General features: G+C 53.8%; 56 protein-coding genes, 1 pseudogene, 1 riboswitch and 1 other annotated feature (2 of these 59 running past the window's edge). Of the genes and pseudogenes, 28 read left to right on the forward strand and 29 right to left on the reverse strand.

The genetic code is table 11. From position 1 onward, the window contains the following. The 7 genes from MFP24_RS22640 to MFP24_RS22670 all read left to right on the forward strand — a co-directional run. Positions 1–1,415, forward strand: partial view of a LytS/YhcK type 5TM receptor domain-containing protein gene (locus MFP24_RS22640; RefSeq protein WP_249232411.1) — the 3' portion only. Its footprint begins 331 nt before the window's first position; the window shows 1,415 of its 1,746 coding nt (coding positions 332–1,746); its start codon lies off the left edge, out of view; it ends in the stop codon at positions 1,413–1,415. Further along, the gene (locus MFP24_RS22645; RefSeq protein WP_249232410.1) at positions 1,412–2,155 is read left to right on the forward strand and encodes a LytR/AlgR family response regulator transcription factor; all 744 of its coding nucleotides are present in this window, start codon (positions 1,412–1,414) and stop codon (positions 2,153–2,155) included. Before MFP24_RS22640 ends, MFP24_RS22645 begins: the two co-directional genes overlap by 4 nt. Before the next feature lie 183 nt (positions 2,156–2,338). After that, the gene (locus tag MFP24_RS22650) at positions 2,339–3,562 is read left to right on the forward strand and encodes an L-lactate MFS transporter (protein WP_249232409.1); all 1,224 of its coding nucleotides are present in this window, start codon (positions 2,339–2,341) and stop codon (positions 3,560–3,562) included. 205 nt (positions 3,563–3,767) lie between these two features. Continuing rightward, positions 3,768–4,646 (forward strand): protease HtpX, encoded by an 879-nt coding sequence (gene htpX, locus MFP24_RS22655; RefSeq protein ID WP_249232408.1) that lies wholly within the window; start codon positions 3,768–3,770, stop codon positions 4,644–4,646. Between the two features lie 333 nt (positions 4,647–4,979). Next, positions 4,980–6,146: an oligogalacturonate lyase gene (ogl, locus tag MFP24_RS22660; protein ID WP_249232407.1), complete on the forward strand. Its 1,167-nt coding sequence runs from the start codon at positions 4,980–4,982 to the stop codon at positions 6,144–6,146. A 213-nt stretch (positions 6,147–6,359) separates the two neighbouring features. Then, positions 6,360–7,151, forward strand: a complete 792-nt coding sequence (gene kdgR / locus MFP24_RS22665) for a DNA-binding transcriptional regulator KdgR (RefSeq protein ID WP_249232406.1) — start codon at positions 6,360–6,362, stop codon at positions 7,149–7,151. Between the two features lie 143 nt (positions 7,152–7,294). Beyond that, positions 7,295–7,561, forward strand: a complete 267-nt coding sequence (locus MFP24_RS22670; RefSeq protein WP_249232405.1) for a YebO family protein — start codon at positions 7,295–7,297, stop codon at positions 7,559–7,561. A gap of 54 nt (positions 7,562–7,615) precedes the next feature. On the opposite strand, the gene MFP24_RS22675 is transcribed toward MFP24_RS22670, so the two are convergent. Further along, the gene (locus tag MFP24_RS22675) at positions 7,616–8,050 is read right to left on the reverse strand and encodes an FMN-binding protein (RefSeq protein WP_249232404.1); all 435 of its coding nucleotides are present in this window, start codon (positions 8,048–8,050) and stop codon (positions 7,616–7,618) included. A 391-nt stretch (positions 8,051–8,441) separates the two neighbouring features. Here MFP24_RS22675 and thrS point away from each other — a divergent pair, with 391 nt between their 5' ends. The 8 genes from thrS (at position 8,442) to ihfA (ending at position 15,638) form a co-directional block, all read left to right on the forward strand. After that, complete coding sequence (gene thrS, locus MFP24_RS22680; protein WP_249232403.1) at positions 8,442–10,370, forward strand: threonine--tRNA ligase; 1,929 nt, start codon at positions 8,442–8,444, stop codon at positions 10,368–10,370. 3 nt (positions 10,371–10,373) lie between these two features. After that, a complete protein-coding gene (gene infC / locus MFP24_RS22685) occupies positions 10,374–10,916 on the forward strand; it encodes a translation initiation factor IF-3 (protein WP_072065893.1) in 543 nt (180 codons plus the stop codon). Positions 10,917–11,015: 99 nt separating this feature from the next. Then, positions 11,016–11,213, forward strand: a complete 198-nt coding sequence (gene rpmI / locus MFP24_RS22690) for a 50S ribosomal protein L35 (RefSeq protein ID WP_009112988.1) — start codon at positions 11,016–11,018, stop codon at positions 11,211–11,213. 42 nt (positions 11,214–11,255) lie between these two features. Then, positions 11,256–11,612 carry a 50S ribosomal protein L20 gene (rplT, locus tag MFP24_RS22695; protein ID WP_009112987.1) on the forward strand — a complete coding sequence of 119 codons (357 nt, stop codon included), beginning with the start codon at positions 11,256–11,258 and terminating at the stop codon, positions 11,610–11,612. Positions 11,613–11,763: 151 nt separating this feature from the next. Then, positions 11,764–11,889 (forward strand) — a sequence feature (Phe leader region). After that, positions 11,770–11,814 (forward strand): pheST operon leader peptide PheM, encoded by a 45-nt coding sequence (gene pheM, locus MFP24_RS22700; RefSeq protein ID WP_121514181.1) that lies wholly within the window; start codon positions 11,770–11,772, stop codon positions 11,812–11,814. (Overlaps the previous feature by 45 nt.) A gap of 61 nt (positions 11,890–11,950) precedes the next feature. Beyond that, complete coding sequence (gene pheS, locus MFP24_RS22705) at positions 11,951–12,934, forward strand: phenylalanine--tRNA ligase subunit alpha (RefSeq protein WP_249232402.1); 984 nt, start codon at positions 11,951–11,953, stop codon at positions 12,932–12,934. A 15-nt stretch (positions 12,935–12,949) separates the two neighbouring features. Further along, on the forward strand, positions 12,950–15,337 hold the full coding sequence (gene pheT / locus MFP24_RS22710) for a phenylalanine--tRNA ligase subunit beta (RefSeq protein WP_249232401.1): 2,388 nt from the start codon (positions 12,950–12,952) through the stop codon (positions 15,335–15,337). Between the two features lie 4 nt (positions 15,338–15,341). Further along, positions 15,342–15,638, forward strand: a complete 297-nt coding sequence (ihfA, locus tag MFP24_RS22715; RefSeq protein WP_009112984.1) for an integration host factor subunit alpha — start codon at positions 15,342–15,344, stop codon at positions 15,636–15,638. Between the two features lie 386 nt (positions 15,639–16,024). On the opposite strand, the gene MFP24_RS22720 is transcribed toward ihfA, so the two are convergent. The 4 genes from MFP24_RS22720 to nadE all read right to left on the reverse strand — a co-directional run bounded on the left by MFP24_RS22720 (position 16,025) and on the right by nadE (position 19,736). Continuing rightward, positions 16,025–16,462: a GNAT family N-acetyltransferase gene (locus tag MFP24_RS22720; protein WP_249232400.1), complete on the reverse strand. Its 438-nt coding sequence runs from the start codon at positions 16,460–16,462 to the stop codon at positions 16,025–16,027. 75 nt (positions 16,463–16,537) lie between these two features. After that, positions 16,538–16,894 (reverse strand): nitrous oxide-stimulated promoter family protein, encoded by a 357-nt coding sequence (locus MFP24_RS22725; RefSeq protein ID WP_249232399.1) that lies wholly within the window; start codon positions 16,892–16,894, stop codon positions 16,538–16,540. Between the two features lie 130 nt (positions 16,895–17,024). Next, positions 17,025–18,743, reverse strand: coding sequence for an ABC transporter ATP-binding protein (locus MFP24_RS22730; protein WP_249232398.1), 1,719 nt, complete (start codon positions 18,741–18,743; stop codon positions 17,025–17,027). 168 nt (positions 18,744–18,911) lie between these two features. Further along, a complete protein-coding gene (gene nadE / locus MFP24_RS22735) occupies positions 18,912–19,736 on the reverse strand; it encodes an NAD(+) synthase (RefSeq protein ID WP_249232397.1) in 825 nt (274 codons plus the stop codon). 225 nt (positions 19,737–19,961) lie between these two features. On the opposite strand from nadE, the gene osmE reads away from it, so the two are divergent. Further along, the gene (gene osmE / locus MFP24_RS22740) at positions 19,962–20,294 is read left to right on the forward strand and encodes an osmotically-inducible lipoprotein OsmE (protein WP_249232396.1); all 333 of its coding nucleotides are present in this window, start codon (positions 19,962–19,964) and stop codon (positions 20,292–20,294) included. 324 nt (positions 20,295–20,618) lie between these two features. Next, positions 20,619–21,116 carry an RcnB family protein gene (locus MFP24_RS22745; protein ID WP_249232395.1) on the forward strand — a complete coding sequence of 166 codons (498 nt, stop codon included), beginning with the start codon at positions 20,619–20,621 and terminating at the stop codon, positions 21,114–21,116. A gap of 68 nt (positions 21,117–21,184) precedes the next feature. Here MFP24_RS22745 and MFP24_RS22750 read toward each other — a convergent pair whose 3' ends face one another. The 9 genes from MFP24_RS22750 to kduI form a co-directional block, all read right to left on the reverse strand. Then, positions 21,185–22,579: an L-cystine transporter gene (locus MFP24_RS22750; protein WP_249232394.1), complete on the reverse strand. Its 1,395-nt coding sequence runs from the start codon at positions 22,577–22,579 to the stop codon at positions 21,185–21,187. 494 nt (positions 22,580–23,073) lie between these two features. Next, complete coding sequence (locus tag MFP24_RS22755; protein ID WP_249232393.1) at positions 23,074–23,781, reverse strand: oligogalacturonate-specific porin KdgM family protein; 708 nt, start codon at positions 23,779–23,781, stop codon at positions 23,074–23,076. A gap of 247 nt (positions 23,782–24,028) precedes the next feature. Continuing rightward, the gene (locus tag MFP24_RS22760; protein WP_249232392.1) at positions 24,029–25,318 is read right to left on the reverse strand and encodes an ABC transporter substrate-binding protein; all 1,290 of its coding nucleotides are present in this window, start codon (positions 25,316–25,318) and stop codon (positions 24,029–24,031) included. 15 nt (positions 25,319–25,333) lie between these two features. Continuing rightward, a complete protein-coding gene (locus MFP24_RS22765) occupies positions 25,334–26,461 on the reverse strand; it encodes an ABC transporter ATP-binding protein (RefSeq protein WP_249232391.1) in 1,128 nt (375 codons plus the stop codon). Positions 26,462–26,474: 13 nt separating this feature from the next. Further along, positions 26,475–27,380: a carbohydrate ABC transporter permease gene (locus MFP24_RS22770; RefSeq protein WP_249232390.1), complete on the reverse strand. Its 906-nt coding sequence runs from the start codon at positions 27,378–27,380 to the stop codon at positions 26,475–26,477. Next, a complete protein-coding gene (locus tag MFP24_RS22775; protein WP_136167857.1) occupies positions 27,373–28,263 on the reverse strand; it encodes a carbohydrate ABC transporter permease in 891 nt (296 codons plus the stop codon). The genes MFP24_RS22770 and MFP24_RS22775 overlap by 8 nt, the downstream gene beginning before the upstream one ends. Before the next feature lie 47 nt (positions 28,264–28,310). After that, complete coding sequence (gene pelW, locus MFP24_RS22780; RefSeq protein WP_249232389.1) at positions 28,311–29,942, reverse strand: pectate disaccharide-lyase PelW; 1,632 nt, start codon at positions 29,940–29,942, stop codon at positions 28,311–28,313. 273 nt (positions 29,943–30,215) lie between these two features. Continuing rightward, positions 30,216–30,977 carry a 2-dehydro-3-deoxy-D-gluconate 5-dehydrogenase KduD gene (gene kduD / locus MFP24_RS22785; protein WP_249232886.1) on the reverse strand — a complete coding sequence of 254 codons (762 nt, stop codon included), beginning with the start codon at positions 30,975–30,977 and terminating at the stop codon, positions 30,216–30,218. Positions 30,978–31,058: 81 nt separating this feature from the next. Next, positions 31,059–31,895: a 5-dehydro-4-deoxy-D-glucuronate isomerase gene (gene kduI / locus MFP24_RS22790; RefSeq protein WP_249232388.1), complete on the reverse strand. Its 837-nt coding sequence runs from the start codon at positions 31,893–31,895 to the stop codon at positions 31,059–31,061. A 325-nt stretch (positions 31,896–32,220) separates the two neighbouring features. On the opposite strand from kduI, the gene MFP24_RS22795 reads away from it, so the two are divergent. Continuing rightward, positions 32,221–32,553: a cupin domain-containing protein gene (locus MFP24_RS22795; protein WP_249232387.1), complete on the forward strand. Its 333-nt coding sequence runs from the start codon at positions 32,221–32,223 to the stop codon at positions 32,551–32,553. A 64-nt stretch (positions 32,554–32,617) separates the two neighbouring features. Here MFP24_RS22795 and hxpB read toward each other — a convergent pair whose 3' ends face one another. Beyond that, on the reverse strand, positions 32,618–33,283 hold the full coding sequence (gene hxpB, locus MFP24_RS22800) for a hexitol phosphatase HxpB (RefSeq protein WP_249232386.1): 666 nt from the start codon (positions 33,281–33,283) through the stop codon (positions 32,618–32,620). A 186-nt stretch (positions 33,284–33,469) separates the two neighbouring features. On the opposite strand from hxpB, the gene MFP24_RS22805 reads away from it, so the two are divergent. Next, positions 33,470–34,012: a YniB family protein gene (locus MFP24_RS22805; RefSeq protein ID WP_249232385.1), complete on the forward strand. Its 543-nt coding sequence runs from the start codon at positions 33,470–33,472 to the stop codon at positions 34,010–34,012. A 76-nt stretch (positions 34,013–34,088) separates the two neighbouring features. Here the strand turns inward: MFP24_RS22805 and MFP24_RS22810 are convergent, their stop codons facing one another. The 5 genes from MFP24_RS22810 to MFP24_RS22830 form a co-directional block, all read right to left on the reverse strand. Further along, positions 34,089–34,949, reverse strand: a complete 861-nt coding sequence (locus tag MFP24_RS22810) for a fructosamine kinase family protein (protein WP_249232384.1) — start codon at positions 34,947–34,949, stop codon at positions 34,089–34,091. 206 nt (positions 34,950–35,155) lie between these two features. Further along, positions 35,156–36,016: a metal ABC transporter permease gene (locus tag MFP24_RS22815; RefSeq protein ID WP_249232383.1), complete on the reverse strand. Its 861-nt coding sequence runs from the start codon at positions 36,014–36,016 to the stop codon at positions 35,156–35,158. Further along, positions 36,013–36,879, reverse strand: a complete 867-nt coding sequence (locus MFP24_RS22820) for a metal ABC transporter permease (protein WP_249232382.1) — start codon at positions 36,877–36,879, stop codon at positions 36,013–36,015. The genes MFP24_RS22815 and MFP24_RS22820 overlap by 4 nt, the downstream gene beginning before the upstream one ends. Further along, the gene (locus MFP24_RS22825; protein WP_249232381.1) at positions 36,876–37,769 is read right to left on the reverse strand and encodes a manganese/iron ABC transporter ATP-binding protein; all 894 of its coding nucleotides are present in this window, start codon (positions 37,767–37,769) and stop codon (positions 36,876–36,878) included. The genes MFP24_RS22820 and MFP24_RS22825 overlap by 4 nt, the downstream gene beginning before the upstream one ends. Then, entirely contained in the window at positions 37,766–38,680 is a 915-nt protein-coding gene (locus tag MFP24_RS22830; protein WP_283164128.1) for a metal ABC transporter substrate-binding protein, read from the reverse strand. The genes MFP24_RS22825 and MFP24_RS22830 overlap by 4 nt, the downstream gene beginning before the upstream one ends. 848 nt (positions 38,681–39,528) lie before the next feature. Here MFP24_RS22830 and MFP24_RS22835 point away from each other — a divergent pair. The 3 genes and pseudogenes from MFP24_RS22835 (at position 39,529) to rlmA (ending at position 40,826) form a co-directional block, all read left to right on the forward strand. Further along, positions 39,529–39,644, forward strand: a pseudogene (locus MFP24_RS22835) (DUF2627 domain-containing protein). 39 nt (positions 39,645–39,683) lie between these two features. Continuing rightward, complete coding sequence (gene cspE, locus MFP24_RS22840) at positions 39,684–39,893, forward strand: transcription antiterminator/RNA stability regulator CspE (RefSeq protein ID WP_002221949.1); 210 nt, start codon at positions 39,684–39,686, stop codon at positions 39,891–39,893. A gap of 96 nt (positions 39,894–39,989) precedes the next feature. Next, a complete protein-coding gene (gene rlmA / locus MFP24_RS22845; protein ID WP_249232380.1) occupies positions 39,990–40,826 on the forward strand; it encodes a 23S rRNA (guanine(745)-N(1))-methyltransferase in 837 nt (278 codons plus the stop codon). A 43-nt stretch (positions 40,827–40,869) separates the two neighbouring features. On the opposite strand, the gene mntP is transcribed toward rlmA, so the two are convergent. The 5 genes from mntP to manX all read right to left on the reverse strand — a co-directional run bounded on the left by mntP (position 40,870) and on the right by manX (position 45,079). Next, on the reverse strand, positions 40,870–41,445 hold the full coding sequence (mntP, locus tag MFP24_RS22850) for a manganese efflux pump MntP (protein WP_249232379.1): 576 nt from the start codon (positions 41,443–41,445) through the stop codon (positions 40,870–40,872). Between the two features lie 7 nt (positions 41,446–41,452). Further along, positions 41,453–41,637, reverse strand: a riboswitch (yybP-ykoY riboswitch). A 197-nt stretch (positions 41,638–41,834) separates the two neighbouring features. Further along, positions 41,835–42,293, reverse strand: coding sequence for a DUF986 family protein (locus MFP24_RS22855; protein WP_249232378.1), 459 nt, complete (start codon positions 42,291–42,293; stop codon positions 41,835–41,837). Between the two features lie 90 nt (positions 42,294–42,383). Further along, a complete protein-coding gene (locus MFP24_RS22860) occupies positions 42,384–43,229 on the reverse strand; it encodes a PTS mannose transporter subunit IID (protein WP_249232377.1) in 846 nt (281 codons plus the stop codon). 14 nt (positions 43,230–43,243) lie between these two features. Next, on the reverse strand, positions 43,244–44,041 hold the full coding sequence (locus MFP24_RS22865) for a PTS mannose/fructose/sorbose transporter subunit IIC (protein WP_249232376.1): 798 nt from the start codon (positions 44,039–44,041) through the stop codon (positions 43,244–43,246). 69 nt (positions 44,042–44,110) lie between these two features. Further along, complete coding sequence (gene manX, locus MFP24_RS22870) at positions 44,111–45,079, reverse strand: PTS mannose transporter subunit IIAB (RefSeq protein WP_249232375.1); 969 nt, start codon at positions 45,077–45,079, stop codon at positions 44,111–44,113. A gap of 608 nt (positions 45,080–45,687) precedes the next feature. Between manX and MFP24_RS22875 the strand changes: the two genes are divergently transcribed. Next, positions 45,688–47,238 (forward strand): TerC family protein, encoded by a 1,551-nt coding sequence (locus tag MFP24_RS22875; protein WP_249232374.1) that lies wholly within the window; start codon positions 45,688–45,690, stop codon positions 47,236–47,238. Positions 47,239–47,383: 145 nt separating this feature from the next. Here MFP24_RS22875 and MFP24_RS22880 read toward each other — a convergent pair whose 3' ends face one another. From MFP24_RS22880 to pabB, 3 genes are all read right to left on the reverse strand, one after another. Continuing rightward, positions 47,384–48,748, reverse strand: a complete 1,365-nt coding sequence (locus tag MFP24_RS22880) for an L-serine ammonia-lyase (protein WP_249232373.1) — start codon at positions 48,746–48,748, stop codon at positions 47,384–47,386. A 167-nt stretch (positions 48,749–48,915) separates the two neighbouring features. Beyond that, positions 48,916–49,506 carry a CoA pyrophosphatase gene (locus tag MFP24_RS22885; RefSeq protein WP_249232372.1) on the reverse strand — a complete coding sequence of 197 codons (591 nt, stop codon included), beginning with the start codon at positions 49,504–49,506 and terminating at the stop codon, positions 48,916–48,918. A 44-nt stretch (positions 49,507–49,550) separates the two neighbouring features. Next, on the reverse strand, positions 49,551–50,933 hold the full coding sequence (gene pabB, locus MFP24_RS22890; RefSeq protein WP_249232371.1) for an aminodeoxychorismate synthase component 1: 1,383 nt from the start codon (positions 50,931–50,933) through the stop codon (positions 49,551–49,553). A 162-nt stretch (positions 50,934–51,095) separates the two neighbouring features. On the opposite strand from pabB, the gene MFP24_RS22895 reads away from it, so the two are divergent. Continuing rightward, complete coding sequence (locus MFP24_RS22895; protein WP_249232370.1) at positions 51,096–51,335, forward strand: YoaH family protein; 240 nt, start codon at positions 51,096–51,098, stop codon at positions 51,333–51,335. 24 nt (positions 51,336–51,359) lie between these two features. Here MFP24_RS22895 and MFP24_RS22900 read toward each other — a convergent pair whose 3' ends face one another. Continuing rightward, complete coding sequence (locus tag MFP24_RS22900; RefSeq protein ID WP_249232369.1) at positions 51,360–51,704, reverse strand: RidA family protein; 345 nt, start codon at positions 51,702–51,704, stop codon at positions 51,360–51,362. Positions 51,705–51,891: 187 nt separating this feature from the next. Between MFP24_RS22900 and yoaA the strand changes: the two genes are divergently transcribed. The 4 genes from yoaA to fadD all read left to right on the forward strand — a co-directional run. Continuing rightward, the gene (gene yoaA, locus MFP24_RS22905) at positions 51,892–53,802 is read left to right on the forward strand and encodes a DNA repair helicase YoaA (protein ID WP_249232884.1); all 1,911 of its coding nucleotides are present in this window, start codon (positions 51,892–51,894) and stop codon (positions 53,800–53,802) included. A 68-nt stretch (positions 53,803–53,870) separates the two neighbouring features. Further along, entirely contained in the window at positions 53,871–54,572 is a 702-nt protein-coding gene (tsaB, locus tag MFP24_RS22910) for a tRNA (adenosine(37)-N6)-threonylcarbamoyltransferase complex dimerization subunit type 1 TsaB (RefSeq protein WP_249232368.1), read from the forward strand. Positions 54,573–54,648: 76 nt separating this feature from the next. Further along, a complete protein-coding gene (locus tag MFP24_RS22915; RefSeq protein ID WP_249232883.1) occupies positions 54,649–55,254 on the forward strand; it encodes a Slp family lipoprotein in 606 nt (201 codons plus the stop codon). Positions 55,255–55,434: 180 nt separating this feature from the next. Beyond that, on the forward strand, positions 55,435–57,003 hold the 5' portion of the coding sequence (gene fadD, locus MFP24_RS22920) for a long-chain-fatty-acid--CoA ligase FadD (protein ID WP_249232367.1). 117 nt of this gene lie beyond the right edge of the window; 1,569 of the gene's 1,686 nt are visible here — the first part of the coding sequence; its start codon is at positions 55,435–55,437; its stop codon lies off the right edge, out of view.

Consider the following 57,003-nt stretch of genomic DNA (forward strand, 5'->3'; position numbering starts at 1 on the left):
CGGTTCCCTGTTTGATCACCAGCGTTATTGCCGGGGTGACGGCCGGCTGCATTAATAAGCAGGTGAAAAAGGAGCGGCAGTGGAGCATCGGCATTCTGGGCGGAATGCTGTGCGAGTCGTTGACCATGCTGCTGGTGGTGGCCTGGGCGACGCCTACGGCGCTGGGGCTGGAGATCGTCTCGAAAATAGCGGCGCCGATGATTCTGGGGTCGGTATGCATCGGCTTGATCGTGCTACTGGTGCAGAGCGTCGCCAACGAAAAAGAAGCGATCGCCGCCAGGCAGGCAAAGCTCGCGCTGGATATCGCCCATAAAACCCTGCCGTATTTCCGCAATATCAACAGCGATTCGTTAACCACCATCTGCAATATCATTCGCAGCGAAATTAATGCCGACGCGGTGGCGATCACCAATACGCAGCATATTCTGGCTTATGTCGGCGTCGGAGAAGAAAAATATAATAGTGGGCAGGATATCATCAGCCCTATGACGCAACTGGCGATTAACGACGGGAAAATCATTATCAAGAATAATGATGAACAACATCTGACGCCGCAAATTCACTCGATGATCGTCATCCCGCTGTGGGAACATGGGCAAGTCACCGGCACATTGAAAATTTATTACTGCCACGCGCACAAAATCACCTATTCGCTGCGCGTGATGGCGGTGGGGTTATCCCAGATAATGTCCACGCAGATTGAGGTGTCCCGCATGGAGCAACTGCGGGACATGGCGAACAAGGCGGAGCTGCGGGCGTTACAGAGTAAAATTAATCCGCATTTTCTGTTTAATGCGCTGAATGCCATCTCCTCTTCGATACGCATCAATCCGGACACCGCTCGCCAATTGGTGATCAATCTGTCGCGCTATTTGCGTTACAACCTGGAACTTAACGACGACGAACCGATTGATATAAAAAAAGAGCTATATCAAATACGCGATTATATCGCCATTGAGCAGGCGCGTTTCGGCGCGAAATTAACCGTTATCTACGATATTGACGACGATCTGTCGTATAAAATCCCCAGCCTGTTAATTCAGCCATTGGTGGAAAACGCCATTGTGCACGGCATTCAGCCGTGCCGGGGAAAAGGCACCGTCGTGGTGTCGGTGAAAGATCGGGGCGACCGCCTGCTGGTGGCCGTCAAAGATACCGGGCACGGCATCAGCCAGGAAACCATGGACAGGGTGGCGCGCAACGAACTGCCCGGCAATAAAATCGGCCTGCTGAACGTTCATCATCGGGTGCGTTTACTTTACGGCGAAGGATTGCATATTCGGCGGTTAGAGCCGGGAACGGAAATCTCTTTCTATATTCCCCGGTCCGATAAACAGCAGCCGATTATTCCGCAAACGCCAGGCGTGCGCGACGCGATGAACGCTTCCGTTATCCAGTCAGGAGAGAGTCAGTGAAAGGCATTATTGTTGAGGATGAGTTCCTGGCGCAGCAGGAGCTGAGCTATCTTATCAAACAGCACGGCGCCATTAGTATTGAGGCGATGTTCGACGACGGAATCGACGTATTAAAGTATCTGCAGCATAACGAAGTCGATGTCATTTTCCTGGATATCAATATTCCTTCCCTTGATGGCGTTTGCCTGGCGCAAAATATCAGTAAGTTTGCGCATAAGCCTTATATCATTTTTATTACCGCGTATAAGGAACACGCGGTCGAAGCGTTTGAAGTCGACGCCTTCGACTATATTCTCAAGCCGTATCATGAATCGCGCATCGTCACCATGCTGCGCAAACTGGAAGCGGACTGGCGACAGCGGCAGACGGCAACGGCGGTAGAGCAGGGAAATAACCAGGGCGCGACGCGAAATCAGACCGTTAACCTGATGAAGGATGAACGCATTATCGTCACGGACATCGGTGATATTTACTATGCCGCCGCCCAGGAAAAGGTCACGCTGGTGTATACCCGGCGGGAAGAGTTCATCATGCCGATGAATATCACCGAGTTTTGCAGCCGCCTGCCGGAGGATTATTTCTTCCGCTGCCACCGTTCTTACGGCGTAAATCTGACCAAAATTCGCGAAATCGTTCCCTGGTTTAACAATACCTATATTTTGCGGCTGAACGATCTGGATTTTGAAGTTCCGGTGAGCCGCAGCAAAATAAAAGAGTTCAGGTCGTTGATGCGTCTTTAACGGCATTTCATTCCGCATTTCAGGCATCTCATTCCCCATTCGAACAATCGCCGTCAGCCCGCTTGTATACTGGCCTCATGCCATGGCTGACGGCGTTTGCGGCGATATTTCCTTCCGCGCGTCAGCCTGTTTTTTTTAGCGTGCCGAGTGATTCGGCGCAAACTTTGATGCAGGGGAAAACCCATGAATGCCAAACCAGTAAACCGGGGGTTGATCGTTTTAGGCACCGTTATTACGCAAATGGGGCTGGGAACGATTTATACCTGGAGTCTGTTTAATCAACCGCTGGTCGATAAATTTGGCTGGTCGCTGAGTTCGGTGGCCACCACCTTTTCCATCACCAGCTTCTGTCTGGCGGTGGCGACGCTGTTCGCCGGGCAACTTCAGGAACGAATCGGTATCCGCCGCCTGACCCTGTTCGCGGGCGTAGCGTTGGGATTGGGGCTGATGGCCAGCGCCGGCGCTTCCTCGCTGGCGCTGATTTATATTCTGATGGGGATGGTGGTCGGCTTTGCTGATGGCGCCGCCTATATCACCACGCTTTCCAATCTGATTAAGTGGTTCCCGGAGCGAAAAGGATTAATCGCCGGTATCTCCGTCGGCGCTTTCGGCACCGGAAGCCTGCTGTTCAAATACGTGAACAGTTTTCTGATTGCCGAAGTCGGCGTATCGCAAGCCTTTTTTTACTGGGGGATCATGGTGATGGCGATGATTGCCCTCGGCAGCTCGTTGCTGAAAGAGCCAAACGCTGATTCGGTGGCGAGCTCGCCGGCGTCCCTGCATCGCGCCGCTGATTTTTCCCTGGGTGAGATGCTGGCGGTAAAAGAGTCTTACCTGCTGTTCATCATCTTTTTCACCGCCTGCATGAGCGGCCTGTATCTGATCGGCATTGTGAAAGATATCGGGGTACAGATGGCCGGCATGGATATGGCGACGGCGGGCAACGCGGTGTCGGTCATTGCCATCTTCAACACCGTAGGGCGTATCGTGCTGGGGGCGATTTCAGATAATATGAGCCGCCTGCGGGTGATCTCCTTTACCCTGCTGGTGACCGCCATCGCGGTTTCGGTGATGACGTTTTTGCCGCTCAATCCGCTGCTGTTTTTTATCTGCGTCAGCGCCGTCGCTTTCTGCTTCGGCGGCAATATCACCGTATTCCCGGCGATTGTGGGCGACTTCTTCGGGTTGAAAAATCACAGTAAAAACTATGGCGTGATCTATCAGGGGTTCGGCATCGGCGCGCTGTCCGGATCGTTTATTGCGACGCAGTTGGGCGGTTTTCACGCGACATTCGTGGCGATAATCGTTATGTCTCTGATTTCGTTAACCATAACTCTGTGGATTAAACCGCCGCAACGACAACGTTCATCCTCCGTCAAGGCCGCGATGGCGCATGCGCAAAGCTGATAAATAAAGGTAAAATTTTAGCAACGACCTTCCCCGACAGGAGCCATCGCGCTCCTGTCGGTCGTATAAGCCTTTCGCCCTATAAAATGTAAAGTTATGTGGATTTAGTAACTTAAAAGTTAAGAATGCTTGAAAATGCCGCCGCAGCCCATACGATATGGGTGTTACAAAATTTTATCTTTCTGCGAGAGGAAATCAGACTGCTATGATGCGTATTGCGCTTTTCCTGATCACCAACCTGGCGGTGATGTTGGTTTTCGGGCTGGTACTTAGCCTGACGGGAATTCAATCCAGCAGCGTTCAGGGCCTAATGATTATGGCCGGGCTGTTCGGTTTTGGCGGCGCGTTCGTTTCGCTGCTGCTATCTAAATGGATGGCATTACGATCCGTTGGCGGCGAAGTCATTGAACGGCCGCGTAACGAAACGGAACGCTGGCTGCTGGAAACCGTCCGTACGCAGTCTCAACAGGCCGGCATCGTGATGCCTCAGGTGGCGATTTACCACGCGCCGGATATTAACGCTTTCGCCACCGGCGCCCGGCGAGATGCATCTCTGGTAGCGGTAAGCACCGGGTTGCTGCAAAACATGAGCCGCGATGAGGCGGAAGCGGTTATCGCTCATGAAATCAGCCACGTGGCCAACGGTGATATGGTTACCATGACGCTGATTCAGGGCGTGGTGAATACCTTTGTCATCTTTATTTCCCGCTTGATTGCCCAGGTCGCTTCCGGCTTTCTGTCCGGCAATCGGGAAGAGGGCGGCGGCAGCGGCAATCCGATGGTCTATTTTGCCGTGGCGACGGTGCTGGAGCTGGTGTTCGGTATTCTCGCCAGCATTATCACCATGTGGTTCTCCCGCCATCGTGAATTCCATGCGGATGCCGGCTCTGCGAAGCTGGTAGGGCGCGAAAAAATGATTGCCGCGTTGCAACGGCTGAAAACCAGTTATGAACCACAGGAAGAGAGCAGCATGCTGGCTTTCTGCATCAACGGTAAATCCAAGTCGTTCAGCGAATTGTTTATGTCGCATCCTCCGCTGGACAAGCGTATTGAAGCCCTGCGTTCGGGCGCTTACCTGAAGTAACCCGTCATCCTCGCATCAGTACGCGGGGATGATGATGGCGGTAACCTCAAAGGCCCATGCGGGCCTTTGTCATTTCTGTTTTCCGGCGAGCGTATTCGCCGCCTTTCCTCCATAGTGGCAATGTCCTTGAATCTGCAGCTCCAGATAAAAATATAGCCTATGTTTTATAAAACAAAATCGCGATCACGGAAAAATGAAACATTGTTTCTATAATATCAAGGTAACGGCGTTATCGCGCGAGACGGGTCGCCTGGCTGTAGACGACCACAGATAAACATATGGCTTGTGCGCGCGGCGCCAGATTCTTCATGATCAGTGCTAAGGATTTTACGGATGGCCAAAGGCAACAAGTTCCCCCTGGCGTTTCATACTTATCAGGATTCAGTAACCGGCACCGAAGTTGTGCGTTTAACCCCGCCCGATGTCATCTGCCACCGCAATTACTTTTATCAGAAATGCTTCACCCGCGACGGAAGCAAGCTGCTGTTTGGCGGCGCGTTTGACGGCCCGTGGAACTATTACCTGCTGGATCTGAAAACGCGGCAGGCCACGCAGTTGACCGAGGGAGAGGGCGACAATACCTTTGGCGGTTTTCTGTCTCCCGATGACGACGCGCTCTATTACGTGAAAAACGGACGCGACCTGATGCGCGTCGATCTGCAAACGCTGGAAGAGAAGACGATTTATCAGGTTCCCGAGGATTGGGTGGGTTACGGCACCTGGGTGGCCAATTCCGACTGTAGCAAAATGGTGGGGATTGAAATCAGGAAAGAGGATTGGCAACCATTGACGGATTGGAAAAAATTCCAGGCGTTTTACTTTACGAATCCGTGCTGCCGCCTGATAAATGTTGATCTCTCCAGCGGTAAAGCGGCAACCATCCTGCAGGAAAACCGCTGGCTGGGCCACCCGATCTACCGTCCCGGTGACGATAACACCGTTGCTTTCTGTCATGAAGGTCCGCACGATCTGGTCGATGCCCGGATGTGGTTTATTAATGAAGACGGCAGCAATATGCGTAAAGTGAAGGAGCACGCGCCAGGCGAGAGTTGCACCCATGAGTTCTGGGTGCCGAATGGTTCGGCGCTGATCTATGTGTCTTATCACAAAGGCAATCCGCATCGTTATATCTGCAGCGTCGATCCGGTCACGCTGGAAAACCGCCAACTGACCGTGATGCCCCCATGTTCTCACCTGATGAGCAACGTTGACGGTTCGCTGCTGGTGGGAGATGGTTCCGACGCCCCGGTTGACGTGCAGGATGACGGCGGTTACAAGATTGAAAATGATCCTTTCCTGTACGTCTTTAATATGCGGACCGCCCGGCAGCATCGCGTTGCTCAGCACAATACCTCGTGGAAAGTGCTGCAAGGCGATCGCCAGGTAACGCATCCGCATCCTTCCTTTACGCCGGATGATAAACAGATTCTGTTTACCTCCGACGTCGATGGCAAACCGGCGCTTTATCTGGCTCGGGTTCCAGACGCCGTGCGGCATTAATCTTGAGCAATAAACCGCGGCGTCATCGACGCCGCGGTTTATTGCCATAAATTTACTTACATATTCATTAGTAAAGTTTTCTGGCTTCCATCGTTGGCAAACTTGCCTGATTATCGTCGTTGTTCCATTGCCATAATCAAAGCGTTCCCTTTATACTAAAACCATTGTTCTATTTTTTTTAAAACAAGAAAACTGAGTAGGGTAATCACAAAAATGGCTATTGCAGATTTAGATAAACAACCCGATTCCGTGTCGTCCGTTTTAAAGGTTTTTGGTATTTTGCAGGCATTGGGTGAAGAGCGTGAAATCGGTATCACCGAACTCTCTCAACGTGTGATGATGTCTAAAAGTACCGTATACCGTTTCTTGCAGACGATGAAATCCCTGGGTTATGTGGCTCAGGAAGGTGAATCAGAGAAATACTCGCTGACGCTAAAGCTGTTTGAGCTCGGCGCGAAAGCGTTGCAGAACGTCGACTTGATCCGCAGCGCCGATATACAAATGCGCGAGCTCTCCGCACTTACGCGGGAAACGATTCATCTTGGCGCGCTGGACGAAGACAGCATCGTGTATATCCACAAGATCGATTCGAAGTACAACCTGCGCATGTACTCCCGTATCGGGCGCCGTAACCCGCTGTACAGCACGGCCATTGGTAAAGTGCTGCTGGCGTGGCGCGATAGCGAGGAAGTGAAAGAGATCCTCTCCACCATGGAGTTTACGCGCAGCACCCCGAATACCCTTGGTTCGTCTGAGGAACTGCTGACTCAGCTGGATTTGGTGCGCAAACAGGGATACGGCGAAGATAATGAAGAGCAGGAGGAAGGACTGCGTTGCATCGCGGTTCCTGTTTTTGATCGTTTTGGCGTGGTTATCGCCGGTCTGAGCATTTCATTCCCAACCATTCGTTTTTCTGAAGAGAACAAACTCGGCTATGCCGACATGTTGCATACCGCGGCCAGAAATATCTCGCAACAGATGGGCTATCACGACTACCCGTTCTGATTTAAGCGTACTGTGAATCAACCTGTCCCTGCGGCAGGTTTTTTATGACGGGCGCCGGGTAGCGGTTAGGAATCCTCGTATCGAACTTACCTCGGGCTTGGTGCTAAGATGGGAGCCCGTGAGTCGTTGTCTGGCAGATTGTTATGAGTGGAATAGGTGTGGACACATTAGAAATGATTTTTATCGTGCTCGTTGCGCTTCTGGCCGCGCTGGTGTGGTTTTTTATCAACCGGGCGAGCGTCAGAGCGAATGAGCAAATCAAGTTGCTGCGCGAGATAGCCGAGCAGCAACGCCAACAGTTGGATCTGCTGAAAATGTTGGTGCCGCAGCAGGCAAGGGAAGATAGCGATGATTTACAGGCGCAGGATGACGTTGCCCTTGATTTTAAAAACGTCATTCCCGAGCGTTAAATGCGGACTATCCCGTATCGCGACGCTATTCGGGATAGCCTGTGGTGAAAAAATTTATTCGATTTTCGCTGTCTCTGTATTCCCTGCTTTGGCATTTTCTATTGCCGCGCCGGCCAGTATTTTAAAGTCTTCCGTGGAGTGCGTTGCCCCCGTTACGCCATCGACATCCTCGATATTTTGTTTTTCCAGCAGGCTCTGAGCCAGTTTTACCGTATATACCTCAGGGGACGTTTTCGCCACTGAGGCCATTTTTTTACCGTATTCCTTATCCGACGTTTTTAGATGACCGTCTTGCTCGCTGGTATAATCGAATTTTACGCCGGCAATTTTTCCATCTTTGTACGTTAGCTCCACAAAAGGTTTCCATCCATGGTCATCAAAATTGATGGTTTCCGCCTTATAGGTGCCGTCTTTGATTATACCGTCTGCGGCAAAAGCGGTTACAGCAAAGAGACCGGCCAGAATGCCGGCTAAAAGTTTCGTCTGCATGACTTATTTCCTTTGTACGGGGTAGAGAGGCTCGTTATTGGCAATAAAAAGGATGACGATTGCCAATGGCGATCAAGCGGTAGAGTAACCTGCGGTTTGATAAAAAAAAGTGGACTATTTAACAGATTTACTCTATTCCCATAAAGCTAGCGTGGGATGGTATGACGTTGATTTATATCCAGGGCGCGCATTTATCCTTGCCTTATTTAGTGATATTATCCCGGCTGTTTTTTAGGCCGCAGGGCGTACGCGGTTGAATCGCGTACCCTTAACTTGCTCCTCAATCCGACATTGTGGGTCTGATTTGATGGGCAATTATCTGAAATCAAAGAAAATTGTTTTTTGTATGTGATCTTTCGTGTGGGTCACCACTGCAAATAAGGGAATTACAATGCCTGTTATTACTCTTCCTGATGGAAGTCAGCGTCACTACGATCACCCCGTTTCCCCCCTCGACGTCGCGCTTGATATCGGTCCCGGACTGGCGAAAGCCTGTATCGCCGGACGCGTCAACGGCGAACTGGTGGACGCTTGCGACAAGATTGAAAACGATGCTCAATTAGCCATCATCACCGCGAAAGATGAAACTGGCCTGGAGATTATCCGTCACTCATGCGCTCACCTGCTGGGGCACGCCATCAAGCAATTGTGGCCCGACACCAAAATGGCCATCGGCCCGGTGATCGACAACGGCTTTTATTATGACGTGGATATCGACCGCACGCTGACCCAGGAAGATATCGATCTGCTTGAAAAGCGCATGCATGAGCTGGCCGATAAAGATTACGACGTTATCAAGAAAAAGGTCAGCTGGCAGGAGGCGCGCGATGTTTTCGCCGCGCGCGGCGAGACCTACAAGATCGCCATTCTGGACGAAAACATCAGTCATGACGACCGTCCGGGGCTCTATCATCATGAAGAATACGTTGATATGTGCCGTGGTCCCCATGTGCCGAATATGCGTTTCTGCCATCACTTCAAACTGCAGAAAACCTCGGGCGCCTACTGGCGCGGCGACAGCAACAATAAAATGCTGCAGCGCATTTACGGCACCGCCTGGGCGGACAAAAAACAGCTCAACGCCTATTTGCAGCGTATTGAAGAAGCGGCGAAGCGCGATCACCGCAAAATCGGCAAACAGCTCGATCTCTACCATATGCAGGAAGAAGCGCCGGGCATGGTGTTCTGGCACAACGACGGCTGGACCATTTTCCGCGAGCTGGAAGCCTTTGTGCGCATGAAGCTGAAAGCCTATCAGTATCAGGAAGTGAAAGGTCCGTTTATGATGGACCGGGTGCTGTGGGAGAAAACCGGCCACTGGGATAACTACAAAGACGCGATGTTTACCACCTCGTCGGAAAACCGTGAATATTGCATCAAGCCGATGAACTGTCCGGGGCACGTACAGATTTTCAATCAGGGATTGAAATCGTACCGCGACCTGCCGCTGCGCATGGCCGAATTTGGCAGCTGTCACCGTAACGAGCCGTCTGGCTCGCTGCACGGACTGATGCGCGTGCGCGGCTTCACCCAGGACGACGCCCATATCTTCTGTACCGAAGAGCAGGTGCGCGCTGAGGTCAATAGCTGTATCAAAATGGTGTATGATATGTACAGCACCTTCGGTTTTGAAAAAATCGTGGTGAAACTGTCTACCCGTCCCGAGAAGCGCATCGGCAGCGATGAAGTGTGGGACCGCGCCGAAGAAGATCTGGCGGCCGCGTTGACCGAAAACGGCATTCCGTTCGAATATCAGCCGGGGGAAGGGGCGTTTTACGGTCCGAAGATTGAATTTACCCTACATGATTGTTTGGATCGCGCCTGGCAGTGTGGTACGGTGCAACTCGACTTTTCATTACCGGGTCGTCTGAACGCCTCCTACGTAGGCGAAAGTAACGAACGGCAGGTGCCGGTAATGATTCACCGGGCTATTCTGGGATCAATGGAGCGCTTTATCGGTATCCTTACCGAAGAGTTCGCCGGTTTCTTCCCGACCTGGCTGGCCCCGGTACAAGCGGTGATTATGAATATCACCGATAGCCAGTCTGATTATGTCAGCGAATTAACCAGAAAATTGCAAGAAGCGGGTATTCGCGTAAAAGCAGACTTGAGAAATGAGAAGATAGGCTTTAAAATCCGCGAGCACACTTTGCGGCGTGTTCCCTATATGCTGGTCTGCGGCGATAAAGAGGTTGAGGCAGGGAAAGTTGCTGTCCGTACCCGTCGGGGCAAAGATTTGGGAAGCATTGACGTTAGTGAAGTGATCAGTAAGCTGCAGCAAGAGATTCGCAGCCGTAGTCTTCATCAATTGGAGGAATAAGGTATTAAAGGCGGAAAACGAGTTCAACCGGCGCGTCCTAATCGCATCAACAGAGAAATTCGCGCACAAGAGGTACGCCTGACAGGCGTCGAAGGCGAACAGCTTGGCATTGTCAGTCTGAATGAAGCATTAGAAAAAGCCGAGGAAGCAGGTGTTGATTTAGTTGAAATCAGTCCGAACGCCGAGCCGCCGGTTTGCCGAATCATGGATTACGGCAAATTCCTCTATGAGAAGAGTAAGGCCACAAAGGAACAAAAGAAGAAGCAAAAAGTTATTCAGGTCAAGGAAATCAAATTCCGTCCTGGTACCGATGATGGCGACTATCAGGTCAAACTACGCAACCTGGTTCGCTTTCTGGAAGACGGCGATAAAGCCAAAATCACGCTGCGTTTTCGCGGCCGTGAAATGGCGCACCAACAGATTGGCATCGAAATGCTTAACCGCGTTCGTGACGATCTGAGTGAACTGGCGGTGGTTGAATCCTTCCCATCGAAGATTGAAGGCCGCCAGATGATCATGGTGCTCGCACCCAAGAAGAAACAGTAAGGCATTCAAGTAGCCGAACCCGCGCCGCGTTCGCGCAGTGCGGGTTTTGTTCGCCTTAATCTGATTCGTTGTAATTAACAATGCGAAGTGGAAATTAACATGCCAAAGATCAAAACAGTACGCGGCGCCGCTAAACGCTTCAAAAAAACCGCCAACGGTGGTTTCAAGCGTAAGCATGCTAACCTGCGTCATATTCTGACCAAAAAAGCGACTAAACGTAAACGTCATCTGCGTCCGAAGGGGCTGGTCTCCAAAGGGGATCTGGGTCTTGTCATCGCATGTCTGCCGTACGCATAAGTAACCTTTTTGAATTTAGAATAAGACTTTAGGAGAGAGCATATGGCTCGCGTAAAACGTGGTGTGGTTGCTCGTGCACGTCACAAAAAAATACTGAAACAAGCGAAAGGTTACTACGGTGCCCGTTCGCGCGTTTATCGTGTTGCCTTCCAGGCAGTAATCAAAGCCGGCCAGTACGCCTACCGCGACCGTCGTCAACGTAAGCGTCAGTTCCGCCAGCTGTGGATTGCACGTATCAACGCAGCAGCCCGTCAAAATGGCTTGTCTTACAGCAAATTCATCAACGGCCTGAAAAAAGCCTCTGTTGAAATCGACCGTAAGATCCTGGCTGATATCGCGGTATTCGACAAGGTCGCTTTCAGCGCCCTGGTTGAAAAAGCGAAAGCAGCACTGGCATAAGTCAGTTAAAAGAGGGAGCTTTGCTCCCTCTTTTAGTTATCGGCTAGTTATTGGCTTCAAAGAAAACGCCGGTGGCTGTTGACATTTAGCCGGCATCATTTTTCAATTAAAGCCGTTTTATTTTTACGTTTTACGATTACGACAAGGTAACGCAAGTATGCATACTGCTATTTTCCGTTTCTTTTTTTACTTTAGCGCCTGAACTTGGGGTGGCTTTGCGCGTAAGAAAAGAAACGAAAAGTAGCGCCTAAGCCTCCCACAGGGAGGCTTTTTTGTTTCATACGACACAATTTTGCCAACGTGACAGTTGGCCGTACAGGCAGAAGAAGAGGAATGCAATGCCACATCTCGCAGAGCTGGTCGCCAAAGCCAGAACAGCCATAGAAGAGGCCGGAGACGTTGCCGCGCTGGATACCGTGCGCGTCGAATATCTCGGCAAAAAAGGTCACTTAACCCTTCAGATGACCTCGCTGCGCGAGCTGCCTGCTGAAGAGCGTCCCGCCGCGGGCGCGGTTATCAACCAGGCCAAGCAGGACGTACAGGCGGCGCTGAATGCGCGCAAGCAGGCGCTGGAGTCGGCGGAATTGAACGCCCGGCTGGCGGAGGAAACCATCGACGTGTCGCTGCCGGGGCGCAGCATCGAAAACGGCGGCCTGCATCCGGTAACCCGCACCATCGATCGCATTGAAACCTTTTTCGGCGAGCTGGGTTTCTCCGTGGAGACCGGGCCGGAAATCGAAGACGACTATCATAATTTCGACGCGCTGAATATTCCCGGCCATCACCCGGCGCGCGCCGATCACGATACCTTCTGGTTCGACGCCAAACGCCTGCTGCGTACGCAAACCTCCGGGGTACAAATCCGCACCATGGAAAACCAGCAGCCGCCGATTCGCATCATCGCTCCCGGCCGCGTATACCGCAACGATTACGATCAGACGCATACGCCGATGTTCCATCAGATGGAAGGGCTGATTGTGGATAAAAACATCAGCTTTACCAATCTGAAAGGGACCTTGCACGATTTTCTGCGCAACTTTTTTGAGGAAGATTTACAGGTGCGCTTCCGTCCCTCCTATTTTCCGTTTACCGAGCCTTCCGCCGAAGTGGACGTGATGGGTAAAAACGGCAAGTGGCTGGAGGTACTGGGCTGCGGCATGGTGCATCCCAATGTGCTGCGCAACGTGGGTATCGATCCGGAAGTCTACTCCGGCTTTGCCTTCGGCATGGGCATGGAGCGCTTGACCATGCTGCGTTACGGCGTCACCGATCTGCGCGCATTCTTTGAAAACGATCTGCGTTTCCTCAAACAGTTTAAGTAAGGCGGGAATATCATCATGAAATTCAGTGAACTCTGGTTGCGCGAGTGGGTAAACCCGGCGGTTGACAGCGAAACGTTATCCGAACAAATCACCATGGCCGGTCTGGAAGTGGACGGCGTTGAGCCGGTTGCCGCGGCGTTCCACGGCGTAGTGGTCGGCGAAGTGGCGGAGTGCGGCCAGCACCCGAACGCCGACAAACTGCGCGTAACCAAGGTAAATGTCGGCGGCGATCGCCTGCTGGATATCGTCTGCGGGGCGCCTAACTGCCGTCAGGGCTTGAAAGTCGCCGTCGCCACCATCGGCGCGGTATTGCCGGGCGATTTTAAAATCAAAGCGGCCAAGCTGCGCGGCGAGCCGTCGGAAGGGATGCTGTGCTCATTCTCTGAGCTGGGTATTTCCGAAGACCACGACGGCATTATCGAACTGCCGGCGGATGCGCCGATCGGCTCCGATATTCGCGACTATCTGCAGCTGGACGACAACGCCATTGAAATCAGCGTAACGCCAAACCGCGCCGACTGTCTGGGGATTATCGGCGTGGCGCGCGACGTGGCGGTACTGAACCAGCTAGCGCTGACGGAGCCGGAAATCGCGCCCGTTGCGGCGACCATTCAGGATACCGTTCCCATTCAGGTCGCCGCGCCGCAGGCCTGCCCGCGCTATCTGGGCCGGGTGGTGAAAGGCATTAACGTTAAAGCGCCCACCCCGCTGTGGATGCGTGAAAAGCTGCGCCGCAGCGGTATCCGCTCCATCGATGCGGTGGTTGACGTCACCAATTACGTTTTGCTGGAGTTAGGCCAGCCGATGCACGCCTTTGACCTCGACAGGCTGGACGGCGGCATTGTGGTGCGTATGGCGCAGGAGGGCGAAACCCTGACGCTGCTGGATGGCAACCAGGCCAAGCTGGACGCCGATACGCTGGTTATCGCCGACCGCCAGAAGGCGCTGGCGCTGGGCGGGATTTTTGGCGGCGAGCATTCGGGCGTCGGCGAAGAGACGCAGAATGTGCTGCTGGAGTGCGCCTACTTTAATCCGCTGTCGATTACCGGACGGGCGCGGCGCTACGGCCTGCATACGGATGCGTCGCATCGCTATGAACGCGGCGTCGATCCGTCGTTGCAGTTTAAGGCGATGGAGCGCGCCACCCGTCTGCTGATCGATATTTGCGGCGGCAGCGCCGGCCCGGTGGCGGCGGTGACCAGCGAAGCGGATTTACCGCTGCGCGCCACCATTACGCTGCGCCGCGAAAAACTGGATCGTCTGATTGGCCACGTTATTGCCGACGAGCAGGTGACGGATATTTTACAGCGCCTCGGCTGCAAGGTGACCAAGACCGACGCCGGATGGCAGGCGGTGGCGCCGAGCTGGCGTTTCGATATGGAAATTGAAGAGGATCTGGTGGAAGAAGTCGCCCGCCTTTACGGCTACGACAACATTCCCAATATCGCCACTCAGGCGCCGCTGAAGATGACCTCGCATCGTGAAGCGAACCTTTCTCTCAAGCGGGTCAAGACGTTATTGGTCGATCATGGCTATCAGGAAGCAATTACTTACAGTTTTGTTGACCCCAAAATTCAGGCGTTGATTCACCCCGGCGAAGAGGCGCTGATTCTGCCCAGCCCGATCTCCGCCGAGATGTCGGCGATGCGCCTGTCGCTATGGAGCGGCCTGCTGGGTGCGGTGGTGTACAACCAGAACCGTCAGCAAAACCGCCTGCGCCTGTTTGAAAGCGGACTGCGCTTCGTGCCGGACGCCAGCGCTCCGCTGGGCATTCGTCAGGATGTGATGCTGGCGGGGGTGATTACCGGCGGCCGCTATGAGGAGCATTGGGATCTGGCGCGTCAGACGGTTGACTTCTATGATTTGAAAGGCGATTTGGAATCGATACTGGCGCTGACCGGCAAAGTGTCCGAGGTTGAATTCCGCGCGGAAAGTAATCCGGCATTGCATCCGGGGCAAAGTGCTGCTATTTATCTGTGCGGGGAACGCATTGGATTTATTGGAGTTATCCATCCGGAATTGGAACGTAAGCTGGATCTTAACGGACGTACCGTGGTCTTCGAACTGTTGTGGAACAAGGTCGCAGACCGCGTGCTGCCTGATGCGAGCAACATTTCTCGTTTCCCTGCAAACCGTCGTGATATCGCTGTGGTAGTGGCTGAAAACGTTCCCGCCGGCGATATTTTAGCCGAGTGTAAGAAAGTTGGCGCAAATCAGTTAGTTGGCGTAAACTTATTCGACGTGTACCGAGGGAAGGGCGTAGCGGAAGGGTATAAGAGCCTGGCTATCAGTCTTATCTTGCAAGATAACTCTCGTACACTGGCAGAAGAGGAAATTGCCGCTACCGTTGCGCAGTGTGTAGCAGCATTAAAACAGCGATTCCAAGCATCCTTGAGGGATTGAACCTATGGCGCTTACTAAAGCTGAAATGTCAGAATACCTGTTTGAGAAGCTTGGGCTGAGCAAACGGGATGCCAAAGAGCTAGTCGAGCTGTTTTTTGAAGAAGTTCGTCGCGCTTTGGAAAATGGCGAGCAGGTCAAATTGTCGGGATTTGGCAATTTTGATTTGCGAGACAAAAACCAACGACCGGGACGTAACCCAAAAACTGGCGAAGATATTCCGATTACGGCGCGCCGTGTGGTCACGTTCCGTCCGGGGCAAAAGCTAAAAAGCAGGGTAGAGAACGCCTCTCCCAAAGAGTAAAAGTGATAACCCAAAAGGCCGCGCAAGCGGCCTTTTTTCAGATTACTGATAAACCCACACCGAAATAGTCATCTCCGAAACCACCACCAATCATCCATGCGGCAGCAGGTGGGATTCTCTTCCGCAAGCGGTTCGGTGTTGCCGGAGACTCCTGCCTACGCAGATATTGTGTTGACCATTCGGCGTCAAGTCTCGTTCTTCCGGCAGACACTCTCTCGCGTCATGCCCGCGCAGGCGGGCATCTCAGGCAACACCGAGTTGTTTGGGAAAAGCAGATTCCCGCCTGCGCGAGAATGACGGGGGATATCTGCGCGAATGAGGGGGATATCTGCAGAGTTGATAGATTTGGAGTCGCTATTACCAATAGCTACTTTGGCAGGGCGGTTTTACTTAAGCGACATATGCAGCAATGGGAAGTTATTCCCCAAACCGTCTTGTTCTGAACGCCGGATCACACGAAACCCATGATGCTCATAAAAACCTTTGGCCTGTGGGTTTTGTTCGTTCACATCGACTTTGACAGCCTTTACCGTGTTAACGGCATAGTTCAATAGCGAGCTTCCTATCCCCATTCCCCGATATTCAGGCGCGACGAATAGCATTTCAATTTTATCTTCTAAAGTGCCGACAAATCCTTGCAGCCGTCCGTGGCGGTCTTGGCAAGCCCGTAATTCCAGTGACGGCAGGTAGTCATGCAAAATACGGGGGCGCAAAAGTAAAATATCCTGTTCAGTGAGGAATGAATGCGTCTGGCGGACAGATGCTTCCCATATATCGGTCAGCGTCGTGAATTGTTCTGTTGTTACCGAGCAAAGTACGTGCATTGCGAATATCCGATTAAGTCAGGGGTGTGAGCCGTTGGTAATAAATGCTACCGGCTTTAATGCCGCTGGAGCAATCTATTTCCTTGCGCCGGTTTTCGGCGCCGGGTAATCCGGCACCGGCCGACGATCGTCAATCAAATGACGGATGGCCAGAATAGGGTGGCGAAGCAGCATACGCGGCCCCGACCAGCGCATAATCGCTTTGATCTCTTCCCGCCTGGCGGGTTGATAACAGTGGATGGGGCAGTGCTTGCACGCCGGTTTCTCCTCGCCGAAATAGCAGCGTTCCAGGCGATTGACGGCGTAATCGAACAGACGCTGATATTTATCGTCGCCGTCGGCCGCGGGATGGTGCTTCTGGTACAGGTCGATCATCAGCCCGACGGTACGGATCTCACGCTGCCGGTGTTTGCCTGGGGGGTTTCTCGCCATGTGCGTTATTTTCCGAGCGGGTGATAATAGCTATATTTTAAATGCAATTTATGCAACTTTAAACCATCCGCATCGCCGCCGGAAGGGAATAAAAATGCGCGGGGCAGAGGTCCCCCGCACGCAAAGAGCATCAGGCGTGGCCGAACTGCGCCTGATGCAACCTGGCGTAAATCCCGCTGCGTTCGATTAACGCCCGATGACTGCCTTGCTCGATGATCCCGCCGTTATCAACCACTACAATGCGCTCGGCATGTTGAATGGTGGCCAGACGATGGGCGATAACCAGCGTGGTTCGTCCCGCCGAAAGCTCGCTGAGCGACTGTTGAATGGCCTGTTCGGTGGCGGTATCCAGCGCGGAGGTCGCCTCATCCAGGATCAGAATCGGCGGGTTCTTCAGGAAAATCCGTGCAATGGATAAACGCTGTTTTTGCCCGCCGGACAATTTGACGCCGCGTTCGCCCACGACGGTATCCAGGCCGTCCGGCAGATTCTCAATCAGCTCATCCAGCCTGGCGCGCCGCGCCGCCTGCATGATTTCTTTATCGCTTGCGCCCAGTTTGCCATAGGCGATATTTTCACGAATGGTGCCGCCAAACAGGAAGACATCCTGCTGCACGATGCCAATCTGGCTGCGTAGCGAAGCCTGCGTCATGTCGCGGATATCGATGCCGTCGATGGTGATACTGCCGCTGGTTAAATCATAGAAGCGGGGCAGCAGCGAACAGAGCGTGGTTTTTCCCGCGCCGGAAGGCCCGACGAAGGCGACCGTTTCGCCGGCGCGAATCGACAGATTAACGTTACGGATGATGGGGCGATCGGGCGAATAGCCAAAACAAGCCTCACTGAAGCGAATATCGCCCTTAAGCGCCCCGGCATCGCGCGCATTGGGGGAATCCGCAATTTCCGGCACCGTGTCAATCAGTTGGGTAAAGCGCTTGAAACCGGCAATCCCTTTCGGATAGCTCTCCAGCACCGCGGTGATTTTTGCCACGGGGCGGAAGAATACTTCGATCAGCAACAGGAAGCCGATAAAGCCGCCGTAGGTAAGTTCGCCGGCAATAACGTACCAGATGCCCGCCAGCATGACGATCAGTTGAATCAGCCTGGTGCTCAGATAGCTAAGCGTCAAACTGGCGGTCATGATGCGATAGGCCTGAAGTTTGGTGCGGCGGTAGCTTTCGTTGTCATGAGAGAATAGCTTTTGCTCATGCGCCTCATTGGCGAACGCTTTGACCACCCGAATACCGCCCACGCTTTCTTCAATGCGGGCGTTGAAATTGCCGACCTGGCCAAATAGCTGACGCCAGGTATCGGTCATGCGCGCGCCGTAGCGGCTGACCAGATAGGTCATAAACGGCACGATAACGATAGTGAGCATCGCCAGCGGCAGATGCACGGTCGCCATCAGAATAAACGCGCCGATAAAGGTCATAATGGCGATAAACAGGTCTTCCGGGCCGTGATGGGCGATTTCCCCCACCTCTTCCAGATCCTTGGTGACGTGGGTGATAATATGACCGGTTTTCATATTGTCATAATAGCGGAAAGGCAGCTTTTGCAGATGTTCAAACGCCTGGCGGCGCATATCGGTTTCGATGCCAACCCCCAGCGCATGACCCCAGTAGTTGACAATGGCCATCAGTCCGGTATTCAGCAAATAGACGACCAATAACGCCACCGAGGCCAGCAGAATCAACGACCAGTCCTGCTCCGGCAGGAGCTTGTCGATAAACGCCTTGATCGCCATCGGGAAACCGAGCTCAAGTAAACCGGCGATAATAGCGCAGCCGAAGTCGAGCACGAACAACCCCTTGTAAGGGGCGTAATAAGAGAAGAAACGCCGTAACATGCCGTGTTTTTTTTGAGTTAAATAAATGTGAAATTCACTATAACAGGTTATTGCCCCGAGGGGGACACTCACGGCCCGGTGCCTATGTCGGCTTACTGATGCCAGCATAGGTAAAAACAGCGGCAACGGATGCCGGGGCCGGCATCCGCCAGAGAAAATTAAAGCCGATTAACGCCAGAAGTCGTCGAAAACGGTAACCGGCGGCCGACGCTTATGTTCGGTTTTGCGATACCAGTTTTCTATAATCGCCGCCTCTTTGGCGTCGATTGTTTTACCTTCCAGGTAGTCATCAATTTTTTCATAGGTCACGCCTAACGCCACTTCGTCCGGCAGCGCAGGGCGGTCGTCCTCCAGATCGGCGGTCGGCGCTTTGGTGTAAAGGTTCGACGGGCAGCCCAATTCGCGCAGCAGCGCTTTTCCCTGACGTTTATTCAGGCGGAATATCGGGTTGATATCCGTGCCGCCGTCGCCATATTTGGTGAAGAAGCCGGTCACCGCTTCTGCGGCATGGTCGGTTCCCACCACCAGGCCGGCGTTCATCCCGGCGATGCTGTACTGGGCTTTCATGCGCTCGCGGGCTTTTTCATTACCTTTGACAAAGTCGGAAAGCTCGATGCCAATCGCTTTCAGCGTGGCTTCGCTGGCCTGCACCGCCGGTTTGATATTGACGGTCAGCGCCTTATCCGGCTTGATAAAGGCGATGGCGTCCTGGCAGTCGGCCTCGTCGGCCTGAACGCCGTAAGGCAGACGTACCGCGATAAACTGATAATCCTGTCTGCCGGTTTCATTACGCAGTTCGGTGATGGCAATCTGGCACAGTTTACCGGTCAGCGTGGAGTCCTGGCCTCCGCTGATCCCCAGAATCAACGACTTCACAAACGGATGCGCCGTCAGGTAATCTTTTAAAAAATCGACGCTGACGCGGATTTCCTGCGTTGGATCGATGCTGCTTTTCACGCCCAGCGCACTGATAATCTCTTGTTGTAATGACATAATCCCCCCTTTGCTGAATTTGTTGATGCCGTCCAAAATTGTCTTAATCATCAGAGTGTAAAGCTAATCAGCGTGAAGAAAAAGAATAAGCGCGCTGCCAGCAGTTTTACCTATGGGTGAAGTCATGCCAGATGTTAGCCAATATGCGCATAAGTATGGCTATAATTTGAAAAAACGGGGTTTGCCGTCTACCCTTATCAATACCCATTCCTACGAGGTAATGTAATGAAAAATAATCGACTACTATTGTGTATTGCGGCGGCAGGAGCAGTTTTACTCTCCGGATGTTCGACTTATAACAAAGCCGAGAGTTATGTGAATGAACCGGTAGTGAAAGACGTGAAGGTGGGAATGACGAAGCAGCAGGTTCGTCAGATTGCAGGTTCGATAGGCGTGGAAAGAAGGCTGGTGAACGCGACAGGCACCTGTAGCGATTATCTGCTGAAGAATCGTGATGGCACGGCGCAGAACTATTTTGTCAGCTATGACGAAACCGGGACGGTGCGTAATAAAGGCTTCCAAAGCTGCCAGGCTTATGACACCAACCCGCAGCGGTAGTGATGACGAGTATCATAACGTCACCCACGGACTTGCGTAACCCTCTGTAATATCCGCATTTTTATATCTGAAAACAGACTGAAAGACGCGTTCTCCGCGGAGAACCGCGTCTTTCAGTTTCATCTGTGAATATCCCGCCAAACGCCGTATAACGACCTCGCCCCTTTAAACGCTATCCGCAGGAGTGTTAAGAATCTGCCTGGATTTGGTAAACTATTGTCAGAAATAGGGTTTTAAGATATTTCCACCTTTCGTCCGGCGCCATAGTATCCGATATTGCTATCAACCGGTTTACCAGACTGTAAATATGTCGAGGAAAATACAATGACGAAAAAAACACTGGCGCTGACGATGTCGTTACTCCTGGCGACAAGTTCTTTTTCAACCATCACTTTTGCTGAAAGGACGAACGGACCGCAAGAGCAGAAGTTGCAACAACGCAATAATCAAGGCAATAACCAAAATAGCGGGGAGCGCAGAAATGCGCAGGGCGCCGACGGTAAGCAAAGAATGCTGCCTAACGCCAATCATAATAGCGACAAAGGGAAAAGAGCGGATAAACAGACTTCCCGCGAGCATCGCAATGCCGGCAACTTCCGTGAACGCGATCATTTTGCATGGAAGGGGAATAACTTCAGGAGAGGCCACCCGGCCCCCAAACGTTTTCGCGGGGATGATTATCGGGTAAACGACTGGCATGCCCGCGGTTTGCGTGAGCCGCCTGCCGGTCAGCACTGGGCCTATATTAATGGCAATTATGTGTTGATCGCCGCGGCCACGGGGATAATCACGGCTATTCTGCTGAACGGCGCGTTAAACTAGCCGTAACAGAAGATGAACCTGTCGGCGGCGCAGCGCCGCCGACAGATTGTTGTTTTAATGCGCCAATGCTAGCGATGTGCCAATTCCGCCTCTTCCTGAGCGTCAAACACCGTTTTATCCGTTTGTTTCAATAACTGGCTGGTTACCGTGCCCGCGGTCATGGAACCGCTGACGTTTAACGCCGTGCGCCCCATATCTATCAATGGTTCAATGGAAATCAGCAATGCCACCAGCGTGACGGGCAGCCCCATTGCCGGCAGCACGATCAGCGCGGCAAAGGTTGCGCCGCCGCCCACGCCGGCCACGCCCGCCGAACTGATGGTTACGATGCCGGCCAGGGTGAGGATCCACACCGGATCGAGCGGGTTAATGCCGACGGTCGGCGCCACCATCACCGCCAGCATGGCGGGATAAAGCCCGGCGCAGCCATTCTGACCGATGGTGGTGCCGAACGAGGCGGCAAAGCTGGCGATGGATTGCGGCACGCCGATACGGCGGGTTTGCGCCTCGATGCTGAGGGGAATGGTCGCCGCGCTGGAGCGGCTGGTAAAGGCAAAGGTCAGCACCGGCCATACCTTACGGAAAAAGCGCGCCGGGTTGATGCCGGTCAGCGACAGCAGCAGCGCGTGCACGCCGAACATAATGGCCAGTCCGAGGTAGGAGGCCACCACAAAGCTGCCCAGCTTGAGAATATCCTGCAGATTGGAGCTGGCGACCATTTTGGTCATTAGCGCCAGCACGCCATAGGGGGTCAGTTTCATCACCAGACGAACCAGTTTCATCACCCAGGCCTGCAGCGTATCGATGGCGGTCAGGATGCGCTCGCCTTGCGCCGCGTCGTCTTTCGTCAGTTGCAGGGCGGAGACGCCGAGAAAAACGGCAAATATAACCACGCTGATGATTGACGTGGGATTGGCTCCCGTCAGCTCGGCAAACGGATTTTTGGGAATAAACGACAGGATAATCTGCGGGACGCTCAGATCGGCCACCTTGCCCGCATAGTTGGTTTCGATAGCCGACAGACGGGCGCTTTCCTGCGCGCCCTGAACCAATCCCGTGGCGGTCAGCCCGAACAGGTTGGTGACGAAAACCCCGACCAAAGCGGCAATCAGCGTGGTAAACAGCAGGGTGCCGAGCGTCAGGACGCTGATTTTGCCTAACGAAGAGGCATTATGCAGCTTCGCCACCGAGCTGAGGATGGAGACAAATACCAGCGGCATAACAATCATCTGCAGCAGTTGCACATAGCCGTTGCCGACGATATTAAACCAGGCCACCGACTGCCTGATGACCGGGTTATCGCCGCCATAAATCAGGTGTAATGCCAGACCGAACAAAACCCCGACGACCAAACCCAGTAATACTTTTTTCGCCAGGCTCCATGACTTGTTGCTGCTGGCGTATCCCAGCAGCAACAATAGCGCGGCGAATGCCGCAATATTCAACAGCAGCGGAAAATTCATCTCCACTTCTCCCTATCAGTTAAATGCGTAATTTTTTCAAAAAATAAAGACAAACGGTGAAAGGATAACAGTTCTTTCATAAGTTTGTTATATGGATGTGAAGGCCGCTATCGACCAAACGCCGCGGAACGACGCAGGGCGTAAGGTTGGGTAAGTCAGGGCCTCTGCCAGGGGGCGTTCACCGCAAATGGATCGGTAATCCCACTCAGGAGGTTGTTGGGGGGAAAGGAATTGCGATTTAAAAGTAGGGCACTCATTACACAGAAAAACGAGTGCCCTGAAACTAAAAAATAAAGCAATAATATTTATAGACCAAGAGGGTAATTCAGACACGGGAATTGATACGGCTAAAACGCTAACTTACTCAACTAATAACACACTTCATAATAAAGGGATGTTAATAATTAAACGAATTTACTTCAATTCGATACGATAAATTTAACATCCCTTTTACTATTCTAATATCAGGATTTATGTAAATAACCGGGCCGTGATCAGAAATTATACTGCACGCCTACGCGGTAACGGGTCTGGCGCTCGTCAGTAAATTTACTACCGGATACGTTAGCGACAGCCATATAGGGCCTCCAGTTTTTGTCCAGTCTATAAGAGAGTTTTACATCATGTGCGATATCGTAATCTTCGTTATCCGATACCGGGGTGAAATATTCAGTATTAACTTTCTTATAATCCAATTCGTAATCAACCTGGAATCCCTTCAGGAATTTGTAGCTCACAACCGCAGTCAGATTATAACCATTCTCGGAGGTGTTTTTTTGTGTACCGATGTTGCCGCTATGGCGTTTGTAATAAGGACGATAGCGCAGAGTGGCAGACAGATCGTCAGTGATATTGACTTTACCGCGCAGATACGGGCGGTAGTTGTTAGATGAAGAGCTTGAATCTAAAGAGAATCCGGGTTCCAGGGAAAACGTTTTGTTGAAGTTATATACGTAGCTGGCAACCACTTCCGTACCATTGCTGACAGTCTCATGATATGGTTTATCTTTATCGTCTGCTCCAGCCCATTTGGCTTCCACGGATAAACCAAAACCACTTGCAAAACGATGAGACATCAATAAACGATCTTTATGTGTATTACCTGCTCTATCCTGGAATTCATGGCGGTAATCGATGGTTACGGCCATTGCATTAATACTGACTAACGATGTTACCGCCAAAGCTAATAATTTTAATTTCATTTTTTATATTTCCCAGAAGTTATGATGGGGATTAATTCAAAAGACGCATTACGCTTTTTGGAACAAGTTCTATTTTATTTATTATTACTATCCGTTTTGTGATCGCGATCGGCTTGAGTAACAAAAAGTAAAAATGAATTTCAAAATGTGAAGGGGATCGGATCGGGTAATTTTCTTGTTTTAATTTAATTGAAAAATCCCTGCCGGTTTACGGCAGGGGAAATACGAGTAGAGTAACAGGTTTCCGTTATCTCATTGCGCGTTTTAAAATACGTTCAGACTGACGCTGAAAATATTTTGCCGTTTCTTCAACGGATTTTTGGCTGTAGTCGATATACTGAATGGCGTCGCCAAACAGGGAAACGATCTGCGGGTCGTCAAAGTAGGGCGACGTTTTCAACGCGTGCGGTAAATTTAATGCCTGATTTAGCCCGGCAACGGAGGGGGAGTCCTCTTTAATCACCCCATCGGCGGTCAATTGCGCCACCGCGGCCTTGCTTAAGGGTACGCCGCGCTCTAATCCCATTGCCTGAACGCCTTCCTTACTGTTCAGCAGAAAGTTAATCAGCAGGGCGGACTCTTTGGGATGCCTGGTTGATTTACCGATAGACAACATTTGCGCCGGTTTAAAGAACAGCCCGGCGTCTTTGGCTTCCGGCAGCATGGGATAAGGGCCCAACTCCAGTTTGGCCGGCGGCTGCAGGTTATCGGAGTATTTGGTGATGGTGGAGTTCCACATATAGGTGCCGCTCCACTCGCCGCTAATCCACGGCTTCATCTCATACATATTGCTCTTGCCGAAAGAGGCATAGTGCTTGGCCGAAGGCATAACGTGGCTATCAACCAGCTTCTTGTACAGACTGAAGAACTCTATCCACTGCGCATCGCTATAAGAGAATTTCTGCGCTTTTTCGTCGATAGCGGGAATATTGTACTTCTGAATCATGTAAGAACTTAACAGCGCCAGTGAATCCTGATGTTCCAGTACCACCGGGTAGTACTGGTCGCCCAGTTTTTCTTTGAACACCTTACCGGCGTTCAACAGCTCGTCCCAGGTTTTGGGGTATTCCAGTCCGGCCTTTTTCCAGCTTTCATTGTTGAAATAGAAAACGCGGGCGGTAACGGAAATGGGAATGCCGTTCAGCTTGCCGTTAACGGTGGTGCCCTGCAGCTCTTTGGCGTCGAACTGGTTCAGGTCCAATGAATCTTTGACCAGGTTTAGATCGTAGAACCCATCGCCGTTTTTAGAGAAAATGGGCAACCAGTTCCAGTTGGTCTGCATCACGTCCGGCTCGGTTTTACCGGCGATCTGGGTGGTCAGGCGGGACAGGTGTCCATCCCAACCGGTGTACTCTGCTTTCACCTTGATATTGGGGTATTGCTGATGGAAGCTTTCGATTGCCTTGAGCGTTTGCTGGTGGCGGCTGTTGCCGCCCCACCAGGACATTCTCAGTTCAACCTGGCTGGCGGCAAAAGACGGCGCCGCCAGTAAGGCCAGGGATGAGGCTATCAGCGTGTGTAGGATCGCTTTTTTCATCGGTTATTACTCCAGTTAAAGAGAGATATTTTTTTCTGTTTTTGCATCAAAGATATGGCATCTTTCCATATCGAACTGGAAGAATATCTGGCGATGCAGGCCGTTTTTTATAATCTGCCGCGCTTCATCGGACGGGACGCGGCTGGTTAATTCAAAGCCATCGACTTTTATATACATAAAGAATTCATGGCCCATGTTTTCTACGCGCACCAGCTCGCCCTGCGAGTGGTTGGCCGTAAACGGGGTCTCTGAAACGGTGACGTATTCCGGACGGATACCGAAGAAAACATCCTGGCCGGAATAGGCTCGCACCTTATCCTGCTGCTCGCTATTCAGTACCAGCGTGTAGTGCCCGACGGTCAAACCAATCTGGCCGTCTTTTTCCACCAGTTTGCTGGGTTTGATATTCATTTCCGGCGAGCCGATAAAGCCGGCGACAAACATGTTGACAGGGTAGTGGTACAGGTTGTCCGGCGTATCCACCTGCATGATATGACCCAGCTTCATCACGCAGATACGGTCGCCCATGGTCATGGCCTCCGTCTGGTCGTGGGTGACATACACGGTGGTCGCGGCTTTACCGCTTTTCTTCAACTGCTTATGCAGGTCGGAAATACGGATGCGCATGGAGGCGCGCAGCTTGGCATCCAGGTTGGATAAGGGTTCGTCAAACAGGAATACGTCCGGCTTTTTAACGATGGCGCGGCCCACCGCGACGCGCTGCGCCTGGCCGCCGGAGAGCTGGCGCGGCAGACGGTCCATCAGCTCCTCCAGCTCCAGGGTTTTGGCGGCTTCGGCCACTTGCTCTTCAATCTGCGCTTTCGGCATTTTGCTGAGCTTCAGGCCGAATGCCAGGTTCTCCTTTACCGTCATATGCGGGTAGAGCGCATAGTTCTGGAACACCATGGCAATCCCGCGTTCTTTCGGCGCCAGATTATTCACCACCCGTTCGCCGATGCGCACTTCGCCGCCGCTGATGGTCTCCAGGCCGGCCAGCATGCGCAGCGTGGTGGATTTGGCGCAGCCGGACGGGCCGACGATCACCATAAACTCGCCATCGTTAATGGTCAGGTCGATGCCGTGTACCGCTTTGAAACCGTTGGAATACACTTTTTCCAGTTTGTTGAAAATGACTTCAGCCATGATAGATCCTCTATTAACCTTTGATTCCGCTGCTGGTCACGCCTTGCACGAAGTAACGCTGCGCCAGGAAGAAAATAATGATGGATGGCAGAATTGAAATGCTGGACATGGCCAGAATCTCGTTCCACGGGGCGCCTTCCGTCACGTCGATGGACATTTTCAACGCCAGCGCGATCGGATATTTATCCACGCTGTAGACGTAGATCAGCGGACCGATGAAGTCGTTCATCGACCACATAAACTGGAACAGCGCAACGGAGATGATCGCCGGTTTCAGAATCGGCACCACCACATACCACAGCACCTGGAAAGAGTTGCAGCCGTCGATCTGCGCCGCTTCCTCCATATCGCGCGGTACGCCGCGCAGGAACTGGATCAGCATAAAGACGAAGAAGCCCTGGGTGGCGAACGCCAATGGCAGATAGAGCGGCAGATAGCTGTTCAGCATGCCCATTTCGCGGAACATGATGTACTGCGGGATCAGCAGTACGGTGCTGGGCAGCAGCATGGTGGCGATAAGCGTGGCGAACCAGAAGTTCTTCCACGGGATCTCGAAGCGGGCAAAGCCGTAAGCGACGATGGTGGAAGAGATAATGGTCAGAATCACTTTCGGGATCACATACTTGAAGGTGTTAATCATGTAGTGGCCGAAATGGTATTCCGTGCCGGTTTTCCAGCCGTTGACGAAGCCGTCCGAGGTCGGATGCGCCGGCCATAATCCGAGAGTGGTGAAGATCTCGTGATTCGGCTTAAAGGATGCCGAGAACATCCATACCAGCGGATACAGCATCAGCAGGCCGACAACTAACAAAATAATGTAACGAACGGCGGCGTTGATTTTCTCTTTACGCAGCGTCCGGCGAATTTCCAGCGCCGCGCTTTCTTGCACCGCGTTGATATTTGAATGCAGGTCAGCCATTTTTTCCTCCTTTATCGGCGGAGTAGAACACCCAGTATTTGGACGACTTAAAGGCAACCGACGCGAATACCGCCACCACCAGGAACAGCACCCATGCCAACGCCGCGCCATAGCCCATATCGAAATACTTGAATGCCGTATCGTAGATATAGAGCGAGAACAGGTAGGTGTAATGGGTCGGACCGCCGCCGGTGATGACGTAAGGGGCGGTAAATTCCTGGAATGCCTGCGTGGTCTGCATAATAAAGTTAAAGAAAATAACCGGCGTAATTAATGGCACGGTCACTTTCATAAACATTTGCCATTTGGAGGCGCCGTCGATCATGGCGGCTTCATACTGCGATTGCGGGACGTTCTGCAAGGCGGCCAGGAAGATAACCATGGCGGAGCCAAACTGCCAGACGCGCAGCAGGGTGACCGACATTAATGCCAGAGAAGGCTCGCCGAGCCAGTTGATGGCATCAAAACCGAACACGGCGAGAAAGCTGTTCAGCAGGCCGTCAATGGCGAAAAGCGCCCGCCACAGTATGGCGATGGCCACGCTGCTGCCTAAAATGGAAGGCACATAGTAAGCGGTACGAAAGAAACCGATGCCGCGCAATTTAAAATTGAGCACAAAGGCAATCAGCAGGGCGAATATTAATTTCAGCGGTATGGTCAGAAAGACGTAGGCAAAGGTAACCAGCATTGATTTCCAGAAAAGGTCGTCTTCCAGCAACATCCGATGATAATTTTCCATCCCGGTGAATTCGGGAGGGTTCATCAAGTCATACTCGGTGAAACTGAGTATAAATGACGAAATAAAGGGAAAAGCGGTAAAAACTATCAGCCCTATGATATAGGGGGAGATATAGGCTAACCCCAGCATTCTGTTTTCATTCATCATGCTTACCTATTAGTAATTGGGAATAATTATTAACAAACATAAAATCAAACCTTTAATAACTCTGGATAAATAAACTCCACGTCATAGATAATTTTATTTTCCCCGTTAACGCGAAAGTCGCCGTGCACATATCCCCCCTGGGTTAAAAACGGCGGAATCTCGTTTAGCCTGTTGCGGCAGGCGGCGACGAAAGCGGATAAAGCCAGCGGGGCCGGGTCATCCAGCCTCAGATAGCGATGCCGTGCCGAACGTACGAATAATCCGCGATGGAAATGTTTTTCAAACAGAATTTCCGCCAGTTGCCAGGCGTATTGCGCCCATTTTTCCGACTGGCGGCGTTCGGCCAATTCGGTCATGGCGTACACTAAGGCCGGGCTGGCGATATGCTGCGCGTTTTCGTTAGCCAGACGGCTGAGAATGGTGTTAATCAACGCATACAGCTCCTCATCGGCGCTCAGGCAATAAGCCCGCACCAGCGGCAATAAATAATCTCCCTCCAGAGCAAAGCGTTTCAATTCCGTGCCGGCTTTTCCGTAATAGCCGTCGCGCTTAAAACGATAACCGGTCATATCCTGGCCGTTATTCCACATCGGGCGCAGCGTATTGCTGCTCAGGTCGTAGGCGTATTGGTAATAATTTTTCAGCCCGGAAATCACCCAGCCGAGCATTTCGTCGTCGGGTTGAACGCGCAGGATATCCAGCATGGCCAGCGGGTTATCAATCAACAGCGGGCGCATATCCCGGAAAAGCACGTTGGCCTCGCGGGCTATCTCGCCGAATTCGGCGCCGAACTGGCGCTGGGCGCGGTCGCCGAACCAGGACTGGGTCTGATTATCGTCGGCGGGCACCGGCTGGCGCTGCAGCGGCGAGCTGAATTGATAAACCGGCATCCCGGTCTCCGGGTTTCTTGCCAGCACATATTGCCGGTACAGATGCTTGCCCCATTTCGCCGCCTGCCGATCGCCGGTATATTCCGCATACTTGAAGGCGGCATAGATAAGATCGGTGCCGGCGTTAACAAAGGTCAGCCCTTTTGTCAGCGGCAGAACCGGCCACCGCGCGGGGTTAACCACGTCGTGACGGGGATGCTGGAAAACGTCGGGATCGCGCGGTTTGGCATAATCGCCGTGGCGCCCGAGGTCCAGCGAGTTCCAGTCCTCGACGTGCGCGTTCCAGAAGCCCTGCAGGAAGTTCAGCGTTTTGGCGGCATCAATGCGATGCAGCAGCGCGTAATAGGGCAGGTGGTGTTTGAGTTCATGGACCTGGGCTTTTGACTCCGGTCCTTCGCTTTGCAGCGTATCCAGATTGATAAAACGATGTCCGCCCCAGAAAAACAGGCCGCTGTGAGCATCGACGAAATTTGTCAAAAAGTACGCCGTCTGCGCGGCGGCCTGCTGCTGATAGCTGTTTTCCCCGGTGATGACGCTCATCGCGCAAAGCGTTCTCAACCAGTTTTGCTGGCTGGCGAAATTGGAAATCGGCGCGCTATGCCCGTCGGGAAATTGCCATACGACGGGATCATGACTCAGCACGTCAAATCCATCGGCCAGCAGCGGCGTTGGATTGCTGCGGCTGCTGGCTCGCTTTGTTACGGTGCCAATATGCTTGTCCAGTGCGGCAATCCACTCGTCAAGCCTGTTTTCTCTGCTGGTGTACAGACGGGCAAAAATACTCATCAAGTACCTTCTTATGGAACTGAGTTAACAGTTCCTTATAAATAGAAACGCTGTTTCGATTGATTATATGGCGCTATTCGCCCTGCCGTCATGTACCCGATAGCGAAAGTGTGATCAAAGTCGGAACGTTGTTTTGATTTTTTTTAAAGCGGGATTTTAATATGGGGAATAGCGTAAATATAAAAATAACTTTTTGAAAAATAAATAAAAAGCACAATATGAATTGTGCCTTTTATAGCGATCCGAAAATAATTGCCGACGCGAAAAGAGGTATTAGCGAGCCAGCCATCCGCCGTCAACGGCGATGGTATAGCCGTTGATATAATCAGAAGCGCCGGACGCCAGAAATACCGCCGGGCCCATGACATCCTGCGGCAGGCCCCAGCGACCCGCCGGGATGCGCTCCAGGATTTCTTTGCTGCGTTCTTCATCCGCGCGCAGTTGCTGGGTATTGTTGGTGGCCATATATCCGGGGGCGATGGCATTGACGTTAATATGGTGTTTGGCCCACTCATTGGCCAGCAGACGGGTGACGCCCATTACCGCGCTTTTCGAGGCGGTGTAGGAAGGTACGCGGATACCGCCTTGGAAAGAGAGCATCGACGCGATATTGATGATCTTGCCGCCGTTGCCCTGCTTGATAAACTGGCGGGCAACCGTCTGCGACATAAAGAATACGCTCTTGATGTTCAGGTTCATCACGTCGTCCCAGTTCTTTTCACTGAAATCGATGGCATCCTCGCGGCGGATAATGCCGGCGTTATTGATCAGAATGTCAACTTTGCCAAACTCGGCAACGGCTTTTTCCACCAGTTCGGCGTGGCCGGCAATATTGCTCACATCCGCCGTCAGGCTGAGGAAACGGCGTCCCAGCGCGGTGATTTTCTCGATGGTGTCTTTGGGTTCGACAATATTGACGCCGACGATATCGCAACCGGCCTGCGCCAGTCCGATAGCCATACCTTGGCCCAGACCCGTATCACAACCGGTGATAAGCGCCACTTTGCCCTGTAAATCGAAGGAATTTAAAATCATAGCCATAATCTCTCCATAAGCGACAATACTCAGTCGTTAGCTGTTACTGTAGGGAATATCGGTTATTCCGGCCGCCGGCGATTAACGTAACTCGCTGACCTTGACGTGATCCATGTCACCGAAAACCTGATTCTCGCCAACCATGCCCCAGATAAAGGTGTAGCGTCTGGTGCCCACACCGGAATGGATCGACCAGCTCGGTGAGATCACCGCCTGCTCGTTGTGAACTACAATATGACGGGTTTCCTGCGGTTGCCCCATCAGGTGAAAAACGGCGGTTTCGTCATCCATATCAAAATAGAAATAGACTTCCATCCGGCGTTCATGCGTATGGCAAGGCATGGTATTCCACAGGCTGCCTTCGGCCAGTCTGGTCAGGCCCATAGTGAGCTGACAGGTGGGCAATACGTCAGGAACGATATATTTATTAATGGTGCGGCGGTTACCGCTGGCATCTTCACCCAGGGTCTGCGGCGACGCCTGCGTCTGGGTGATTTTACGGGTCGGATAGGCGGTGTGCGCCGGCGCGCTGTTATAGTAGAACTTTGCCGGGTTTGTCGCGTCGCTGCTGATGAAACGCACGTCTTTTGCGCCCATGCCGACATACAGCGCTTCCTCGTTGCCTATCTCATAGCGCGTCCCGTCAACCGTGACCGACCCCGCGCCGCCGATGTTGATAACCCCTAGTTCGCGCCGCTCGAGGAAATAGCCGACGCCAAGCTGTTTGCCGACTTCGCCGCCGATGGTCACGGCGGCTTCAACGGGCATAATGCCGCCGACGATAATGCGGTCGATGTGGCTATAGGTCATAGTGTAGGCGTCGGCGGTAAAAATCCGTTCTATCAGAAACTGGCGACGCAAACCGGCGGTATCCAATTGGCTGGCGTGATCGCTGTGAATGCCTTGACGTACTTGCATTGCTTCGCCTCTCATTCAGATACGGATATCAATCCGCGTAAAACCCTGGGGAAAGCGCCGGGCGGAACAGATGAGATGCGTGGCAGTGACAACGTCACCCGAACCTTGGTTTGCCCGGTTCTTTCTTGTTATGCTGGATGATAGTTTGATTGGGATATGAATTCAATAAATATGAAATATTGTTTTATTTATTTCTTGAGGACGGTCATGGTTTTGCTTATTTTAGGTTTCATCTGACGCTGATGTTACTAGAATGTCGCTATCCGCAGGCACCGGCTCGCCTTGAATGCACGGCACGGGGAGCACAAAAAGAGAGGGGAAAACGATGAAAAGGTATTTTATTGACGACGAAACGCCGTGGGAAGTATTGGGCGGCGGCATCAAGCGTAAGATCATCACCTGGAGCGATGAGCTAATGATGGTCTGCGTGCATTTTGACAAGGGCGCCATTGGCACGCCCCACAAACATGATATTCACGATCAGATCGCTTACGTCGCCGCAGGCAGTTTTGAGGTGGTGATTGAGGGTGAAAAGCGCATTCTGAAAACCGGCGATGCCTATATGGCGGTAAAAAACGAAATGCACGGCGTGGTTTCTCTGGAAGACGGCAGCGTATTGATCGACACCTTTTCTCCCAAACGCGCTGATTTCCTGTAACTTCCCTGGCGGCGACCGGCGCTTTTCCGACCGCCGGTTACCGCATCTTGCCCCGTTCCCTTGTTCAGACGATATTGGCGACGTCAAGCTGTAGCAAGGTGTCGAGCTTATGATCGGCCAGCGCCCAGCGCGGATCATTCCTCAATTCCCCCTGCGGCACCACAATCGAACGCATCCGCGCCGCTTTGGTCGCAATCATGCCGTTTATCGAATCCTCCAGGGTGACGCAGCGCAGCGGCGGGACACCCAACCCTTGCGCCGCATTCAGATATACTTCCGGGTGCGGTTTGCTATAAAGCAGATTTTCGGCGGAGACCAGTACGTCGAAATAGCGCTCCAGATTGAACATGGCCAATACCTGCCGCTGCATGGCCAGGGGGGAGGCGGACGCCAGGCCGATCTTGAGCCGTTGTTGACGACAGAGCTGCAAAGCCTGTTCGACGCCCGGCAATAGCGGACGGCGCTCGGCGACCAGGGCGGTGGCGCGTTCGATAATGCGGCCGACGACCACTTCCCGGCTGGGAGTTTCCCAGGGCGCAAGCTGATACCACAGGTCAACCACCATATCGATGCGCAATCCCAGCGTGTCGGTCATCGAATGTCGCAATGAGGTATCAATCCCCAGAGAAGCAATAACCTCAAGCTCGGCTATATCCCATAAGGGTTCTGAATCGATCAGTAAGCCATCCATATCAAAAATCGCCGCGCGGATAGAAGAATCAAAGGTCATGCCGTAGGCTCCGTAATATAAGAAACATCGGTAGATTGTAAGCCAAATCATCGCCGCTGGGGGTGGCCGAGCGATAAAACGTTGACTGATAGTAAACTTAACGTAGGCTTCTAACGGGTTTTTTTAGGTATACACTATTGTTATCCGAAAATATTAACAATGTTGCGTCGCTCAGAAGGGGAACTCATGACGTATCAACAGGCCGGCCGTGTCGCCGTGGTTAAACGTATCGCGGGATGGATCATTTTTATTCCGGCTTTGCTGTCCACTGTTGTTTCACTGGCTAACTATCTTTATGCCTATACGCAGAAAAAGCAGGGGATTGATGCGGTGCTGCTGGATTTTTCGCATCTGATGATCGAGATGGTGCGCTTTAATACGCCGTTTCTGAATATTTTCTGGTACAACTCGCCGCTTCCGGATTTTTCGCGTTTTTTTACTGCCCCCAGCCTGATGTTCTGGCTGATTTATATGCTGATTTTCGTCGGCCTGGCGCTGCAGGTTTCCGGCGCCCGTATGTCGCGGCAGGTGAAGGCGATTCGTGAAGGCATTGAAGATCAGCTGATTCTGGAAAAAGTGAAGGGCAACGAAGGCAACACCCGGGAGAAGCTGGAGTCTCGCGTAGTCGTGCCGCGACACACCATTTTCCTGCAATTCTTTCCGCTCTATATTTTGCCGCTCATTATTGCCGGCATTGGGTATATGGTGCTGCGCTTATTAGGGCTCTAAGTCCGGTATTCTATATCGGCGCTTGCTTTGTGCTTTTTACGTTGATGTTATGCCCGCGCCGGCGGGCTATTCGTCTTCAGAGCGGCAGCTGCGTCTCTATCGCCTGCTGGGCCGCAACAATATGCTTGCCGCCAAACAGATTGGCGCGGTTGAGCAGGTAATAAATCTGATAGATGGGCTGCCGTTCGATAAAGCCCTTATCCAGCGGCCAGACGCTTTGGTAGCCGTCATAAATCTGTGGCGGCAGCGCCGGGTAGAGCGGCAGCATCGCCAGGTCGCACTCCCTGTCTCCCCAATAGCAGGCCGGATCAAACAGATAACATCCATTATTGCTGTTGGCGCAATTATCCGGCCAGAGGTCGCCGTGCAGTAACGACGGCTGCGGCTGATAGCCGGCCAGCCGCTCTTCCGCGCGCGCAATCAGGGGCTCGACATCGCCAAAGTGCATGCCTTTCTCTGCGGCCAACTGCAATTGCCAGCCAATACGCTGCTCGGCAAAAAAAACCGACCAGCGCCGCTGCCAGCAGTTCGGCTGCACGGTGGTGGAAAGGTCGTTATCAAAGTCGAGGCCAAACTGCGGCTGATCGCTCCATTGGTGCAGTCGCGCCAGCTGTTCGCCAAGACACCAGGCGCCGTGGGCATCCAGCGGTTTTACCTCCAGGTACTGCAATAACAGGAAGCTGTGATCGCGGGAACTGCCCACGCCGTAAACCTCAGGGACGTTTACCGTATGGCTGCGCGACAGCAAGATAAGCTGGTCGGCTTCCGCGGTGAATTTGGGCAGCATTTCACGTACGTCGCATTTTACGAAAACCTCATGGCCGCCATAGCGAACATACCAGGCCGGGTGCATTTCGCCACCAGGCAATTCGCGGCGCTCCTCGATTTCGGCGGCACCGAGATGTTCTTCCAAAAGCCGGCTGATAGCTTGCCACATAAGGTTACTCTCCCGTTGATATTGCCCTGTATACCATTACGGTAATTGATTGAACTGTATAAAAACTGAATCTGTCGCACAGTGATGATGATTGATAAACGCCGCGAAAAGGCATCAGGAGGAAAGTATAGCCGTTGTAGAAAATAAAACCGTGGGGCGGGGGATTAACCGGCGGAAAAGCGCCGCCGGTTAATCGAGCGGCCGCGCTAAACGTTTTCCGTCGGCGCCAGAGCGGCGGGACGACGATGGATTTTCAACTGGTGAAAAGCCAGGGCGACGGTGAAGAACAGGGCCTGGATAATGACGATACAAGGGCCGGTGGCGCCGTCGATATAAAAGCTGATCAACGTGCCGGCCATACAGGAGACGACGGAAACCAGCGTCGCCACGATCAGCATGCGGTCGAAGCTCTTGCATACCATAAAGGCGATGATGCCCGGCGCGATTAGCATGGCGATGACCAGAATGACCCCCACCGCCTGTAATGACGCGACAATCGTTAACGCCAGCAGGCAGAGCAGCCCGTAATGCAGCAGTTTGACCGGCAGACCGATAACGCGTGCGTGGTTGGGATCAAAACAGTAGAGCATGAAATCCCGGCGTTTCAGCAGAATGACCGTCAGCGTGACGCCGGCGATCCACAGAATCTGGGTCAGCTCCTGCGTCGTGATGCCCAGCACGTTGCCGAACAGAATATGGTTCAGGTGTTGATCGGTATCGATACGGGCAAACAGCACTAATCCCAGCGCAAACATGCCGGAAAAAATGATCCCCATCACCGTATCTTCCTTGACCCGGCTATGCTCTTTGACATACCCGGTGGCGACGGCGCAGAAGATGCCGGAAACAAAGGCGCCGATAACCAGCGGGATGCCCAGCAGAAAGGCCACCACGATACCGGGCAGGACGGCGTGGGAAATCGCATCGCCCATCAGCGACCAGCCTTTCAGCACCAGGTAGCACGACAGTACCGCGCAGACGACGCCCGTCACCACGGCGGCGATAAGCGCGCGTTGCATAAACGGGTAGGATAGCGGCTCGGTTATCCAGCTCAGTATCAGGCTCATAGCGCATCCCCCGTTTGGTCGCCGCTCTGGCGCAGGCGGCGCGACGCCAATAAACCATGCTTGGGCGCGAATACAAACGCCAGCAGGAATACCAGCGTCTGCAACGTAACGATTACCCCACCGGTGGCGCCGTCAAGGAAAAAGCTCAGATAGGCGCCGACGGCGCTGGTTGTCGCGCCAAGGGCGATGGAAATCAGCACCAGACGGCCGAATCGGTCGGTAAGCAGATAGGCCGTCGCGCCGGGCGTAATCACCATCGCGATAACTAAAATGGCGCCGACGGTTTGCAATGCCGCGACGGTGCAGGCGCTGAGCAGGGTAAAGAACAGAATTTTCAGCTTCAGCGGAGAAAGGCCGATGGAGCGGGCATGGTTTTCATCAAAGAACACCGCCAGCAGGTCTTTCCATAACAGACAAAGAATCACCAGGGTCACGCCGATAATGATTTCGACCTGAAGGACGTCCTCATCGGCGATACCCAGAATATTGCCGAAGATAATGGACTGAACGTTAACCGAAGTGGGGTTGAGCGAAATAATCAGCAGGCCGACGGCGAAAAAGGTGGAAAAAATAAAACCGATAATCGCGTCTTCACGTAAACGGGTTATGTGGCGGATAAGGGTCATCGCCAGCGCCGCCAGCATACCGGTAAAAAAAGCGCCGCCGGCATACGGCAGCCCCAACGCATAGGCGCCGGCGACCCCGGGCACAACCGAGTGCGACAGCGCATCGCCCATTAACGACCAGCCCTTGAGCATCAGATAGGCCGAGAGGAAGGCGCAGACGCCGCCCACGATGGCGCTGACCCAGATGGCTTTCATCATATAGTTATAGCCGAACGGCTGTAGCAGGAGATCGATCATTGCTGTTCTTTCTCCCCTGGGACGGCGCGCAGAGCGGGAGGGTCGTTCTTGGTTGAACCATAGAACACCGCCGGGCGTTCGTCATCGGTCAGTACGGTAACCATGCGCTCGTCGTCGTCGTCATGCAGGTTCGGCCCGCCAAGATTGATATGGCGTAACACGCCGCCAAAGGTTTTTTCCAGATTGCTCTGGGTAAAGGTGCTGTGCGTCGGACCCGCCGCCAGCACGGTGCGATTCACCAAAATAACGTTATCGCAGAATTCGGGCACGCTGCCGAGGTTGTGCGTCGCCACCAGGATCAGATGCCCCTCGTCGCGCAAGGTGCGCAGCAGATCGATAATCGCGTTTTCCGTTTTTACATCGACGCCGGTAAAAGGCTCATCCAGCAGCAGCACGCTGCCCTGCTGGGCCAGCGCGCGGGCGAGAAAAACCCGTTTTTTCTGTCCGCCGGACAATTCGCCAATCTGACGCTGGTATAATGCCGTAAGGCCGACGCGCTCCAGTGATTCGGCGACGATGTCGCGATCCTGCTGCGAGGGAATGCGCAGAAAATTCATTTTTCCGTAGCGTCCCATCATCACCACGTCGGAGACCAGCACCGGAAAATTCCAGTCGACGTCTTCGGTCTGCGGCACGTAGGCGACCAGATTCTGTTTCAACGCCTGGACAATGGGCTTTTTATTAAGCAATACCTGGCCGGTTGTGGGCCTTACCAGGCCCATAATGCTTTTGAACAGCGTTGATTTTCCGCTGCCGTTAACGCCCACCAGCGCGCAGATGGTGCCGCCGTTCAATGCGAAAGAGGCATGCCGGATCGCCTGGTGGCCGTTGCTGTAGGTCACAGAGACGTCATTAATCTCCAGTGACTGCGTTGCTGTATCACTGCTCATTGATCAAATCCTTTGGCGATGGTCTCTACAGTGACTTTTAACAAATCAATGTAGGTGGGCACCGGGCCATTTTCGCTTGACAGCGAATCGACATAGAGTACGCCGCCGTATTTGGCTCCGGTCTCTTTACTGACCTGTTTTGCCGGTTTGTCCGAGATGGTGCTTTCGCTGAATACCACCGGGATTTTTTCCTTGCGGACGGTATCAATCACCTTGCGAACCTGTTGAGGAGAGCCTTGTTCATCGGCATTAATCGGCCATAAATAGACCTCTTTGAACTGATAGTCTTGCGCCAGATAGCTGAATGCGCCTTCGCTGGTCACCAGCCAGCGCTGCTGATCCGGGATACGGGATAAGCGTTCACGCAACGGCGAGTCGATGGCCTTGATTTTTTCCGCATAGGCTTTGGCGTTGCGGTTATAGGTTTCCGCATTCGCCGGGTCGTATTTCACCAATCCCGCCCGGATATTTTCAATATAGACCAATGCGTTGGAAGGCGACATCCACGCATGGGGATTGGGGTTGCCGTTATAGGCGCCTTCACGGATCGACAGCGGCGTAATCCCTTCCGTCACCACCACCGCCGGAACGTCCTTGACGTTGTCAAAGAAACGCTCGAACCAGCGTTCCAGATTCATGCCGTTCCACAGTATCAGCTGGGCCGACTGCGCTTTAACAATATCGAGCGGCGTGGGCTGGTAATCATGAATCTCCGCGCCCGGCTTGGTAATCGACTCTACCGTCGCGGCGTCGCCGGCGATATTCTGCGCAATATCCTGGATGATGGTAAAGGTAGTGACTACCTTAAGCTTTTCCGCGGCGTTGGCGCTGGCGACGGATACAAAGAGCAGGGCGCCGGGCAACGCCATACGACGCAAAAAAGAGGGTAGGAGAGTCAAAAAACCGATCATAGGTATATCCTTGCAGGTTATGGATGATTGAATTGAGAATAATTATCAATATCATTTAAGTCAAGAGACAGATGGGCAGTAATAACGTGTCGGAAGACTCGGCGGGTAACTAACTGTGCGCACATGAGCGAAAGACTCATCATGCTCCTTCGGTAACAGAAGTAGTGATCTAATTTAATAAATCGTACGTAATCTTGCAACGTAAGTCTAACGCTAACGCTGCGATACCCGTACATGTCATGGGTAATTGACCGAGATTAGCAGACAAGCCGATCGGCGGACTAATAAAATGTCGGCTTTTGCCGATAAAAGTATAGGCTTTTAGTATAAGTTTTGTTTCTGGAAGGAATGTGTGGGTATGAGCAGTAAATCAGAAAGGCGTTGGAAGCTGGCTAGTATTGTTTTGCTTATTTTTTTGATTGTTTTACTTGTTGTTATGCTGAGTATTGATTAATTCAAAAAAAGTAACGTTGCGTATGCGTTGATTTATCAGTCAACCACCCAAAGGGCAAAAACGGGAATCGATAGTGGGTATTTATCTAAGACCTGTCAGTCCGCCACTTTTGCCCTTTTTCCATCGCCCTACGCAGCGTGCTGGCGACGGTTTTTTTATGCCTGCCGCTGGCCCCGATCGCCGCAGGTACGCCACGATCCGCGTCTCCCCGACATATGCGAATATTATGGGTAAAAAAGATATTTACTCTTATCAATATAGCGAGTTAGCGTTATTTGTAAGTCGTCGATGACGTTAATCTGTGCGCCATGTCCATGACTGATAAAAAAGGGCTTGCCAACGGTTGTGGAGTGTGCAATAACGCACTTGGGTAAAACGAGGTACAGTTCTGTATATGAATGGCATTTTCAGTAAAGAAGACTTGAGTACAAGCGTTAGCGTGAATACCACTTCTCTGCCGATCCTTATCTTAGTGCCTCAAGCAGTAACGACTTTGGTTTGTCTGTATAACGCCTCTGGCGGTTTAAACAATTAAAGGAAATATCTGAAATGGCAAAGATTAAAGGTCAAGTCAAGTGGTTCAACGAGTCTAAAGGCTTTGGTTTCATCACTCCGGCTGACGGTAGCAAAGATGTATTCGTACATTTCTCTGCAATTCAAGGCAACGGCTTTAAAACTCTGGCCGAAGGCCAGAACGTAGAGTTCGAAATCCAAGACGGTCAGAAAGGTCCGTCTGCAGTCAACGTCACTGCGATTTAATTACAGTTCACGTTGTAAAACCCGCCACGGTGCGGGTTTTTTGTTGTCTGATTTTTATCAATATAAAGAGTGCTTTTTAGCAGGGAAAACGTGCTGATGCCTTATCAATGCCCGCTATGCCGGCAACCATTACGCCGCATGGCGCAGCAATGGTCCTGTGGCCGCCACAGTTTCGACTGTGCGAAAGAAGGCTATGTGAACCTGTTGCCGGTGCAATTTAAACGTTCAAAGCAACCGGGCGACAGCGCGGAAATGATGCAGGCCCGCCGCCGCTTTCTGGATGCGGGACATTACCATCCATTGCGTGAATATGTTACACGGCGCATTAATGAGATTTTACCGCCCGATGCGGCCGCCTTGTTGGATATCGGCTGTGGCGAAGGCTATTACACCGCCGCGTTGGCCGCCCGGGTTAAACCATGCCGGGCAATAACCGTTTATGGGCTGGATGTTTCGAAAGCGGCGATACAGCGTGCGGCAAAACGTTATCCAGAGGTCGATTATTGCGTCGCCTCAAGCCAGCGACTGCCGTTTGACGACCGGTCACTGGATGCCATCCTGAAAATTTACGCGCCGTGCAATGACGCCGAATTGCAGCGCACGGTGAAAGCGGGCGGTTGGGTCATTACCGTATCGCCGGGGCCGCGCCATCTTTATCAGTTAAAAGCACAAGTCTATGACCAGGTACGGTTACACCCCGGCCGGGACGAAACGCTGGCCGGTTTCCGGTTGGTTGAACGGCAAACGCTGGCATATCCGATGCAATTGACCGGGGAGGAGGGCGCCGCGCTACTCCAGATGACGCCGTTCGCCTGGCGAGCCACCCCGGAGGTCGGTAAAAAGCTGCGGGAAGCGGCGCAATTTAGCTGCGAGACCGACTTTATTATCCGCCTGCACCAGCGTATCGTCGACGGCGAAACGGCCGCCGGATAAGGTAAACAGCAGGGCGGAAATCCGGCATCAACGGTCATCTCTTTCACGCCGCAGCATGGCCAAGATGTTCATAGAGAATATTGCAGCCGATGCCGATAAGCACGATACCGCCGACAATCTCCGCTTTTTTGCCGAGGATCGGTCCGATATAGCGGCCAATCAGCATGCCTAGCGTCACCATAATCATGGTGGCGCAGCCAATGACCATGGCCGTGTGGAAGATATTGACCTGTAAAAATGCCAGGCCCACGCCGATGGTCATGGCATCAAGGCTGGTGGCGAAGGCCGTACAGACCAGCAGCGCCAGGCTGTGTTTTTTAATTTTATCGCAGTGGCAGATCCTGGCGTTTTTGCCGCCTTCCATAATCATGCGCCCGCCCAGAATTACCAGCAGGCCAAAGGCAACCCAGTGATCCCATTCGATAATAAACCGGCTGGCGAAAAAACCGAGGGACCAGCCAATCAACGGCGTGGTGGCTTCCACTACGCCAAAAATAAGGCCGGTGCGGATGGCGTCCCGGAATTGGGGTTTGTGCAATACGGCGCCTTTACCGATAGACGCCGCAAAAGCATCCATCGACATGCCGAACGCAAGGATGAGCGTTGCTGATAGGTTCATGGTAAATAGCCTCGGCTGGGTGGTTCTCCATATCCACGGCGCTCATCCCCAACCAGATGATGGTCGCCGTGTCTATGGTCTCGCCTGCCAACTGGCCGCCCGCACCACGTTTTAATAAATAAAACGAGTATGTTGATACGAGCATTTCTGATCCTGACTTTCAGAAACCGGCTACTCCCCAATGACGGCGCAACCTTAACATATTATTTATGGATTAAACAACAATAAAAATAACAGGGGTTAATAATGCAATTGATAATTATTTTCATTTAAAGATAGCGTGATCGTTATCGCATAAAATAACGTCAGCGTTGGTGGGGGTAAAATACCACAAATAAGTTAATGATATGTTTTATAATATATTTAATTTAAAATTAAATATCTTTATCTCATTGATTTTCAATCATAAAATTATATATCTTCTCCAGGTCGTCAAGCTGCGCTACCTGTATTAATAACCGGCGTCGTTCCAGATCGATGACCAAAACGCCGTCCTCAGATAAATTCATATTTTTAATACGGTTATAAGGAATAAAGATATTGGCATAAAAGAAACCTGTCGGTTTAAACAGCAACTTGGGATGACGAATATAGGCGAGATAGATCGCCATAAATGCTAAAAAAAGCAAAAGAGACGTGATAATTACCGCACCGTTATTCATGACGTTCTGATAAATAAGGATTATCACCAGGGCGATAAAAATAAGCGCGTCCAGCCGGTTTACCCGTTTTAGCGCCACGCGCAGTTGGGTTTTCCCTTGCAGTCTATCCATGATGAATTCGTCATAGATAGCATAAATCAGCGCCAGCGCGATCAAAATAACCAGGGCGATATCCGTAATCGTCATGGGGACTCCATGGGTGAATATTTGGGGGATGTGTGTGCTAAACGAACGGCGTACGTCCGCCGGAGGGGTCACCTCCGGCGGGGTAACGTACTACAGACCGAGCAGGCCGATCCAATAACCGAAGATGCCGATGGCGAAGAATCCCATGATAAGCCACAGGGCGTTAACCTTGCGCCTCAGCAGCCACATGCAGCCGAAGGTGAGCAACAGGGGTATCAGTCCCGGCATAAGCTGGTCGAGAATCGACTGGACGGTGGTGATGGTGGTTTCGCCCTCCTGGTTGGTTACCCTGGAAACCACCATGGGCACGTTGACGTGGGTCCACTTGTTGACCAGCGCCCCCATGACGAACAGACCGAGAATAGACGCCGCCTCAGTCATCTTTTGCAGGAAGCCGCCGCCCATATCGCTAACGATATCGACCCCTTTGCGATAGCCATAGGCCACGCCATAGTAGCGCACCAGCAGGCGTACCAGGTTGAACAGAACGAAAAAGAGCACCGGCCCCAGCAGGCTGCCGCTCATCGCAATCCCGGCGCCCAGCGCGGCGAAAACGGGACGCGCCGTGCCCCAGAAAATGGGGTCGCCGACGCCCGCCAGCGGACCCATCAACCCCACCTTCAGGCCGTTTATCGCCCCGTCGTCAATCGGCGCGCCATTGGCGCGCTGCTCTTCCATCGCCATCGTCACCCCCAGAATCGGGGCGGCGACAAACGGCTGAGTATTGAAAAACTCCAGATGGCGCTTAATCGCCTGTTTACGCTCTTCCGAGTTTTCAGGGTAGAGACGGCGGATCACCGGCACCATGGAAAAGCAGAAGCCGAGCGCCTGCATACGTTCAAAGTTCCATGACCCCTGGAAAAGGTTGGAGCGAATAAACACCGCGCGAACATCGCTGGCGGTGAGTTTTTTTACATCAGTAGTTGTATCAACCATTTCTCTCACTCCTATTAATCCAGTTCGTTATCGAGATCGTTATTACCCGAGGCCACCGCTTGACCCGGCGACCTGTTGTATTTCGGGCTGAGCTGGATGTACAGCACGGCCATAACAATACCGATGACCCCCAGCGCCACCAGGTTGAACTCGGTAAAGGCGGCGGTAACGAAACCAAGATAGAAGAAAGGCATCAGGTAGCCCGCGCGCATCATGTTGATGACCATCGCGTAACCCACGACGACAATCATGCCCCCGGCGATATTCAGGCCGTTGGTGACCACGTCGGGAATCGAGTTCAACATCGCGTGAACGGCATCGGTGCCGACGGAGATCGCCACGATAACGGCGGGAATGGCGATACGCATCGCCTGAAGAAACAGCGCGGATACGTGAATCCAGCTGATCGCGCTTAAGTTGCCGCGTTCCGCCGCGCTATCGGCGGCATGCTGGAACGCCACGGTAATGGTACGCACGATAATCGTCAGCACCTGCCCGGCCGCGGCCAGCGGGATAGCCAGCGCAATCCCCGCGCCTACGCTTTGTCCGCCGGCGATGACCAGAATCGTCGAGATAATGGAAGCCAGAGCCGCATCGGGCGCCACCGCCGCGCCGATGTTCATCCATCCGAGCGCGATCATTTCCAGCGTACCGCCGATAATGATCCCGGTTTGCAAATCGCCTAATACGGCGCCGATAAGCGTACAGGCGACGAGAGGGCGGTGGAATTGAAATTCGTCAAGAATCGACCCCATCCCCGAAACACAAGACACGATAAATATCAGCACAATTTGAAGGGTGGTAATCTCCATTGTACTTCTCCTATAGAAAACGTTATCTGAGTAAAATAAATCGTTACACAGTGGAAGTTATTGAATGTGCTAACGAGCCATCTTATTGATTAGATCCATCATTTTGATTTTGGAATCACTGGAAACTTTTCTGACTTCCAATTCAATTCCGCGTTTATCCAGTTCCTTGAACGCCGCGATATCCTTTTCATCAATGGAGACCGCATTATTGACCTGCGTTTTCCCTTGACGGAACGCCATGCCCCCAATGTTGACGGAGGGTATGTCGACGCCATTTTCAACCAGGGTTAGTACGTCGGTCGGGTTGGTAAATAACAGCATCACGCGATCGGCGGCATATTTCGGGTTGTCGTAAACGCGGATGGCCTTCGCCACGTCCACCACATGCGCGGTAACCCCCGGCGGCGCGACCTGGGTCAGCAGCGTTTTGCGCACGTTGTCGGCGGCGACTTCGTTGCTGACGACGATAATGCGGTTGACGTTGGTCTCTTTCGTCCAGCGCGTCGCCACCTGACCGTGAATTAAACGGTCGTCAATACGCGCCAACCCTATCTTCATATGTCCGCCGGTTCCGCTGACCGGCGCCGGGGCTTTGGGTGCGGATGAAACCGGAGCGGGGGAGACCGCCGCTTTCTGTTGCTCCTGGGTTTTCAGGGCCTTTACCCCGTCTCTTCCCGCCTCAAGCGCGGTTGTCACCAAATCGGCGAATGCCGGCTTGTCATCGCGGGCCATAAAGGTTTCCACCAGCATGGGAATATTTACCCCGGTGATAACTTCATGGTCCTCCTTGTCGGTTACCACACGGCTGGCGGCATTAAACGGACTGCCTCCCCAGGTATCGACCAAAAACAATACGCCGGACGACGTCTCCAGTTGAGATAATTTCTCCTGATATTTTTCTATCAGCGTTTCAGCGTTTTCACCGGGGATGAAATCGATCGCGGCGACGTTATCCTGCTCGCCAAGAATCATCTCAGCCGTTTTTAACAGCGGCCCCGCGGTGGCTCCGTGAGTGCATAGTATTATTGCAATACTCACTTACTACCTCCTCACTATTCACGATCAAATCGAGTGTGTAATGTGTCGGGATATAGGGTTAACGTGCGCTTGCCGAACGTTAATCGTTGCCATATCAGTATGGTCGTCAGAGGCTGACTTGGTTATCCAATAGGTAAAAATTTTTACAATTAATTCACTACATTCAATGAGCCGGTTCAAACTCGTCAAGCCTGAAACAATCGTTTGACAGATTTATTTTACTCACCGAAAAAATAAATAGTGTGACGTTGCTCCACCTTTGATTGGCGTAAACTGTGAGCTGTTAAGAAAAGTGTGCGGTAAATAACAGAAATGTCACATGCATTTGCTGCATGGCGCGGCGTAAGAAAGTCTTTGTGAAAAACCGGAGCAACCTGTTAAAGTTATATTCTGTTAAATTATTTAGGAGCATCGGGCATTCGCCCTTCCCATGGACTGTCACCGACAAAACGTTCTCTGTGTACCCGCTAACGCTGGTGGTTTTCTGCACTCGGTTGGTCATTCCGGCCACCTTCAGAGTCATTCTGATTCATACCCACTCTTTTTATTATCCTTCAATGCCAACGCGGCATTGATGTCGTCTGCTGGTTCATTTTTCGGAGTCTGACATGGAATTTTTGCTGGATCCCTCAATCTGGGCAGGCTTATTGACGCTGGTGGTACTTGAAATTGTTCTGGGTATCGACAACCTGGTATTTATCGCCATTCTGGCGGATAAACTGCCCCCCAAGCAGCGAGATAAAGCCCGCATTATCGGGTTATCGCTGGCCCTGCTGATGCGTTTGGGGCTGTTGTCGCTGATTTCCTGGATGGTCACGCTGACCCGCCCGCTGTTTTACGTCGGCGATTTCAGCTTCTCCGGCCGCGATCTTATCTTGCTGGCCGGGGGGATGTTCTTACTGTTTAAAGCCACCATGGAGCTGCATGAACGGCTGGAAAATAAATCGCATGACGAGCACGGCAGCCGCGTGCACGCCAGCTTTTGGGTGGTCGTCGCCCAGATAGTCGTGCTGGATGCGGTGTTTTCTCTGGATGCGGTGATTACCGCGGTGGGTATGGTTAACCACCTGGGCGTAATGATGACCGCGGTGATTATCGCCATGGGGGTGATGCTGCTGGCATCCAAGCCGCTGACCAATTTTGTCAACGCCCACCCGACGGTGGTGGTGCTGTGCCTCAGCTTCCTGCTGATGATTGGTTTAAGTCTGGTTGCGGAAGGTTTCGGCTTCCATATTCCCAAAGGTTATCTGTATGCGGCGATTGGCTTCTCGATCCTGATCGAATTTTTCAACCAGCTTGCCCGACATAACTTTATGAAGCATCAGTCGCGGCGCCCTCTGCGCGAGCGCACCGCCGAGGCGATTTTACGGCTGATGGGGGCCAGAAAGGCCGCCGCCGACGAGGACGATCAGCCGCAGAAAGTCACCGCTGAAACCTTTGCCGAAGAAGAACGCTATATGATTAGCGGGGTATTGACGTTGGCGTCGCGTTCCCTACGCAGCGTGATGACGCCGCGCACGGAAATTTCCTGGGTAGACAGCGAGCGCTCCGTGGAGGAGATCCGTTTGCAGTTGCTGGATACGCCCCACAGCCTGTTCCCGGTCTGCCGCGGCTCGCTGGACGAGCTAATCGGCGTGGTGCGGGCCAAAGATCTGCTGGTGGCGCTGGAAGAGCATGCCGATGTGGAAAGTTTCGCGGCGGCCAATCAGCCGATTGTGGTGCCGGAAACGCTGGACGTGATCAATTTGCTGCCGGTGCTGCGCCGGGCCAAAGGCAGCCTGGTGATGGTAAGCAACGAGTTTGGCGTGGTGCAGGGGCTGGTTACGCCGTTGGATGTGCTGGAAGCGATTGCCGGCGAGTTCCCGGACGAAGACGAAACGCTGGATATTGTGGCCGACGGCGACGGCTGGCTGGTTAAAGGCGGCACGGATTTGCACTCTTTGCAGCAGGTGGTCGACAGCAGCGATCTGGTCAGCCCGAAAGAGGATTACGCCTCGCTGGCGGGTATGCTGCTGGCCTACAGCGATGAGTTTCCCAACGTGGGCGATGTGATTGAGCTGCACCAGCTGCGCTTCCAAATCATGGAGGTGTCGGAATACCGTATCGAGCTGGTGCGGGTCGAAAAAATCACCGAGCCGAGGGAAGAGGAAGACGAGTAGCTGCGATTTCCCGCCTGACGGGGCGTTTGCCAAAGGCGTCGATCTCTGTACGGCTTGCCCATCATCGGGCAAGCCGTTTTACTTTATGCCGTACCGGCGGTTAAATATGGCTTTATATCTGTGAACGGAATGGCAACTGACGCAGCTAGTCGCACTGCACCTTGATCGCCAGTCCGCCGCGCGAGGTTTCGCGGTATTTGGCGTTCATATCCTTGCCGGTTTCGTACATGGTCTCAATAACCTTATCCAGGGATACGCGCGGTTCGCTGGTACGGCGCATCGCCATTCGCGCGGCGTTGATGGCTTTCACCGCGGCGATGGCGTTGCGTTCGATGCACGGCACCTGAACCTGGCCGGCGACCGGATCGCAGGTCAGGCCAAGATTGTGCTCCATGCCGATTTCCGCCGCCACGCAGACCTGCTCCGGACTGGCGCCCATCAGTTCCGCCAGCCCGGCCGCCGCCATTGAGCAGGCGACGCCGACTTCTCCCTGACAGCCCACTTCGGCGCCGGAGATGGAGGCGTTCATTTTATACAGTATGCCTACCGCGCCCGCGGCGAGAAAATAGCGGATATAGATGTCGGGGCCGACCGGTTCGATAAAGCGGTCGTAATAGGCGAGGACCGCGGGCACAATGCCGCAGGCGCCGTTGGTCGGCGCGGTCACCACGCGGCCGCCGGCGGCGTTTTCCTCGTTGACCGCCAGAGCGAACATATTGATCCAATCGACGACGTTCATCGGGTCGTTGGATAGCTTGTCGGAGGCGACCAGCATGCGACGCAGCGCCGAAGCGCGGCGGGGAACGCGCAGCGGACCGGGCAGCACGCCTTCGGTATTCACGCCGCGGTCGATACAGGCGCGCATGGTCTGCCAGATAGTCGAGAAATAATCTGCGATATCCTGACGGCTGTGCAACGCCAGTTCGTTGCGCATCACCATGGCGGACAGCGAAAGGCCGTTTTGCTTGCAGTGCGCCAGCATCTCTTGCGCCGAATTAAAGGCATACGGCACGGAGACTTCGGTTAATACGCTGTTACCAAAGTTCTCTTCGTCAACGATAAATCCGCCGCCGATGGAGTAATAGGTCTTACGGAAAACGGCCTCGCTCCCGGCAAACGCGGTGATCGTCATACCGTTTTCGTGCAACGACAGGTTTTCGCTGCGGAAAACCATGCCGCCTTCCCGGGGGAAATCGACCTCATGCCGGCCGTCCGCCAGCAACAGGCGTTCCCGACTTTCCACCTCGCGGATAAACTCCGGGATGGCGTCGATATCGACGGTGTCCGGCATCTTGCCCGCCAGCCCCATAACGATGGCGATATCGGTATGGTGTCCTTTCCCGGTCAACGACAGCGAGCCGTAAACGTCAACGGCGATACGCGTCACGCCGGCCAGCAAGCTGCGGCTTATCAATTCATCGACAAATTGCTTACCGGCTTTCATCGGTCCTACCGTATGAGAGCTTGAGGGGCCAATGCCGATTTTAAACATGTCGAAAACGCTTATCACGCCCAAACTCCTTACTCGCGCCGTTGAATAGCCGAAGAATAGGATAAAATTCTCAAATCGCGCCATTGTAGTGTGCAATATGTTGCGGAGTTCGCTTTTTCGCATGAAATAAACTTATGCCAACGGGCAACGGAACTTATCTCAGCGGACAGCGGACAAGGTAGCCGTCACGGCTCGCCGGCGACGTGCAGGGCGAGCCGGCGGATAATTGACGCCGTCAATCCCCAGACGAATTGCTGCCGATACCAGGAGAGATAAACCCGGTGAGGTTTGCGCTGCCGCTCGATATCAAGGGAATGGTAGCGGGTAAGCGCCAGCGCTTCCGCCAGCGGCATTTCAAATAGCTCCGCCACTTCGTTTTCTTGCGGATAAAAGCGGGTCTGCGGGGAGATAAGACCGATAACCGGCGTGACCTGAAAGCCGCTGATGCTGTCTAGCGACGGTAATACGCCCAATACCTGCACATTGTGCGGCGGAATGGCCACTTCTTCCTGCGCTTCGCGCAGCGCCGTCTCCACTAGCGACCGGTCGTCAAGGTCGGCCGCGCCGCCGGGGAAGGCGACCTGCCCGGCATGGCTTCTCAGGCCGGATGCCCGGCGGGTCAGCAGCAGCGTCGGGGTGGCGCGGCGCACAATCGGCACCAGTACGGCCGCCTGCCTCCGGTGGCGGGCCGGCGGCGCCGGACGCAGCGTTTGCAGCTGAAAGCGGGTAATAAACTCGGCCAGATCGAAGCTGGCGGGCGAGCGGGGTGCATTCATTGAATGGGTCACGGGTCTTTACCTGGGAAGCGCTGATTATCCAATTAATCCAACCTATCCAGCAAGGGCAAGATACGCTTCACTTTATCAAAGGTTTCCTGATATTCCGCCTGTTCCTGGCTGTCGGCGACGATTCCGCCGCCGGCCCAGCAGTATATTTTTCCCTGCTCGGTTAATAAGGTGCGAATGGCGATGCTGGTGTCCATGGTGCCGCAAATGCTCAGGTAGCCGATGCTGCCGCAATAGGCATTACGCCGCTGCGGTTCCAGCTCTTCAATAATCTGCATCGCCCGGATTTTCGGTGCGCCGGTGATCGAACCGCCGGGGAAACAGGCGCGCAGCAGCGCCGTCGCGTGACAGCCGGCGGGAAGCCGCGCCGTAATGGTACTGACCAGATGGTGAACCGCGGGAAAAGGTTCCACGATGAACAATTCCGGTACGCGCACGCTGCCGGGCACCGCCACCCGGCCGATATCGTTACGCAGCAAATCGACGATCATCAGGTTTTCCGCCCGATCTTTATCCGATCGCACCAGCCGGGCGGCCTGCGCGCGGTCCGCGTCTTTGTCGGCCAGGCGCGGCAGCGTGCCTTTAATCGGTCGGGTCTGGATCCGTTGATTTTCCAGCCACAGAAAACGTTCGGGAGAAACGCTGATCACCGCGTTTTCAGGCAGGCGCAGAAACGCGGAGAACGGCGCCTTATTGCCGGACGACAGACGCAGAAACGCCTGCCATTCATCCCCTTGATAATCGGCGACGAAACGCTGCGCCAGGTTAACCTGGTAACAGTCTCCCGACAGCAGGTAATGCTGTATTTTATCGAATTTAGCGCCGTACTCCGCGCGCGACATATTGGCGCGCCACGGCCCGGTAAGCCGGAAATCGTCCGTGGGGCGCCCCGCGGGCGGATGCGCCAGCCAGTCGAGCCGCTCCTGAAGATGACGATGAACGATCAGCGTTAATGTCTGGCGCTGATGATCGGCGATTAGCGCCCAGTCATATAAACCGACGGCCATATCGGGCAGGTCGATATCCCGTTGTGCCTGCGACGGCAGTTTCTCGATGCGGCGGCCGAGATCGTAACCGAACAGGCCGAGCGCGCCGCCCTGAAAGGGAAAGTCAGGCCGCGCCGCGGCATCGAGGCCCAGATGTTCAAGCTGTTGTTGCAGCAGCAAGAAGGGATCGTCGGTGGATATCCGCGTATTGCCGCCGCGGGCGATTTCCGTCCGATCGCCGCGCGTACACAGCGTGACTCTGGGGTCGGCCACCATAATGTCGAAACGACTATGGGGATGATCGGCAAAGCCCGAATGCAGCAGCATCGCCCACGGCTGCTGCGAAAAAGGCGCGAAAAGCGTCAGTAGCGCATCCGGCTGATAGGGCAGCGAGTGATAGACAGGGGATGAGACGTTGGTATTTAAGGACATGTCTGTTCGTATAATCTCATGCTTGCAGGTGAATCGCTGTTTTTGTGGTCGGCCCAGGGTGATTTTCCCCGGCGGGCTAGCGTATCACAAAGCGCAAGTTCTGGCGTATAGCGCAGATAGTGTGCGATGATACGCGCCCGATTTAACCCCCAGGAGAAGGTGATGATAGCAGGTATGCCGGCGCTGACGCATGAGCAGCAGCAAGAAGCGGTGGAGCGGATACAGGAGCTGATGTCGCAGGGGATGAGCAGCGGCCAGGCGATCGGCATCGTGGCGGCGGAGATTCGGGAACAACATAAAGGTGACAGGGTCACCGCCATGTTCGACGACGAAGAAAGCAATGAAAACGATGAGGATGAGCATCGTTCGTTTGATGATGGCGAAGAAGAGGAAGAGCACTAAGGCTTTCCCTCTTTTTGCCCATATTTACACGGCGGCAATCGCTTTTATTTCAATTTTAAAGCGCGGATTCATCAGCCTGGCCTGTACGGTGCAGCGCACCGGCGCGCTGCCCGGCGCGACCCAGGCGTCCCATACGGCGTTCATCGCCGCAAAATCATCGGCATTGGCCAGAAAAATGGTGACGTCCAGCAGACGGCTTTTATCCGTTCCCGCCTGTTGCAATACCTCGTCCAACGACGCCAAGGCATTTTCCGTCTGTGAACGGGCATCCCCATCCAGATTATCCGGCACGCTGGTGTGATACAGCGTGTGGTTATGGATCACGGCATTGGACCAGCGCGCTTCAGGGTCGATTCTGGTGATTGGCATAAGCATGTAGTCTCTTCATCTTGGTGAATAACGGCGTTAAGCCTAACATTAGACCTCTGCGACCAAAAGCCCCGCTGATTTGGGGTGGTGGTGGCGGTTGAGTCTTGGCATAATCAGCGCGGCGTTATCGTCAGGCAGCACCGGCGGTTCGAATCCTATAAAGAGAGACAGTGTGACAAACGATCGCGTGATAGATGATTTTGCAACCGATGGGGCGCTGGCCAAGGCCATCCGCGGGTTTAAGCCCCGCGAGCCTCAGCGGCAAATGGCGCAGGCCGTCGCTCAGGCCATCGACAAACAGCGGGCGCTGGTGGTCGAGGCCGGGACAGGGACGGGCAAAACCTATGCCTATCTGGCGCCGGCGCTGCGGGCGGATAAAAAAGTCATCATTTCGACGGGCTCGAAGGCATTGCAGGATCAGCTCTACAGCCGGGATCTGCCCACGGTGGCGCGGGCGCTTGACTATAAAGGCAAGCTGGCGCTGCTGAAAGGGCGCTCCAACTATCTCTGTCTGGAGCGCCTGGAGCAGCAATCGCTGGCGGGCGGCGATCTTTCCGCTGAAACCCTGAGCGCATTGGTCAGGCTGCGGGGATGGTCTTCCGAAACCGTGGAGGGCGACGTCGCGACCTGTGCCGGCGTGGCGGAAGATAGCCCGGTCTGGCCGCTGGTGACCAGCACCAATGATAATTGCCTGGGCAGCGACTGCCCGCGCTATAAAGAGTGCTTTGTGGTCAAAGCCCGGCGCAAGGCGATGGATGCCGATATCGTGGTGGTCAACCATCATTTGTATCTGGCCGATATGGTGGTGAAAGAGAGCGGATTCGCCGAACTGATCCCCGACAGCGACGTGGTGATTTTTGATGAGGCCCACCAGATCCCCGATATCGCCAGCCAGTATTTCGGGCAGCAGCTTACCAGCCGCCAACTGATGGATCTGGCGAAAGATATCACTATCGCCTACCGCACGGAGGTGCGTGATGCGGCGCAATTACAGAAGAGCGCCGACCGCCTGACGCAGAGCGCCCAGGATTTTCGTCTGGCGCTGGGCGACCCCGGATTTCGCGGCAATCTGCGCGAGATCCTTAATCAGCCGCCGCTGCAGCGCGCGCTGCTGCTATTGGATGACGCGCTGGAGCTGTGCTACGACGTGGCCAAACTCTCTTTAGGCCGTTCCGCGCTGCTGGACGCGGCCTTTGAGCGGGCGACGCTGTACCGCGGGCGATTAAAACGCCTGATGGATGTGCAGCAGGCCGGCTACAGCTACTGGTATGAATGCAATTCCCGTCACTTCGTGCTGGCGCTGACGCCGCTTTCCGTGGCCGATCGCTTTCGTGAGCTGATGAAAGAAAAACCCTCGGCCTGGGTTTTTACCTCCGCCACCCTGTCGGTTAACGAGCAGCTAAAACACTTTACCGATCGGCTGGGGCTGGACGAGGCGAACACCAATACCCTGCTGCTGCCAAGTCCGTTTGATTACGCCAGCCAGGCGCTGCTCTGCGTGCCGCGTTATTTGCCGGAAAGCAACCGTCCCGGCGGCGCAAAGCGGTTGGCGGCGATGCTCTCTCCGCTGATTGCGGCGAATAAGGGACGTTGTTTTATGCTTTGCACCTCCCATCAGATGATGCGCGATCTGGCCGCCGAATTCCGCGCCACGCTGACGCTGCCGGTGTTATTACAGGGCGAAACCGGCAAAGCGCAGCTGCTGGCGCAGTTTGTCGCGGCGGGCAACGCGCTGCTGGTGGCCACCAGCAGCTTCTGGGAGGGGGTCGACGTGCGCGGCGACGCGCTCTCCTGCGTGATTATCGACAAACTTCCCTTTACCTCGCCGGACGATCCGCTGCTGAAAGCGCGCATCGAAGACTGCCGCCTGCGGGGCGGAGAGCCGTTCGACGAGGTGCAACTGCCGGATGCGGTTATCACCCTGAAGCAGGGCGTGGGACGATTGATCCGCGATATAGACGACCGCGGCGTGCTGGTTATTTGCGATAACCGTCTGGTTATGCGCCCGTACGGCTCGGTCTTTCTCAACAGCCTGCCGCCCGCGCCGCGCACGCGCGATATCGGGCAGGCCATCGAGTTTCTTACCGGTAATGCATAACGGAAATCTGGCGGGCGCTATGCTATCATGCGCGCCGTTAAGACTTATTTATCCCGCCTGAGGTTGGCATGTCCACGCGAATTCTAGCGCTTGATACCGCGACGGAAGCCTGTTCCGTCGCCCTCTGGAATGATGGTGAAATTCATTCTTTATTTGCAGTTTGTCCCCGGGAACATACCCGGCGCGTGTTGCCCATGGTGCGGCAGGTGCTGGCGGAAAGCGGCCTGACGCTCGGCGCGCTGGATGCGCTGGCGTTTGGCCGGGGGCCCGGCAGTTTTACCGGGGTGCGCATCGGCATCGGCATCGCGCAGGGGCTGGCGCTGGGCGCCGATCTGCCGATGATCGGGGTTTCCACCCTGGCGACCCTGGCGCAGGGCGCCTTGCGCCGCACCGGCGCCACGCGGGTATTGACGGCGATTGACGCCCGCATGGGCGAAGTGTATTGGGCGCAATATCAGCAAGAGGCCGACGGGCGCTGGCAGGGAGACGCCGGCGAAGCGGTGCTGACGCCGCAGCAGGTACAGGCGCTGAGTGCGCAATTAAGCGGCCGCTGGGCGACGGCCGGCACCGGATGGCAGACCTATGCGGACCTGGTGAATCACCCGGCGGTTTCATTGCTGGACGGCGACACGCCGTTGCCGCAGGCGGAGGATATGCTGCCGCTGGCCTGCCGGCAGTGGGACGCGGGCCAGGCGGTGAGCGTTGAACAGGCCGAGCCGCGCTATCTGCGCAATGAAGTCGCCTGGAAAAAACTGCCTGGCCGGGAATGAACGGCAACTTATTCTGTACGGTATAGTCTAATTATCGGGCACTGGAAAAGGAGATGTCATGACTATGACTGGGTGTATGAATAATCAAACGCGGCGCGTTCGGCCGCCGCGCGCGCCGTGGAGCGGCCTGATCGCCGCCGCGGCCCTGCTGCTGTCCGGGTGCGTCACGGTGCCGGACGCCATCAAGGGAACATCTCCTACGCCTCAGGACGATCTGGTGCGGGTGATGAACGCGCCGCAGCTGTATGTGGGGCAAGAGTCCCGCTTTGGCGGCCGGGTGGTCGGCATCCGCAATGAAGCCAATAAAACCCGGCTGGAGATAGCCAGCTTGCCGCTGGACGGCGGCGCCAGACCTCGGCTGAATCAACCCTCCGAAGGGCGCTTTATCGCTTATGTGAACCGCTTTCTGGAACCGACGGATTTTAGAGACCGACTGGTTACCGTGGTCGGTCCGATCGTCGGGACGGAACAGGGATCCATCGGCGACAAGCCGTATCGCTATGTGGTGATTGACGTTCAGGGCTACAAACGCTGGAACGTCGTGCAGCGCGTGGCGATGCCGGCGGGCGCTTACGGCCCATGGGGATGGGATGCGCGCTATGGCTATGGCTGGGGTCCCGGTTGGGGATTCGGCGGCGGCTGGTATGGTCCGGCGCAGATTGAGACCATCGTGACGGAATAGCCTATCTTTGGGTAGCATAGAAAATCAGGCGGCTCAGGTTGCCTGATTTTTTTTAGGTGATCGGCCTCGCAACCCTGACATTGTTTATTTATCAATGGCTAAGTTGAGTTAAAATAATGTTAACAATACTTTGCATTGAGGTTGCCGATGCCGCTGAAAAAATATCTCGGGAGTGACGTCTTGGACAAAATCTGGCTGGCACGCTATCCGGCGGGTGTACCTGCGGACATCGATGCGGATCGCTATTCCTCATTAGTGGAAATATTTGAGAATGCGGCGGCTCGCTACGCCGATCGGCCGGCATTTATCAATATGGGGGAGGTGATGACCTTCCGCAAACTGGAAGAGCGCAGCCGGGCGTTTGCCGCCTATCTGCAAAACCAGCTTAAGCTGCGAAAAGGCGACCGGGTGGCGCTGATGATGCCCAACCTGCTGCAATATCCGGTGGCGCTGTTCGGCGTGCTGCGGGCCGGTATGGTGGTGGTTAACGTTAATCCGCTGTATACCCCGCGTGAGCTGGAATACCAATTGAAAGACAGCGGCGCCAGCGCCATTGTGATCGTTTCCAACTTTGCCCATACGCTGGAAAAGGTGGTGCGCAATACCCAGGTGAAACACGTTATCCTCACCCGCATGGGCGATCAGCTCTCCACGCCGAAGGGAACGCTGGTTAATTTTGTGGTCAAGTATATCAAGCGACTGGTGCCCAAATACCATCTGCCGGACGCCATCTCATTTCGGCGGGTGTTGCAGGAAGGACGGCGTATGCAATATGTGAAGCCGGATATCATCAACGCCGATTTGGCTTTCTTGCAATACACCGGCGGAACAACCGGCGTCGCCAAAGGGGCGATGCTGACTCACCGTAATATGCAGGCCAATCTGGCGCAGTGCAAAGCGGCGTACGGCCCGGTACTGGGGGAGAATGAACTGGTGGTTACGGCGCTGCCGCTGTATCACATTTTTGCGCTGACGGTGAACTGCCTGCTGTTTATCGAGTTTGGCGGCACAAATCTGCTGATTACCAATCCCCGGGATATCCCGGCGCTGGTCAAAGAGCTGGCGCAGCATCCCTTTACCGTGGTGGTCGGGGTAAATACCTTATTTAACGCCCTGTTGAACAATAAAGAATTCAATCAGCTGGACTTCTCCACGCTGCGGCTCTCCGTCGGCGGCGGCGCCTCGGTACAGCAGGCGGTGGCGGAACGCTGGGAAAAGCTGACCGGCAAACACCTGCTGGAGGGGTACGGACTGACGGAAAGCTCGCCGCTGGTGTCCGGCAATCCCTACGATCTGCAACGCTATAGCGGCAGCATCGGACTGCCGGTGCCGTCGACGGATGTGCGTATCATCGATAATGACGGCAATGACGTCGCCCCCGGCGAAGCGGGAGAACTGTGGATCCGCGGGCCGCAGGTAATGCTCGGCTATTGGCAGCAGCCCGCGGCCACCGATGAGGTGTTGCGCGACGGCTGGCTGGCCACCGGTGACATTGTCACGGCAGATCAGGAAGGTTTCCTGCGGGTCATCGATCGTAAAAAAGATATGATTCTGGTGTCGGGGTTTAACGTTTATCCCACTGAAATTGAAGATGTGATTACCCGTCATGCTAAAGTTTCAGAGTCCGCGGTGGTCGGGTTGCCCAGCGAGGTGTCGGGCGAGGCGGTGAAGGCGTTTGTGGTTCGACGCGACGCTTCGCTGACCAAAGAGGAGTTGATCGCCCATTGCCGGCGCAATCTTACCGGCTAT

Source organism: Brenneria tiliae (genome assembly GCF_023347575.1).
Classification (GTDB): domain Bacteria; phylum Pseudomonadota; class Gammaproteobacteria; order Enterobacterales; family Enterobacteriaceae; genus Brenneria; species Brenneria corticis.

Coding starts and splice junctions, on each gene's coding strand:
- MFP24_RS22825 (WP_249232381.1), bottom strand. CDS start 37,769: ATGAGCAGTGATACAGCAACGCAGTCACTGGAGATTAATGACGTCTCT.
- MFP24_RS22750 (WP_249232394.1), bottom strand. CDS start 22,579: ATGAATTTTCCGCTGCTGTTGAATATTGCGGCATTCGCCGCGCTATTG.
- htpX (WP_249232408.1), top strand. CDS start 3,768: ATGATGCGTATTGCGCTTTTCCTGATCACCAACCTGGCGGTGATGTTG.
- MFP24_RS22815 (WP_249232383.1), bottom strand. CDS start 36,016: ATGAGCCTGATACTGAGCTGGATAACCGAGCCGCTATCCTACCCGTTT.
- mntP (WP_249232379.1), bottom strand. CDS start 41,445: ATGAACCTATCAGCAACGCTCATCCTTGCGTTCGGCATGTCGATGGAT.
- MFP24_RS22855 (WP_249232378.1), bottom strand. CDS start 42,293: ATGACGATTACGGATATCGCCCTGGTTATTTTGATCGCGCTGGCGCTG.
- hxpB (WP_249232386.1), bottom strand. CDS start 33,283: ATGACCTTTGATTCTTCTATCCGCGCGGCGATTTTTGATATGGATGGC.
- osmE (WP_249232396.1), top strand. CDS start 19,962: ATGAAAAATAATCGACTACTATTGTGTATTGCGGCGGCAGGAGCAGTT.
- MFP24_RS22915 (WP_249232883.1), top strand. CDS start 54,649: ATGAATAATCAAACGCGGCGCGTTCGGCCGCCGCGCGCGCCGTGGAGC.
- ogl (WP_249232407.1), top strand. CDS start 4,980: ATGGCCAAAGGCAACAAGTTCCCCCTGGCGTTTCATACTTATCAGGAT.
- MFP24_RS22875 (WP_249232374.1), top strand. CDS start 45,688: ATGGAATTTTTGCTGGATCCCTCAATCTGGGCAGGCTTATTGACGCTG.
- MFP24_RS22830 (WP_283164128.1), bottom strand. CDS start 38,680: ATGATCGGTTTTTTGACTCTCCTACCCTCTTTTTTGCGTCGTATGGCG.
- MFP24_RS22820 (WP_249232382.1), bottom strand. CDS start 36,879: ATGATCGATCTCCTGCTACAGCCGTTCGGCTATAACTATATGATGAAA.
- rlmA (WP_249232380.1), top strand. CDS start 39,990: ATGCCTTATCAATGCCCGCTATGCCGGCAACCATTACGCCGCATGGCG.
- kdgR (WP_249232406.1), top strand. CDS start 6,360: ATGGCTATTGCAGATTTAGATAAACAACCCGATTCCGTGTCGTCCGTT.
- MFP24_RS22895 (WP_249232370.1), top strand. CDS start 51,096: ATGATAGCAGGTATGCCGGCGCTGACGCATGAGCAGCAGCAAGAAGCG.
- nadE (WP_249232397.1), bottom strand. CDS start 19,736: ATGTCATTACAACAAGAGATTATCAGTGCGCTGGGCGTGAAAAGCAGC.
- pheS (WP_249232402.1), top strand. CDS start 11,951: ATGCCACATCTCGCAGAGCTGGTCGCCAAAGCCAGAACAGCCATAGAA.
- MFP24_RS22670 (WP_249232405.1), top strand. CDS start 7,295: ATGAGTGGAATAGGTGTGGACACATTAGAAATGATTTTTATCGTGCTC.
- MFP24_RS22720 (WP_249232400.1), bottom strand. CDS start 16,462: ATGCACGTACTTTGCTCGGTAACAACAGAACAATTCACGACGCTGACC.
- MFP24_RS22760 (WP_249232392.1), bottom strand. CDS start 25,318: ATGAAAAAAGCGATCCTACACACGCTGATAGCCTCATCCCTGGCCTTA.
- pelW (WP_249232389.1), bottom strand. CDS start 29,942: ATGAGTATTTTTGCCCGTCTGTACACCAGCAGAGAAAACAGGCTTGAC.
- pabB (WP_249232371.1), bottom strand. CDS start 50,933: ATGTCCTTAAATACCAACGTCTCATCCCCTGTCTATCACTCGCTGCCC.
- MFP24_RS22775 (WP_136167857.1), bottom strand. CDS start 28,263: ATGAATGAAAACAGAATGCTGGGGTTAGCCTATATCTCCCCCTATATC.
- MFP24_RS22650 (WP_249232409.1), top strand. CDS start 2,339: ATGAATGCCAAACCAGTAAACCGGGGGTTGATCGTTTTAGGCACCGTT.
- kduI (WP_249232388.1), bottom strand. CDS start 31,895: ATGCAAGTACGTCAAGGCATTCACAGCGATCACGCCAGCCAATTGGAT.
- MFP24_RS22765 (WP_249232391.1), bottom strand. CDS start 26,461: ATGGCTGAAGTCATTTTCAACAAACTGGAAAAAGTGTATTCCAACGGT.
- MFP24_RS22725 (WP_249232399.1), bottom strand. CDS start 16,894: ATGGCGAGAAACCCCCCAGGCAAACACCGGCAGCGTGAGATCCGTACC.
- rplT (WP_009112987.1), top strand. CDS start 11,256: ATGGCTCGCGTAAAACGTGGTGTGGTTGCTCGTGCACGTCACAAAAAA.
- MFP24_RS22730 (WP_249232398.1), bottom strand. CDS start 18,743: ATGTTACGGCGTTTCTTCTCTTATTACGCCCCTTACAAGGGGTTGTTC.
- MFP24_RS22770 (WP_249232390.1), bottom strand. CDS start 27,380: ATGGCTGACCTGCATTCAAATATCAACGCGGTGCAAGAAAGCGCGGCG.
- cspE (WP_002221949.1), top strand. CDS start 39,684: ATGGCAAAGATTAAAGGTCAAGTCAAGTGGTTCAACGAGTCTAAAGGC.
- rpmI (WP_009112988.1), top strand. CDS start 11,016: ATGCCAAAGATCAAAACAGTACGCGGCGCCGCTAAACGCTTCAAAAAA.
- MFP24_RS22860 (WP_249232377.1), bottom strand. CDS start 43,229: ATGGTTGATACAACTACTGATGTAAAAAAACTCACCGCCAGCGATGTT.
- MFP24_RS22795 (WP_249232387.1), top strand. CDS start 32,221: ATGAAAAGGTATTTTATTGACGACGAAACGCCGTGGGAAGTATTGGGC.
- kduD (WP_249232886.1), bottom strand. CDS start 30,977: ATGATTTTAAATTCCTTCGATTTACAGGGCAAAGTGGCGCTTATCACC.
- MFP24_RS22810 (WP_249232384.1), bottom strand. CDS start 34,949: ATGTGGCAAGCTATCAGCCGGCTTTTGGAAGAACATCTCGGTGCCGCC.
- MFP24_RS22745 (WP_249232395.1), top strand. CDS start 20,619: ATGACGAAAAAAACACTGGCGCTGACGATGTCGTTACTCCTGGCGACA.
- MFP24_RS22755 (WP_249232393.1), bottom strand. CDS start 23,781: ATGAAATTAAAATTATTAGCTTTGGCGGTAACATCGTTAGTCAGTATT.
- MFP24_RS22900 (WP_249232369.1), bottom strand. CDS start 51,704: ATGCCAATCACCAGAATCGACCCTGAAGCGCGCTGGTCCAATGCCGTG.
- pheT (WP_249232401.1), top strand. CDS start 12,950: ATGAAATTCAGTGAACTCTGGTTGCGCGAGTGGGTAAACCCGGCGGTT.
- ihfA (WP_009112984.1), top strand. CDS start 15,342: ATGGCGCTTACTAAAGCTGAAATGTCAGAATACCTGTTTGAGAAGCTT.
- MFP24_RS22865 (WP_249232376.1), bottom strand. CDS start 44,041: ATGGAGATTACCACCCTTCAAATTGTGCTGATATTTATCGTGTCTTGT.
- MFP24_RS22805 (WP_249232385.1), top strand. CDS start 33,470: ATGACGTATCAACAGGCCGGCCGTGTCGCCGTGGTTAAACGTATCGCG.
- tsaB (WP_249232368.1), top strand. CDS start 53,871: ATGTCCACGCGAATTCTAGCGCTTGATACCGCGACGGAAGCCTGTTCC.
- thrS (WP_249232403.1), top strand. CDS start 8,442: ATGCCTGTTATTACTCTTCCTGATGGAAGTCAGCGTCACTACGATCAC.
- MFP24_RS22675 (WP_249232404.1), bottom strand. CDS start 8,050: ATGCAGACGAAACTTTTAGCCGGCATTCTGGCCGGTCTCTTTGCTGTA.
- MFP24_RS22885 (WP_249232372.1), bottom strand. CDS start 49,506: ATGAATGCACCCCGCTCGCCCGCCAGCTTCGATCTGGCCGAGTTTATT.